Annotated in this window: 54 protein-coding genes (2 of these 54 cut by a window edge); 28 read left to right on the top strand and 26 right to left on the bottom strand. The window is 63.9% G+C overall.

Annotated elements, in window-relative coordinates:
* The 3 genes in view from EB231_RS13675 to EB231_RS13665 are tightly spaced (at most 30 nt apart) and all read right to left on the bottom strand, a layout consistent with a single transcriptional unit that may run on beyond the window.
* A protein-coding gene (locus tag EB231_RS13675; protein ID WP_246740937.1) for an intradiol ring-cleavage dioxygenase crosses the window boundary here: on the bottom strand, positions 1-406 show its 5' end (the start). It extends 512 nt beyond the left edge of the window; only the first 406 of its 918 coding nucleotides appear in the window; its start codon is at positions 404-406; the stop codon falls past the left edge of the window.
* A 30-nt stretch (positions 407-436) separates the two neighbouring features.
* A complete protein-coding gene (locus EB231_RS13670) occupies positions 437-1,498 on the bottom strand; it encodes a maleylacetate reductase (RefSeq protein WP_172349268.1) in 1,062 nt (353 codons plus the stop codon).
* A gap of 15 nt (positions 1,499-1,513) precedes the next feature.
* The gene (locus tag EB231_RS13665) at positions 1,514-1,804 is read right to left on the bottom strand and encodes a YciI family protein (protein WP_206681914.1); all 291 of its coding nucleotides are present in this window, start codon (positions 1,802-1,804) and stop codon (positions 1,514-1,516) included.
* Between the two features lie 331 nt (positions 1,805-2,135).
* On the opposite strand from EB231_RS13665, the gene EB231_RS13660 reads away from it, so the two are divergent.
* Both EB231_RS13660 and EB231_RS13655 read left to right on the top strand, forming a co-directional pair.
* Complete coding sequence (locus tag EB231_RS13660) at positions 2,136-4,238, top strand: oxidoreductase (protein ID WP_172349267.1); 2,103 nt, start codon at positions 2,136-2,138, stop codon at positions 4,236-4,238.
* 71 nt (positions 4,239-4,309) lie between these two features.
* On the top strand, positions 4,310-5,848 hold the full coding sequence (locus tag EB231_RS13655) for a trimethylamine methyltransferase family protein (protein WP_172349266.1): 1,539 nt from the start codon (positions 4,310-4,312) through the stop codon (positions 5,846-5,848).
* Here the strand turns inward: EB231_RS13655 and EB231_RS13650 are convergent.
* From EB231_RS13650 to EB231_RS13620, 7 genes are all read right to left on the bottom strand, one after another.
* Complete coding sequence (locus tag EB231_RS13650; protein WP_172349265.1) at positions 5,834-6,526, bottom strand: TetR/AcrR family transcriptional regulator; 693 nt, start codon at positions 6,524-6,526, stop codon at positions 5,834-5,836. The two genes, EB231_RS13655 and EB231_RS13650, sit on opposite strands and share 15 nt — an antisense overlap.
* 142 nt (positions 6,527-6,668) lie before the next feature.
* The gene (locus EB231_RS13645) at positions 6,669-8,216 is read right to left on the bottom strand and encodes an ABC transporter substrate-binding protein (protein ID WP_246740936.1); all 1,548 of its coding nucleotides are present in this window, start codon (positions 8,214-8,216) and stop codon (positions 6,669-6,671) included.
* 16 nt (positions 8,217-8,232) lie between these two features.
* The gene (locus EB231_RS13640; protein WP_172349263.1) at positions 8,233-9,261 is read right to left on the bottom strand and encodes an oligopeptide/dipeptide ABC transporter ATP-binding protein; all 1,029 of its coding nucleotides are present in this window, start codon (positions 9,259-9,261) and stop codon (positions 8,233-8,235) included.
* Positions 9,258-10,223 (bottom strand): ABC transporter ATP-binding protein, encoded by a 966-nt coding sequence (locus EB231_RS13635; RefSeq protein WP_172349262.1) that lies wholly within the window; start codon positions 10,221-10,223, stop codon positions 9,258-9,260. The genes EB231_RS13640 and EB231_RS13635 overlap by 4 nt, the downstream gene beginning before the upstream one ends.
* Positions 10,220-11,107, bottom strand: a complete 888-nt coding sequence (locus EB231_RS13630) for an ABC transporter permease (protein ID WP_172349261.1) — start codon at positions 11,105-11,107, stop codon at positions 10,220-10,222. The genes EB231_RS13635 and EB231_RS13630 overlap by 4 nt, the downstream gene beginning before the upstream one ends.
* Complete coding sequence (locus EB231_RS13625) at positions 11,091-12,041, bottom strand: ABC transporter permease (protein WP_172349260.1); 951 nt, start codon at positions 12,039-12,041, stop codon at positions 11,091-11,093. The genes EB231_RS13630 and EB231_RS13625 overlap by 17 nt, the downstream gene beginning before the upstream one ends.
* 16 nt (positions 12,042-12,057) lie before the next feature.
* Positions 12,058-14,067 (bottom strand): CocE/NonD family hydrolase, encoded by a 2,010-nt coding sequence (locus EB231_RS13620; protein ID WP_172349259.1) that lies wholly within the window; start codon positions 14,065-14,067, stop codon positions 12,058-12,060.
* Positions 14,068-14,385: 318 nt separating this feature from the next.
* Between EB231_RS13620 and EB231_RS13615 the strand changes: the two genes are divergently transcribed.
* Entirely contained in the window at positions 14,386-15,600 is a 1,215-nt protein-coding gene (locus EB231_RS13615; protein ID WP_172349258.1) for a pyridoxal phosphate-dependent aminotransferase, read from the top strand.
* Between the two features lie 96 nt (positions 15,601-15,696).
* On the opposite strand, the gene EB231_RS13610 is transcribed toward EB231_RS13615, so the two are convergent.
* The 4 genes from EB231_RS13610 to EB231_RS13595 are packed head-to-tail and all read right to left on the bottom strand — an operon-like array spanning position 15,697 to position 20,770.
* A complete protein-coding gene (locus EB231_RS13610; RefSeq protein WP_172349257.1) occupies positions 15,697-16,401 on the bottom strand; it encodes a hypothetical protein in 705 nt (234 codons plus the stop codon).
* Entirely contained in the window at positions 16,370-19,264 is a 2,895-nt protein-coding gene (locus EB231_RS13605) for an FAD-dependent oxidoreductase (protein WP_172349256.1), read from the bottom strand. The genes EB231_RS13610 and EB231_RS13605 overlap by 32 nt, the downstream gene beginning before the upstream one ends.
* 1 nt (position 19,265) lies before the next feature.
* A complete protein-coding gene (locus tag EB231_RS13600) occupies positions 19,266-19,517 on the bottom strand; it encodes a sarcosine oxidase subunit delta (protein ID WP_172349255.1) in 252 nt (83 codons plus the stop codon).
* 11 nt (positions 19,518-19,528) lie between these two features.
* A complete protein-coding gene (locus EB231_RS13595; RefSeq protein WP_172349254.1) occupies positions 19,529-20,770 on the bottom strand; it encodes an FAD-dependent oxidoreductase in 1,242 nt (413 codons plus the stop codon).
* Positions 20,771-20,796: 26 nt separating this feature from the next.
* On the opposite strand from EB231_RS13595, the gene EB231_RS13590 reads away from it, so the two are divergent.
* Positions 20,797-21,792 carry a LysR family transcriptional regulator gene (locus tag EB231_RS13590; protein WP_172349253.1) on the top strand — a complete coding sequence of 332 codons (996 nt, stop codon included), beginning with the start codon at positions 20,797-20,799 and terminating at the stop codon, positions 21,790-21,792.
* 323 nt (positions 21,793-22,115) lie between these two features.
* A complete protein-coding gene (locus EB231_RS13585; RefSeq protein WP_172349252.1) occupies positions 22,116-22,715 on the top strand; it encodes a hypothetical protein in 600 nt (199 codons plus the stop codon).
* Positions 22,716-22,886: 171 nt separating this feature from the next.
* Here EB231_RS13585 and EB231_RS13580 read toward each other — a convergent pair whose 3' ends face one another.
* Entirely contained in the window at positions 22,887-24,413 is a 1,527-nt protein-coding gene (locus tag EB231_RS13580; RefSeq protein ID WP_172349251.1) for an MDR family MFS transporter, read from the bottom strand.
* Between the two features lie 118 nt (positions 24,414-24,531).
* On the opposite strand from EB231_RS13580, the gene EB231_RS13575 reads away from it, so the two are divergent.
* Entirely contained in the window at positions 24,532-25,185 is a 654-nt protein-coding gene (locus EB231_RS13575) for a MarR family winged helix-turn-helix transcriptional regulator (RefSeq protein ID WP_172349250.1), read from the top strand.
* A gap of 40 nt (positions 25,186-25,225) precedes the next feature.
* Here EB231_RS13575 and EB231_RS13570 read toward each other — a convergent pair whose 3' ends face one another.
* The gene (locus EB231_RS13570) at positions 25,226-26,254 is read right to left on the bottom strand and encodes a TetR/AcrR family transcriptional regulator (RefSeq protein ID WP_172349249.1); all 1,029 of its coding nucleotides are present in this window, start codon (positions 26,252-26,254) and stop codon (positions 25,226-25,228) included.
* 154 nt (positions 26,255-26,408) lie between these two features.
* Here EB231_RS13570 and EB231_RS13565 point away from each other — a divergent pair, with 154 nt between their 5' ends.
* Genes EB231_RS13565 through EB231_RS13525 form a run of 9 tightly spaced genes read left to right on the top strand, consistent with a single transcriptional unit; the run spans position 26,409 to position 34,833 of the window.
* The gene (locus EB231_RS13565) at positions 26,409-27,650 is read left to right on the top strand and encodes an ABC transporter substrate-binding protein (protein ID WP_172349248.1); all 1,242 of its coding nucleotides are present in this window, start codon (positions 26,409-26,411) and stop codon (positions 27,648-27,650) included.
* Positions 27,651-27,655: 5 nt separating this feature from the next.
* Entirely contained in the window at positions 27,656-28,669 is a 1,014-nt protein-coding gene (locus tag EB231_RS13560) for a branched-chain amino acid ABC transporter permease (RefSeq protein ID WP_172349247.1), read from the top strand.
* Positions 28,666-29,592, top strand: a complete 927-nt coding sequence (locus tag EB231_RS13555) for a branched-chain amino acid ABC transporter permease (protein WP_172349246.1) — start codon at positions 28,666-28,668, stop codon at positions 29,590-29,592. The genes EB231_RS13560 and EB231_RS13555 overlap by 4 nt, the downstream gene beginning before the upstream one ends.
* Positions 29,589-30,377: an ABC transporter ATP-binding protein gene (locus EB231_RS13550; protein WP_172349245.1), complete on the top strand. Its 789-nt coding sequence runs from the start codon at positions 29,589-29,591 to the stop codon at positions 30,375-30,377. Before EB231_RS13555 ends, EB231_RS13550 begins: the two co-directional genes overlap by 4 nt.
* On the top strand, positions 30,374-31,099 hold the full coding sequence (locus EB231_RS13545; protein ID WP_172349244.1) for an ABC transporter ATP-binding protein: 726 nt from the start codon (positions 30,374-30,376) through the stop codon (positions 31,097-31,099). Before EB231_RS13550 ends, EB231_RS13545 begins: the two co-directional genes overlap by 4 nt.
* A complete protein-coding gene (locus tag EB231_RS13540) occupies positions 31,092-31,514 on the top strand; it encodes a PaaI family thioesterase (RefSeq protein ID WP_172349243.1) in 423 nt (140 codons plus the stop codon). Before EB231_RS13545 ends, EB231_RS13540 begins: the two co-directional genes overlap by 8 nt.
* A gap of 14 nt (positions 31,515-31,528) precedes the next feature.
* On the top strand, positions 31,529-32,155 hold the full coding sequence (locus tag EB231_RS13535; protein ID WP_172349242.1) for a VOC family protein: 627 nt from the start codon (positions 31,529-31,531) through the stop codon (positions 32,153-32,155).
* A gap of 39 nt (positions 32,156-32,194) precedes the next feature.
* Positions 32,195-33,763 carry a class I adenylate-forming enzyme family protein gene (locus EB231_RS13530; RefSeq protein ID WP_172349241.1) on the top strand — a complete coding sequence of 523 codons (1,569 nt, stop codon included), beginning with the start codon at positions 32,195-32,197 and terminating at the stop codon, positions 33,761-33,763.
* A 56-nt stretch (positions 33,764-33,819) separates the two neighbouring features.
* Positions 33,820-34,833 carry a zinc-binding dehydrogenase gene (locus EB231_RS13525; RefSeq protein ID WP_172349240.1) on the top strand — a complete coding sequence of 338 codons (1,014 nt, stop codon included), beginning with the start codon at positions 33,820-33,822 and terminating at the stop codon, positions 34,831-34,833.
* Positions 34,834-35,076: 243 nt separating this feature from the next.
* Here the strand turns inward: EB231_RS13525 and EB231_RS13520 are convergent, their stop codons facing one another.
* The 8 genes from EB231_RS13520 to EB231_RS13485 form a co-directional block, all read right to left on the bottom strand.
* Complete coding sequence (locus tag EB231_RS13520) at positions 35,077-35,907, bottom strand: HpcH/HpaI aldolase/citrate lyase family protein (protein WP_172349239.1); 831 nt, start codon at positions 35,905-35,907, stop codon at positions 35,077-35,079.
* Entirely contained in the window at positions 35,904-36,686 is a 783-nt protein-coding gene (locus EB231_RS13515) for an FAS1-like dehydratase domain-containing protein (RefSeq protein ID WP_445299318.1), read from the bottom strand. The genes EB231_RS13520 and EB231_RS13515 overlap by 4 nt, the downstream gene beginning before the upstream one ends.
* A gap of 92 nt (positions 36,687-36,778) precedes the next feature.
* Positions 36,779-37,936 carry an acyl-CoA dehydrogenase family protein gene (locus EB231_RS13510; protein WP_172349237.1) on the bottom strand — a complete coding sequence of 386 codons (1,158 nt, stop codon included), beginning with the start codon at positions 37,934-37,936 and terminating at the stop codon, positions 36,779-36,781.
* Positions 37,936-39,270 (bottom strand): MmgE/PrpD family protein, encoded by a 1,335-nt coding sequence (locus EB231_RS13505; protein WP_172349236.1) that lies wholly within the window; start codon positions 39,268-39,270, stop codon positions 37,936-37,938. The genes EB231_RS13510 and EB231_RS13505 overlap by 1 nt, the downstream gene beginning before the upstream one ends.
* The gene (locus tag EB231_RS13500) at positions 39,267-40,433 is read right to left on the bottom strand and encodes a CaiB/BaiF CoA transferase family protein (RefSeq protein WP_172349235.1); all 1,167 of its coding nucleotides are present in this window, start codon (positions 40,431-40,433) and stop codon (positions 39,267-39,269) included. Before EB231_RS13500 ends, EB231_RS13505 begins: the two co-directional genes overlap by 4 nt.
* Positions 40,434-40,553: 120 nt before the next feature.
* A complete protein-coding gene (locus EB231_RS13495; RefSeq protein WP_140774296.1) occupies positions 40,554-41,516 on the bottom strand; it encodes a LysR family transcriptional regulator in 963 nt (320 codons plus the stop codon).
* 113 nt (positions 41,517-41,629) lie between these two features.
* Positions 41,630-42,427 carry a class I fructose-bisphosphate aldolase gene (locus tag EB231_RS13490; RefSeq protein ID WP_172349234.1) on the bottom strand — a complete coding sequence of 266 codons (798 nt, stop codon included), beginning with the start codon at positions 42,425-42,427 and terminating at the stop codon, positions 41,630-41,632.
* Between the two features lie 32 nt (positions 42,428-42,459).
* Positions 42,460-43,221 (bottom strand): DeoR/GlpR family DNA-binding transcription regulator, encoded by a 762-nt coding sequence (locus EB231_RS13485; RefSeq protein WP_172349233.1) that lies wholly within the window; start codon positions 43,219-43,221, stop codon positions 42,460-42,462.
* 395 nt (positions 43,222-43,616) lie between these two features.
* Here EB231_RS13485 and EB231_RS13475 point away from each other — a divergent pair, with 395 nt between their 5' ends.
* The 11 genes from EB231_RS13475 (at position 43,617) to EB231_RS13425 (ending at position 53,364) form a co-directional block, all read left to right on the top strand.
* Positions 43,617-45,026: an ABC transporter substrate-binding protein gene (locus EB231_RS13475; RefSeq protein WP_172349231.1), complete on the top strand. Its 1,410-nt coding sequence runs from the start codon at positions 43,617-43,619 to the stop codon at positions 45,024-45,026.
* A gap of 103 nt (positions 45,027-45,129) precedes the next feature.
* On the top strand, positions 45,130-46,002 hold the full coding sequence (locus tag EB231_RS13470; RefSeq protein ID WP_172349230.1) for a carbohydrate ABC transporter permease: 873 nt from the start codon (positions 45,130-45,132) through the stop codon (positions 46,000-46,002).
* Positions 46,003-46,005: 3 nt separating this feature from the next.
* Positions 46,006-46,956: a carbohydrate ABC transporter permease gene (locus EB231_RS13465; protein WP_172349229.1), complete on the top strand. Its 951-nt coding sequence runs from the start codon at positions 46,006-46,008 to the stop codon at positions 46,954-46,956.
* Positions 46,956-48,044: an ABC transporter ATP-binding protein gene (locus EB231_RS13460; RefSeq protein WP_172349228.1), complete on the top strand. Its 1,089-nt coding sequence runs from the start codon at positions 46,956-46,958 to the stop codon at positions 48,042-48,044. The genes EB231_RS13465 and EB231_RS13460 overlap by 1 nt, the downstream gene beginning before the upstream one ends.
* Complete coding sequence (locus EB231_RS13455) at positions 48,041-49,147, top strand: ABC transporter ATP-binding protein (protein ID WP_172349227.1); 1,107 nt, start codon at positions 48,041-48,043, stop codon at positions 49,145-49,147. Before EB231_RS13460 ends, EB231_RS13455 begins: the two co-directional genes overlap by 4 nt.
* Positions 49,147-49,350 carry a hypothetical protein gene (locus EB231_RS13450; protein WP_172349226.1) on the top strand — a complete coding sequence of 68 codons (204 nt, stop codon included), beginning with the start codon at positions 49,147-49,149 and terminating at the stop codon, positions 49,348-49,350. Before EB231_RS13455 ends, EB231_RS13450 begins: the two co-directional genes overlap by 1 nt.
* Positions 49,351-49,393: 43 nt before the next feature.
* Positions 49,394-50,347 carry a dihydroxyacetone kinase subunit DhaK gene (locus EB231_RS13445; protein ID WP_056570756.1) on the top strand — a complete coding sequence of 318 codons (954 nt, stop codon included), beginning with the start codon at positions 49,394-49,396 and terminating at the stop codon, positions 50,345-50,347.
* A gap of 5 nt (positions 50,348-50,352) precedes the next feature.
* A complete protein-coding gene (dhaL, locus tag EB231_RS13440; protein WP_172349225.1) occupies positions 50,353-50,988 on the top strand; it encodes a dihydroxyacetone kinase subunit DhaL in 636 nt (211 codons plus the stop codon).
* Positions 50,989-51,018: 30 nt separating this feature from the next.
* Positions 51,019-51,906 (top strand): 3-hydroxy-5-phosphonooxypentane-2,4-dione thiolase, encoded by an 888-nt coding sequence (gene lsrF / locus EB231_RS13435; RefSeq protein ID WP_140774305.1) that lies wholly within the window; start codon positions 51,019-51,021, stop codon positions 51,904-51,906.
* 2 nt (positions 51,907-51,908) lie between these two features.
* Positions 51,909-52,703, top strand: a complete 795-nt coding sequence (locus EB231_RS13430; protein WP_172349224.1) for an SDR family oxidoreductase — start codon at positions 51,909-51,911, stop codon at positions 52,701-52,703.
* Between the two features lie 241 nt (positions 52,704-52,944).
* Positions 52,945-53,364 carry a hypothetical protein gene (locus EB231_RS13425; RefSeq protein ID WP_172349223.1) on the top strand — a complete coding sequence of 140 codons (420 nt, stop codon included), beginning with the start codon at positions 52,945-52,947 and terminating at the stop codon, positions 53,362-53,364.
* A gap of 37 nt (positions 53,365-53,401) precedes the next feature.
* Here EB231_RS13425 and EB231_RS13420 read toward each other — a convergent pair whose 3' ends face one another.
* Positions 53,402-54,400, bottom strand: a complete 999-nt coding sequence (locus EB231_RS13420; RefSeq protein ID WP_172349222.1) for a D-cysteine desulfhydrase — start codon at positions 54,398-54,400, stop codon at positions 53,402-53,404.
* Between the two features lie 18 nt (positions 54,401-54,418).
* Positions 54,419-55,555, bottom strand: coding sequence for an NAD(P)/FAD-dependent oxidoreductase (locus EB231_RS13415; RefSeq protein ID WP_172349221.1), 1,137 nt, complete (start codon positions 55,553-55,555; stop codon positions 54,419-54,421).
* Positions 55,556-55,699: 144 nt separating this feature from the next.
* Between EB231_RS13415 and EB231_RS13410 the strand changes: the two genes are divergently transcribed.
* Positions 55,700-56,368: a helix-turn-helix domain-containing protein gene (locus tag EB231_RS13410; RefSeq protein ID WP_172349220.1), complete on the top strand. Its 669-nt coding sequence runs from the start codon at positions 55,700-55,702 to the stop codon at positions 56,366-56,368.
* A 127-nt stretch (positions 56,369-56,495) separates the two neighbouring features.
* Positions 56,496-56,921: the 5' portion of an ABC transporter substrate-binding protein gene (locus EB231_RS13405; protein ID WP_172349219.1), read on the top strand. It continues 1,122 nt past the right edge of the window; only the first 426 of its 1,548 coding nucleotides appear in the window; it begins with the start codon at positions 56,496-56,498; its stop codon lies beyond the right edge, outside the window.

Raw genomic sequence — 56,921 nt, 5'->3', positions numbered from 1 at the left:
TGCCGTCCAGGCAGATGTTCGTGCCGTGCTCGTAGCGCGGTGCCTCGGGCACGTAGAACGGTCCGAGAATCGTGTTCTCTGTCGCGCCATTCGGACGCCGGTGATTGATGGCGTCGACCAGCATCGAGACGCCGAGCGTGTCGGACAGAAGGATGAATTCCTGCCGCCACTCCGAGCACATCTGGCCGACTTCGGTCAGGAAGGTGATGCCCTTGAGCCATTCCTCATGGGTCGGCTCGATCTCCTTGATGGCGGCGTGCAGGTGCTTGACCAGCACGCTCATCACCTCGCGCAGGCGCGGATCGACGTCCGGTCCCATGCGCGCGTTGACGACGTCGACCGAGGTCTCCTCCTCGAAATACGGATATTTCGGCGGCCGCGCATGGCTGGCCTCTGCTTTGCCCAAGATCGATCCTCCTCCAGATGTCGCCACGCCTCAGGAGCGCGGCCGTTCGCCTGCATAAGCCCGGGCGATCAACCCCTTCAGCGCCTCGCGCTCAAGGGGGCGCGGGTTCCAGTAGGGGTTGGACAGCGCCCTGTCCGTCGCAAGCTCGATGCCATTTTCAGGCATGCCGATATCCGCGAGCGCTCGCCGTGCGCCGACCCTGTCGGCAAGATCGTAGAGCGCCATGGCCGGGTCGTCCGTGCCGAGCACGTCGCGCAGCCTCTGCATCACGTCCGGCACCGCCGGAGCGTTGTAGGCAAGCGCGTGCGGAAGCACGATCGCATGCGTTTCGGCATGCGGCAGGTCGAAGCTGCCGCCGAGCGTATGGCAAAGCTTGTGGTGCAGCGCCATGCCCACCGAGCCCAGGCAGATGCCGCAAAGCCAGGCGCCGTAAAGCGCCTTTGAACGCGCTTCCCGGTTGTCGGGCTCGACGGCTATTGTCGGCAGGGCCGCGGCAAGCGCGCCGATCGCCTCTGTCGCCATCAGGCTGATGACCGGGTTGCGCTCGCGTGCATAAAGCGCTTCGACCGCATGCGCGATCGCGTTGAGCCCGCTGGTGCCGGACATGGCCGCGGGCAGCGACAGAGTGAGGTCGATGTCGTAGATCACGATTTCGGGCAGCACTTTGGGGCTCGACTGGGTGACCTTCACTCCGTCCCTGGTCTCACCAAGGATCGGCGTCATTTCCGAGCCGGCATAGGTGGTCGGCACCACGATCTGCGGCAGGTCGGTCCGCAGTGCGATGGCCTTGGCAAGGCCCGTGGTCGAGCCACCGCCCACGGCGACGAGCCCGTCGGCCTTGAGGTCCAGAATGACACGCAGCGCGTCCTCGGTGACCTCCACCGGCGTATGCATCGTCGCCCGCGCGTAGACGCCGGCGGCGCGGCCGCCGAGCTGTTCGACGAGCCGTCGCGCTTCCGGCTCCTGCGGCGGCGTTGCCAGCACCGCGACCCGCTTCAGGCCCAGCCGGTCCAGTTCCGCCGGCAGCTGCTGGATGGTGCCGGATCCGAAAATGACGCGGGCCGGCTGGCCGTTATAGACGAAGGGTTCCATGAATTCGCCTCGGACCTAGCTCCGGTTGTCGACGCGCATCAGGAACGGGTTGATGCTGACGGACCGCCAGACATTGGCCGCGTTGAAGGGGTCTGCGGCATTGAATGCCCTGACATCCTCGATCTTTTCGGCGGAAAACACAAAGAGCGAGCCGATCATCGTCTCCCCGTCCTCTGCCACCAGCGGACCGGAGATGACGGTCTTCACACGCCCCTGCGCAAGATGCGCCTTGTGCGCGTCATAATTGGCCAGGCGCCTCGGCAAGGCATCGGCGTGGTCCAGACAGTGGACGGCAAACAGTGTCACGACATTCCTCCCAAAAAGGCCCGGCAGGCCGTTGCCAGCGATCGGAACGAAACGACCCCAAAAAAGGAGTCGAGTACCTTCGAGGGCTGGCGACGAAAGACGGGCCGGAAGAAGGTTAGCCCGAAATAGGACTGACCGGTTTCAAGATCTGTCCAATTTGGACAAATGTGATGGTGTTGTGAACCCATGCTGTCGGCCCGTCCCAACACCGTCGCATTTGCCCTGCTTTCGAACCGATCCCCAGCGCCGTTGCTTTGGGCCATTGCGTTCTGCAATGCCGGCGAATATGCTTGTTGTACGATCGTTCAACAAGCATATTCGCCGAGTCCCGATGACCTGCAATCCCCGCTACGAAATCCTGTTCGAGCCGATGCGGATCGGGCCGGTCACCGCGCCGAACCGCTTCTACCAGGTGCCGCATGCCAGCGGCATGACCAACGCCCTTCCAAGGGTGCGTGCGGCCTTTCGCGAAGCCAAGGCCGAGGGCGGATGGGGCGTGATCTGCACCGGCGCCTGTTCGATCGATCCCAGTTCGGACGACGCCCCGCTGCCTTTCGCCACTTTGTGGGACGACAATGATATCCGTGCCCATGCGCTGATGACGGAGGCCGTCCACCGCCATGGCTCGCTTGCCGGCGTGGAACTCTGGCATGGCGGCGCGTCCGTCATGAACAGGACGAGCCGGCTGCCGCCGCTCTCGCCATCGGGAATTCCCTGGATGGCCACGCATGTCGGCTTCATGGGCAATCTGCGGCCGAAGACCATGGACAAGGCCGACATGAAGGAGGTGTTGCGATGCCAGGCCGAGGCGGCGCGCAAGGCGCGCACGGCCGGCTTCGACGTGGTCTACGTCTATGCCGGCATGGGCTATCTCGGCTACGAGTTCCTGCTGCCGGAGTACAACCATCGCACCGACGAGTACGGCGGACCGATCGAGAACCGCGTGCGCTTCGTGCGCGAGATGATCGAGGTCACCAAGGATGCCGTCGGCAAGGATTGCGGCGTCGCGCTGCGCGTCAGCCTAGAGGAACTGCGCGGCCGGCCCGGCCGCAACCAGCCTTCGGAAGCGCATGAGCTGATCGAACTTTTGGCCGACCTGCCCGACCTGTTCGACGTCAAGATGGATTCCAGCCCGACCGACTGTTCGGCGTCGCGCTTCACCGGTGAAGGCAGCCATGAGCCGGTGATCGATTTCGTCAAGTCGCTGACGAAAAAGCCGGTGGTCGGCGTCGGCCGCTTCACCTCTCCCGACACCATGGTCTCGCAGATCAGGCGCGGCGTGCTCGACTTCATCGGCGGCGCGCGGCCCTCGATCGCCGACCCCTTCCTGCCGGCCAAGATCCGCGAGGGCCGCGAGGCCGAAATCCGCGAATGCATCGGCTGCAACATCTGCATTTCGAGTTGGCATGACGGCGTGCCGGTGCGCTGCACGCAGAACCCGACCGCCGGCGAGGAATGGCGGCGCGGCTGGCACCCCGAGCGTGTCGAGCGTGCCGACAGAGCGGAGCGCATCCTGGTTGTCGGCGGCGGACCGGCCGGGCTCGAATGCGCGCTGACGCTTGGCCGGCGTGGCCATGAGGTGACACTCGCCGACAGCAGCCGTACGTTCGGCGGGCGGCTGACCTTCGAGAAGACACTGCCCGGCCTGTCGGCCTGGAACCGCGTCGTCGATTACCGGCTCGGACGGCTCGGCGAGATGAACAATGTCTCGCTCTATCCCGAGAGTGTCTTGGGCGCGGACGAAATCGTCGACCTGGCGCCGGACCGGGTCGTGCTTGCGACCGGCGCACGCTGGACCGACATGCTCTACTCCTCCCTGGAGATACCGGTCGGCCGGCTCGACCACGCGGAAGTGTTCACACCCGATGACATCGCCGCCGGCCGCCTTCCGCAAGGACCAACCTTGGTCTTCGATTTCGACAATTATTACATGGGCGGCGTGCTGACCGAGCATCTGGCGGCGCAGGGCGTTCCGGTCAGCTACGTCACCCCGGCCGGCCAGGCGTCCGCCTGGACGATCATGACCAACGAGCTGCCGCTGGTGCATCGTGCGCTGGCGCGCCGCAACGTGCCGGTGACGACCTTGCATCTGTTGAAATCCTTCGATGGCGAGACGGCGACGCTGGCGCATCTGTTCACCGGCGAGGAGAGCCGCATCGCCTGCCGCTCGGTGCTGATCGTCGGGCTGCGCTTGCCGCGCAACGAGCTGTTCGAGACGCTGACGGAACGGGCGGACGCGCTTACGGCCGTCGGCATCCGCAGCGTCGATCGTATCGGCGACACGCTCGCGCCGGGCGCCATCGCCCACGCCGTTCACAGCGGTCACAAGCTGGCTCGAGAGATCGGTACAAAGGTTCGCTGGCAGCCTTATAGACGCGACACGCCGATCGTCGACGCGGTGGCGGATTTCGATATGCGCACGGCAGCCGAATAGGAGCAATTCCAGGAAAAGTGTGAAGCGGTTTTCCCACAGGAATTGCGTCAAACAGGGAGGTCTAGAAGGCCATGGAACGCACCGCCGCACGTCGCAGACCCGGCCGCCCGCAGCGCGAGATCGGCGGCATCGAGCAGCGTCCGTGGAAGCAGCTGACGCGGCCCTATGCGCCGATCGAGATCCTGTCCGACGATCAGGTGCGGACGATCCATGAAATGGGCCTGACCATCCTGGAGGAGATCGGCATGCGCGTGCTGCAGCCGCGGGCGCGGCAGTTTTATCGCGCCGCCGGCTGCGATGTCGACGAAAGCGCCATGCGGGTGCGCTTCGACCGCGCCATGGTGATGGAGCGCGTCGCCATGGCGCCATCGTCCTTCGAGCTGCGCGCCCGCAATCCCGCGAAGAACGTCAAGGTCGGCGGAAAGCACTGCATCCTGTCGTCGGTCGGCGGCCCGGCCTATGTCATGGACAATGATCGCGGCCGCCGTCCCGGCACCTATGCCGAGATGTGCGACTATCTGAAACTCATCCAGTCGTTCAACGTGCTGCACCAGGAAGGCGGCGGCCCGTTCGAGCCGCTCGACCTGCACCAGAACACGCGTCATCTCGACCTCTACTATGCCGAGATCACCTTGCTCGACAAGAACTGGCAGCCGCAAACCCTTGGTCAGGGGCGCGCAATCGACGCGCTGGAGATGGTGGCGATTTCGCTCGGCACGACGCGCGAAAACCTTGCCCGGGAGATGCCGGTCTTCACCGGCATCATCAACACCAACTCGCCGCTGCAGCTCGACGAGCCTATGGCCGAAGGCCTGATCGCGCTGGCCGAGCATGGCCAGGTCAATGTCATCACGCCGTTCACGCTGGCCGGCGCGATGAGCCCGGTGACGCTTGCGGGCGCGCTGTCGCAGCAGCATGCCGAGGCGCTGGCCGGTATCGTGCTGACCCAGATCGTGCGTCCGGGCGTGCCTGTCATGTATGGCGGCTTCACCTCCAATGTCGACATGAAGACCGGCGCGCCGGCCTTCGGGACGCCCGAATACACACAGGCCGCGCAGATCACCGGGCAGCTCTGCCGGCTGATCGGCGTGCCGTTCCGCTCCAGCAATGTCACAGCCGCCAATTCGGTCGACGCGCAGGCCGCTTATGAAAGCGCCATGTCCCTGTGGGGCTGCCTGATGGGCGGCGCCAACCTGGTGCTGCATGCCGCCGGCTGGCTCGGCGGCGGGCTCACCGCATCGTTCGAGAAACTGGTCATCGATGCCGAGATGCTGCAGATGATGTCGGCCTATTTCGATCCGCCCGTGGTCGACATCGACACGCTGGCGCTGGAGGCGGTGCGCGAGGTCGGCCCGGCCGGACATTTCTTCGGCGCGGCGCACACCATGCAACGCTACGAGCGCGCCTTCTATTCACCGCTGGTGTCCAACTGGGACAATTACGATACTTGGGTCGAACGCGGCCAGGTCACGGCGCGCGAGCGGGCCAATGTCGTGTGGAAGCGCATGGTCGCCGAATACGAACAGCCGCCGATCGATCCCGGCATCGACGAGGCGCTGCGCGACTATATGGAGCGGCGGAAACGCGAAGGTGGTTCACCGCTGAACTAAAACGCCCCGCAAGGGCCCCACCTGCGCTTCGAGCATTTCGAACCCAGCCGCCTCCGCCGCCTGCGGCGTCACCACACTTTCATCGAGGCACCATTCGAGCCAGAGCCCATCGACCAGGGCGATGAAATTGCGCGCCAGCGCCGGCGCATCGACTTGCCTGCCGCGCGGTATGGCGACAGCGGCGATGTCCTCCGCGAGTTCCGCGCGATAGGCATCGTAGAGTTCGCGATGCGCCGCTTTGAGCCGCGGGTTGACGGCGATCTCGCCCCACAGCGACAGCCAGATCAGCAGGTTCTCGCGGCTGAAATATTCCGGCGAGAAGTTGGAGTGCACCAGGGCGGCAAGTGCGGCCTGCGGCGACCAATCGGAAGTCTCCGCACGACGGCGCTTGGCCTCGGCGATCTGGTTGTTGACGCTGGCGTAGAGCGAGGATTTGTAGACCTCGACCAGCAGCCCGTCGAGGCTTTCAAAATGATGGTTGATGAGGCCGCGCGAAACACCGGCCTCCTTGCAGATGCGGTCGATGGTGAAGGCGCCGATGCCGCCGACGGACAGGCAGCGCGTCGCCGCCTCGATCAGCATGGAGCGGCGCACGTCAGCCTGTTCGCGGCTGAAGCGCGGCGGAGCCTTTTTCGCGCCGCGCTTCCTTTTTGCATCTTCTGGTTGGGCTTCCGTCATGGACTCCAGCTAATCGATAATGCCTATCCTGTCCACATAGAGCCTGTTCCATCCCGATGACATCGGGATGGGGCTCTATCTCCTTGTTTGACCATGATCTTATCCGAAAACCGGTTCCCACTTTTCGGGATCATGGTTCGGTTCACGCCTTCTTCTTGAACAGCACCGGATTGGGGTGACCGTCGGGATAGATGACCGGGTCGAACGCCGTCTTGTGGATGGCGACCAGCGGCTGATGGCAGATGAAGACGAAGCCGCCGGACTGCTCCATCAAATCCTCCATCCGGTTCGACAAGGCGATGCGCTTGGCCTCGTCGCTTTCGGCCACCAATTGCTGGTAGCTGGTCTCGAATTCGGGACTGTCGAAGCCCGACCAGTTGTAGGCGCCGATCTGGTCGGGGCGGAACCAGACCAGGTTTTCCGACGGATCGATGCCGCCGGCGAAGTCCATCAGCGCCAGGTCGATGTTCTTGTAGCCGTCACCCTGCGTCTTGTCGCCGACGCCCCAGAAGGCGGCCTCGTCATAGGGCTGGATCTCGACCTTGATGCCGGCCTGTTCAAGGCTGGCCTGGATGATCTGCGCGGTCGCGGTGCGGATGGAATCGTTCATCACCGTCAGGGTCAGTGACAGGTCGCCGACGCCAGCCTCTTTGAGGAGTGCGGCCGACTTCTCATAGTCGGGCGCCGCGATCAGATTCGAGGCCCGCGCGAATTTGGTACCGGGCTGGACGACACCGGTGGAGCGCTTGGTCAGATCGTCATAGACACCGGTGAGGATCTGCCCGACATCGACGCCATATTGCACCGCCTGCCGCACCTTCGGATCCTTGAGCCGCGGGCTCAGCATGTTGATGGTCAGCCAGACATAACGGGTCGACTGCGCCTCGATCAGGTTTGTGTCCGCTGGCGGCTTCTCCTTGACAGCCTTGGTCGCCGAAATGGCGATCTTGGTGTAGTCGAAGGCATCGGCTTCATAGGCGAGTTGCGCTGCCTGATCGTCCGACACGACATAGATCTCGACCTTTGAGAAATCCGGCTTCGGGCCCGGCCAGTCCGGGTTGGCGGTCAGCGTCACCTTCTGCTTCTGCTGCCAGTCGGAGAAGAGATAGGGCCCGCATGTCGCCGGCGGCTGCGTGGTGAATTTGCCGCCAGCCTTCTCGGTGCCGGCGCGGCTGATGATGTGGCCGCCATAGTAAGGCAGGCTGGTGACGAAGATCGGCTGGTAAGGTTCCTTCAGATGGATGATGCCATTGCGGGCATCGACGACTTCGACGCGATCGAGCTTCTCGAATTGATAGGCCCAGGGCGATGCGAGCGCCTTGTCCGCGATGCGCTCGAACGAGAACTTCACGTCGTCGGCCGTCACCGCGCCGAAGCCACCAGACCATTTCAGCCCGTCGATCAGGGTGAAGGCGATGGTCTTGGGGTCTTTCTGCTCAAGCTTTTCCGCGCCCCACGGCGACCAGGGCGAGCCTTTCCTGATGTCGCCGAAATGGTTGAGCGAGACATAGATGCCGCGCATCATGACATCCTCGATGCCGCCATTCATGAAGGCGGGATCGAGGCACTGCAGATCGCCTTCCATGCGGATGCGCAGCTTGTCGCCCGCGGCCGACCAGGCGAAGCCCGGCTTCATCGCCACGCCGGCGCCCAGCACGCCGGCCGCCTTCAGGAATGCACGTCTGTCCATGGTCCATTCTGACATCTCAGTTTCCCCTTTGGTTGATGGAAGCGCGTGAGAAGGCTTCCCGTTCTTGCCCGCCTGTCTGCAGCGGGAAATGGCAGCGCACCATGCGATCTGCGCCCATCGGCCGGTAGACCGGCGCCTCGGTCCTGCAGCGCTCGCGTGCGATCGGGCAACGCGTGTGGAACTCGCAGCCCAAAGGCCGCCGGAACACGCTCGGGATCTCGCCGGTGACGGCAGGGTTATGGCTGCGCCGGCGTGGATCGGGTATCGGCTCGGACTGGATCAGCGTCGCGGTATAGGGATGCATCGGCGCGGAAAACACGGCCTGCGTCGGTCCGGTCTCGACCAGCCGGCCGAGATACATGATGGCCAATCGGTCGCTGACGTGGCGGATCATGGCCAGGTTGTGGGTGACGATCATGGCGGCGAAACCGAGCTCGCGCTTGAGTTCGCCGATCAGGTTCAGCACATCGCCTTGCACCGAGACATCGAGGCCGGCGGTCGGCTCGTCGGCGAGCAGCAGATGCGGCTTCATCGCCAGGGCGCGCGCAACGCCGACGCGGCGCGCCTGCCCGCCTGACAGCTCATGCGGAAAGCGGTCGACGAAGGAGGCGGGCAAACCGACAAGCGCCAGCAGCGCTTTTGCCGCGGCGCGGCGGTCCGGCATCGGCAACCCCTGGATGATCTGCGGTTCGGTGAGCAGCGTGCCGATGCGCAGGCGCGGGCTGAGCGAGGCGACAGGGTCCTGGAACATCATCGCCGAGCGCCGGCGCATGGCGCGGAAATCGGCCGGCGTCCGCACCTCCCTGCCCTCGAAGACGATGCGGCCGGCGGCTGCCCGGATGAGCCCCAGAATGGTGCGGGCCAGTGTCGTCTTGCCGGAGCCGGATTCGCCGACGAGCCCGAGCGTCTCGCCCGGCATCAGCGACAACGTCACGCCATCGATGACGTTGAAGCCCGGCAGCGGAAACGGATTGACCAGCCGGTTGAGCAAGCCGCCGCGCACAAAGCTCACGGAAAGGTCTTCGACGGCGAGCAGCGGGCTCATGGTGTCACCGCATGGCAGCGCGCGACATGGGAAGCGGCGAGTTTCACCAGCGGTGGCGCGACGGTGGTGCACGGTGCGAAGGCACGGTCGCAGCGCGGTGCGTAGACGCATCCGGACGGTGGCTGAGTGAGGTTCGGCAGCGAGCCCGGAATGGTCGGCAGCCTGTCCAGCCGCTCGTGAAAGCGGGCGGGATCGCAGGCGAGCAGCGCTTGCGTATAGGGATGCCTGGCATCGTGGAAGATCGCGTCGACCTCGCCGCCCTCGACCACCTCGCCGGCATACATGACATAGACGCGGTCGCAGAGCTCGGCGATGACGCCGAGATGATGCGAGACGACGATGATGATGCCGTTATAGTCGCGCCTCAGCTCGCGCAGCAGGTGGATGATCTGCGCTTCCATGGTGACGTCGAGCGCCGTCGTCGGCTCGTCGGCGATGAGCAGGCCGGGATCGGTCAGCAAGGCAGCGGCGATGGCGACGCGCTGGCGCATGCCGCCCGACAGTTCATGCGGATAGCTCTGCATGCGCCGCTCCGCATCGGCGATGCCGACGCGGCCAAGCATGGCGGCGATACGCGCCCGCTTCTGCGCCCTGCCAAGGTCCTTGCGGTGGTGCTGGAAGTCGACGAGCTGGTCGCCGATGGTCAGCACCGGGTTGAACGCCGACATCGGATCCTGGCTGACCAGCGCGATCTCGTCGCCGCGCAGCAGGCGCTGGTGGTACGCGTCGAGCTTGGCCAGGTCGACGCCGTTGTAGGAGATCGAGCCGTCGATGCGGGCATTGGCCGGCAGGAGATTGGCGAGCGCGGTGACCAGCGTTGACTTGCCGCAGCCGCTCTCGCCGACGATGCCGATCACTTCGCCCGGATGCGCCTCGATGTCGACATGGCGCAACGCGTGCACCGCGCCATGCGGCGTCTCGTAGCGGACGCTGAGATCGCTGGCGGCGAGCGAGCCGGTCATGCCGGTCTCCGCAACTGCAGGCGCGGATCGAGATAGTCGCGCAGGCCTTCGCCGAGGAAGGTGAAGCCAAGTGTGGCCAGCACCAGCGGCAGGCCACCGAAGATGACCATGAAGGGTGCCGAGCGAATGCTGGTGTAGCCATCGTAGAGGATCGAGCCCCAGGATGGTGTCGGCGGACGCACGCCAAGGCCGAGGAAACTCAAGCCGGCCTCGACCATGATGACGACCGGAATATCCATCGACAGAAGGATGATCAGCGGGCCGACGACATTGGGCAGCAGATGGATGAAGATGATGCGCGCGGCACCGGCATCGATCAGCCGTTCGGCGAGGATGTAGTCGCTGTTTTTCAGCGCCAGCGTCTGCGCCCGGATAAGCCTGGCATAGCTCGGAAACGACGTCGCGGCGATGACGATGATCAGCGTGCCGGTGCCGGCGCCGAGCACGGTGATGATGGCGAGCGCGAACATGATCATCGGCAGCGAGTTCAGGCTGTCGAAGCTCAGCACCAGGATGGCGTCGAGCCAACGCGGGCCGTAGCCGGCGATCAGGCCGAGCATCAGGCCAATGGCGCCGGCGATGGCCACCGACACCATGGCGATGGTGAGTGCGGTACGCGCGCCGTAGATGACCCGCGACAGGAGATCGCGGCCGAGATGATCGGTCCCGAACCAGTGTTCCGCCGATGGCGGCTGCAGCTTGTGCAGCACGTCGATCTTGACCGGCGAATAAGGCGCCAGCCACGGCGCGAAGATCGCGGTGACGAGGAAGCCGGTGACCAGGATCAGCGCCACGCAGGTGAACGGATCGGCGAGCAGCGTGCGCAGCATGACAAACACTTGTCGATCAGGCGTGGACAACGAGGCATCAGCCACGGAAGACATCGCGCACCCTCGGATCGAGCCGCGCGATCAAGAGATCGGCGGCGATGGTGATGGAGACATAGATGGCGGTCATGATCAGCACCGTGCCCATGACGACCGGATAATTGCGGGTGTTGACGGCGTCGGTGATGAGCTTGCCGATGCCTGGCCGGGCGAACACCGCCTCGACGAAGACCGCGCTGGACAGGATACTGCCGAGGCCGACTGCGACCAGCGAGATGGTCGGGATGATGGCGATGCGCAGCGCGTATTTGGAGACGATCTTCCATTCCGGCAAACCAAACGAGCGCGCGGTGCGGATGTGCGGCTCGCCCATCACCTCCATCATCGAGGCACGCACCATGCGGGCGATGTAGCCGATCCAGCCGAGCGCGATGGCGGCGGCCGGCATGACCAGCGCCTTGGCCTGGCTGATGAAGTCGCCGGTCTCGCCGGCGCCGATGGCCGGCAGCCAGCGCAGCGTGACGGCAAAGACCAGCAGCGAATAGATGGCGACGACGAAGGACGGCACCGCGATGACGCCGACCGAGAGCACGCCGATCACGGCATCGGCCGCCGTGCCGCGCCGCATCACCGACAGGCAGCCGAGCGGCACGCCGATCAGGAGCGCGACGGCCAGCGCTGTCAGGCCGAGGATCAGCGTGTTCGGCAGAGCCTCCAGCACCAGGGTGGAGACGGGCCGGTTCGACCAGACATCGTAGCCGAGATTGCCGGTCAGCGCGTTGCGGAAGAATTCGATGATCTGCCACCAGACCGGCTGGTCGAGTCCCATGCGCTCGATCAGCAGCCGCTTCAGTTCCGGCGTGGCGCGCGGACCGAGCGCCACGGTTGCCGGATCGCCCGGCACCAGGAAGACGGCCGCGTACATCGCGACCATGACGAGGACGAGGATCAGGAGGCCGAGACCGATGCGCTTCACTGCATATGCGAGCATGGCCTCCCTCTCTTTCTCAGGCGAAATCGCGCCTGATGCGCTGGGTTGCCGAGGCGCTGTGGACGAGCGTGCCCCGTTCTCGGGCCTCGAGCCGCCAACTCAGGTTGAAATGGGTTTCGTCCGATGTCAGCTCGGTCACCGCGATCGCCTCGGTGTCGGCATCGCCGCTGGCGATCGCCCAGCGATATTCGGTGACGAGTTTTGCCGACAGCGGATCGTCACTGCGGATGCTCATCGTGTCGCTGTTTGCGGAAGACACGGTGATGGCGCGGTCGTCATAGCGCCGGCGCCCGTGATCGGAGGTCAGCGCAATGGTCTGCACGCCCGAGCCGACATCGTCGGTGACGACGCGGCGGTCGAAGCCCTCGTCGAGCGTCGTGGTGGGCACCGGCGGCGCGGTTTCGGCAGGCTCGAAACGGACGTCGCGATCGCGCGGCGACGACGGGCGCACCGGAAGCATCATGGTGCTGTCGCCGCTCGATACCGACAGCGTCGACAATTTCGGCTGCGGCCACAGGATCGGCCAGTGCTGGTTGGCCAGCGCCAGCCGGATACGGTGGCCCTTGGGCACGGTACGGGCGAAATCATTGAGCTTCAGCTTGACGCGAAACGGCATTCCGACCGGACAGGGTGTCGGATGCTCATGGCTGTCGCGGTGGCTGAGATTGAGCACGCCATAGGTCATCAGCGCCGAGGTGCCGTCGGGATAGACGTCGCACAGCCGCGCGGCGAGATTGACATGCGGCTGGTCGACGCTGACGAGCAGGTCCAGTTCCGGCGCGCCAAGCAATGTCAGATCATCATCCAGCGGTCGCGTGTCGAAGCACAGCGCCATCCCATCCTCGCGGCGCTGGTCGATGGGCATGTCCGGGCAGGCGCCGCCATAGCCGCCCCAGCGGCCGCAGTCGCGGCCGGCGGTCGCCGGTGAGCGCACGGAAAGCGTCGCTCCCGGCGCGGGTTCGCTGCCCAGCCCGGCGGCGTTCAGATGCAGCGTGCGGCGCTCGATGCGCGGCGACGGCCAATGGTCCTCGGCGGCCCAGTTGCCGGCGTGATCGGGGAGATAGAATGGCCGCGGCCTCTCCTCGCCGGTGATCCAGACGCGGTAGAGCGGCTCATCCATGATGCCGGTGTCTTCGCCGCACAGCCAATGCCGCCACCAGCGCAGCGCCTCCTGCAGATAGCCGATCAGCGGTCCCGGCGCGCCACGGCAGGGATAGGCATGCGACCACGGCCCGACAATGCCGAGCTTCGGCCCCGGCAGATGCTCGAGCAGGCGCGGCACGAAGTTGGAATAGCTGTCCTCCCAGCCGCAGACAGCCATGACGGCGCATTCGATCGCGGAATGATCCTCGCAGACGGAACCTTGCCGCCAATAGTCATCGCGGCGCTGATGCGCGAGCCACACTTCCGAGAGCGAGCTTGTCTTTGCAAGGCGGCTCATCCACATGGCGTGCCAGACGTCGCCGACGATGTGCGGATCGGGCGCCATCGCCTTCTTCACCAGCATGAAGTTCGACCACATCTCCTGCTCGGTCAGCAGCGCGCCGCCCATATAGTGGATGTCGTCGGCGTAGCGATCGTCGGTGGCGCAGTTGGTTATGATCGCCTTCAGGGCCGGCGGCCGGCGCGCCGCGACCTGCAGCGCATTGAAGCCGCCCCAGGAAATGCCGGTCATGCCGACATTGCCGTTGCACCAGGCTTGCGCGGCCAGATGCGCGATGATCTCGCAGGCGTCTTCCTGTTCACGCGGCAGATATTCATCGGCCAGGTCGCCGTCGGAATCGCCGCTGCCGCGAATGTCTATCCGGGCACAGGCGATGCCGTGGCCGGCAAGCCAGGGGTGGATGTCGATGTCGCGCGCCACGGTGCCGTCACGGCGGCGATAAGGCACCATCTCGACGACGACAGGCACCTTGCCCTCGGTGCGCGGACGCCACAGCGTCGCGGCAATGCGGGTGCCGTCGGCCAGCGCGATCCACAGCGGATCGACGGTTTCGACGGCAAAGGGAAACTCGGTTCGTACCACGGCAGGTACCCGCAAATGCTCTTGTTGAACGTTCGTACAACAAGAGCATTTGCGGCGCAATCCCGCTTCGCTTTTTTGACGCCGAATGCGAACCGTTCTTCGGCGGCCGTGAGGCCGTTGGGCTTCCTGGTCAGGTGGAGGCCGGCGTCTGTCATCGCGATGTTGAAGTACAGCCGGTATGCCTTCGCGATCGAACCGCATCCGCGAGGGTCGGAAAGCGCGCCGGAAATCGGGGGGGTCCATCTTCTAAATTTCGTTGCTTGATATGTGCTGCTATGGCATCGCGGCAGCGGCAGTGCCTCCAATCAGGAATTTCCGATGACGATCCAGAGCAAATTCAGCGGCCTCGGCACCGACGCGGCGCCCGGACAGGAGGGCCGCCAGTTGTCCGGCGGGATCGACGCCGTATTGCTGGGCGACGTGATCACCGGCCGGCCGGTGGATTTTTCGCATGGTGACGTGGACGCGTTCACCCCGACACCGGGCTCGTTCGAGGTCTTCTCGGCCGGCGTCGAAGCCGGCGGCAGGCAGGCCTACACAGAATATCGCGGCGATCTTGGCATCCGCGAAGAACTCGCCACGCGGCTGGCAGGCTTTACCGGAGCCCCTGTCGATGCGCGCGACGGCCTGATCATCACCCCCGGCACCCAGGGCGCGCTGTTCCTGGCCGTCGCCTCCACCGTGTCGCGGGGCGACAAGGTGGCGATCGTCCAGCCCGATTATTTTGCCAACCGCAAACTGGTGGAATTCTGCGAAGGCGAAATGATGCCCGTCCGGATGGACTACGCAACGACCGAAGGCCGTTCGGGCCTCGATCTTGGCCAGTTGGAAGACGCATTCAGGTCGGGCGCAAGAATCTTCCTGTTCTCGAACCCAAACAATCCGGCCGGCGTGGTCTACTCCCGAGCGGAGATCGAAGCGATTGCCGCGCTGGCAAGCCAGTACGGCGCGACCGTCATCGTCGACCAGCTTTACTCGCGCCTGCTGTACTCCGGCATGGACTACACCCACTTGCGCGCGCAGAAGCTGGACGCGGAAAACGTCGTGACCATCATGGGGCCATCGAAGACGGAATCGCTCAGCGGTTATCGGCTGGGGGTGGCCTTCGGATCGAAAGAAATCATTGCCCGCATGGAGAAGCTGCAGGCCATCGTCTCCTTGCGCGCCGGTGGCTATAGCCAGGCCGTTTTGCGCAGCTGGTTCGACGAACCGGCCGGCTGGATGGACCAGCGCATCCGCGAGCACCAGGCGATCCGCGACGATTTGTTGAAGGTTTTCCGCGCGACTTCCGGAATCCAGGTCCGCACGACCGAGGCCGGCAGCTACATCTTTCCGGCTCTGCCCCGCCTGGCCGTGGCAGGTGGTGATTTTGTCCGCATCCTGCGCCTGCAGGCGGGCGTCATCGTGACACCCGGAACGGAATTCAGTCCGTTTTCCGAAAACAGCGTCCGCCTGAACTTTTCGCAGGATCACGCCGCCGCTGTTGCGGCCTGCGAGCGTCTGGTGACCCTCGTCGACCGATATCGCGCGTGAGCGGCAACAGTTAGGATCAACAACGGGCCTCCCCGCGACGCGGCATGGCGGCGTGATGTTCACCGCGACCCGAGCAGGAAACAGGCGAGGACCGAACTATTCCGCGGGGTGGAGAGCCGCCAGTTGAAAGCCGGCATTCGTTCCGGCAGCCGTCTCGGTCAGGACATCCAATGCAAACGCCGCCGAGGCGATGTCGAAGAAAATATCATAGGATATCGCGCCGAAACGGTCGAAGCGGGCCACGACCGCGTCCAGATGCAAGGCGCGGGTCTGGGAGAGATCACCGGCCTTAAGGCTTTCCGGCCTCAGATCGGCCATCGAGATCCGCCGCATCAGCGCGGGCGCCGCCGGACCCGATATCACGAACCACGCCCAGCCTTCGTCGCGATAGGCGTCATATCCCTTGGAGGGAAGCTCACTGTCGTGCCAGGCCTTGCGCAGGTCGCGCAACCGCGCACCGCCGCCGCCGGGAGGTGCCGCCAGCAGCACCTCCTGCTGGCCAAGTCGCAGCACCGACGTGCCGCAAGGCAAGACAATGGCGGTATTCACCGTTTCCGGTGTCGCAAGACCTGCTTTACCGAGCCAGTCCATTGTGCCGGGACCACGCAGCCCGAACCGCTCGGTCGGCGTGCAATCGAGCACGACGTTCTCCTGCGCTCCGGGCGGCCCATCCCTGCGCGCGAGGCGCCGCGCCAGGGCGTGGTGGCGCAGACCGGGATCAATACCCTCGGGATGACCGACCGACGCGGAATGGCTGCTCGGGGGCATCCTACATCTCCTGCCGCTGGTTTTCGGGGTCATGGAACGGTGTCGGCACCACCCTGGCCTGCAGTTCCTTGCCGCACAGGCCGCGTATGCGCAGGCTGGATCCCGGCGCCGCGTCACGCGGGTCGGCGTAGGCCAGGCCGATCCATTTGCCCAGCGTTGGCGAGAAGCAGGTCGAGGTGACGAAGCCCACCGGGCGTCCGTCGCGCAGCACGAGGCAGGATTCCGCCAGCCGGATGCCGTGTCCCTCGGGCAGTTCGAAGCCGCAAAGCTTGCGCTTGAGGCCCAGCCCGCCCCGCGCCTCGATGGCAGTCTTGCCGACATAGCGCGTCTTGGCCTTCGACAGCGCCCAACCCATGCCCAGTTCGTCGGGGGTCGAGAGCGCGTCGGTATCCTGGCCAATGATGATGTGCCCCTTTTCCAGACGCAGGATGCGCGAGGCTTCCAGCCCATAGGGTTGCAGCCCGTGGGGCGCCCCCACCTCCAGCAGCTTTCGCCAGAGTGCCGCGCCGAAGGATTGCGGCACGTGAAGTTCGTAGCTCAGTTCGCCGGTGAAGCCGATGCGCATGACCCGGACCGGGCATCCGCCGATCACGCCGCTGCGGCCATTGAGATAGGGGAAGCCCACCGGGGAGAGATCGATGTCCCCGCCGAGTGCCTCAAGAACCTTCCGTGCCGAAGGGCCGGTGACATTGATCGCCGCGAAGGCGGCGGTGACGTTCTGGATATCGACCCGCATGCCCCATTGCGTGTTCGCGAACAGCATGTCGGTGAAGACGCGGGCAACGGCGCCGGTGGTGGCGGTCACGTAGAATTCGGTCTCGGACAGCCTATAAGCCACCCCGTCGTCGATGACCGATCCCATGTCGTTCAGCATCAGGCAGTAGCGCACGCGCCCCACCGGCTGCCTGGCATGCGCCATCGTATAGATGCGGTCGAGGAAAGCGCCGGCATCCGGCCCTCGTATCGCCAGCTTGCCCAGGGTCGAAACGTCAAGCATGCCGACCTTGTCACGCACCAGCCTGACCTCGTCGGAGATCGTCCCGCCGGCATCGCCATCTCCACCGTAGTGCAGCGGTCGCCACCACGCACCGACAGGTGTCAGCTTCGCGCCGCTTGCGACATGTTCGGCGTGGATCGCCGTATGCCGGTAGGGCACATGGTTCGGGCCGGCCAGCAGTCCCAGTTTTTCCGGGCCGAATGGCGGCCGCGACGTGGTGATACCCACCTCGCCCACTGAGCGGCCCGTCTCCGCCGCCACGATCCTGGCCGTTGCCAGCGCGGAATGCCGTCCCTGCGACGGCCCCATGCCGACGGTGGAATAGCGCTTCACCAGCTCGAGCTCGCTATAGCCGTCGCTGACGGCGTTCTTGATATCCTTGACCTGCAGATCCTCGTCGAAATCCACGAAGTCCCGCCCCTTCGCGTGCGCGGACAACGGTTGAAAATGGTTCATCGCCGCCGCGCCGGCATCCGGGATGATCGCCGGCAGTTCGGCATCATGCCCCGCCCCCCGCGCCGCCGCCGCGCCCGCGACCTCGCCGCTGCGCAGCACCGAGTTCAGCTCGAAACAGCCTGCCGCCGAACCGGCGACATGAAACGCCTCCGGCAGATTGCTCAGCACGAATTGCCGACTGGTCTCGTCAAATCCCAGCTTCGCGCCGGCATGCAGCGGTAGCTGGTAAGACGGCGTGTAGCCCGCCGCCACCACCAGGTGATCGCACTCCAGCAGCTCCGCGCCATGTTCGGGCGTGCTGAAGCGGACGGCTCTTATATGGCGATTGCCCCCGGTCCCCAGCGCTTCCGTGACGGTGACATTCGGGATGATCCGGACGCCGCGCTCGACGAGGTGTTGCGCGAGGGTGTTGTCGGACGCATCGGCTGCCGGGTCGAGAACGGCGGCCAAGGACACGCCTGCGTCGAGAAGGTCGTGAGCGGCGAGATATCCATCCCGGTTGCCGGCAAAGACCACGGCGCGCCGGCCAGGGCGAACCGCATAGTGGCGCATCAGCCGCTGTGCCGCGGACGACAGGAGGATGCCGGGCAGGTCGTTGTTGCGAAACACCAGGGGCTGTTCATGCGATCCCGCGGCCACCACGACCTGCTTGGCACGAACGCGATAGAGCGTCTCGCCCTGCAGCACCGGAAGCCAGTTGTCGGCGAACCACCCATTGCAGGTAGCGCCGGTCAGCACCCGTAGATTGCCGATTTTCTCGGCCGCGACGCGCAACGCCTGCAAGGTCGCCTCGGCCTCCGCCGTCTCGAGGCCGAAGCGCGCATAGGTCAAGGCGCCGCCGATTTCCGGGTTCAAGTCGACCAGCAGCACCTCGGCGCCCGCCTCGGCTGCCTTGATGGCCGCCGAAAGCCCCGCCGGGCCAGCGCCGACGACCAGCACGTCGGTGTGCAGGTTTTCCCTGATATAATGGCCATGACCGGCAGTGAGATCGACCTTGCCGAGACCGGCCGACCTGCGGATCAACGGCTCCCAGAATTTGAGCCAGCTTTTCGCGCCGGGGCCAAAGAAGCTGCGGTAGTAGAACCCGACGGGCATGAAGCGGCCCAACCTGTCGAGCACCGCGCCCCGGTCGCGTTCGGCGGTGCCGTTGACGTTCTGGGCAGTGACCCTCAGCCCTTCGGCGATCGGGCGCAGATCAGCCCGCACATTCGGTTCGTCAGGCAGTTGCACCAGCGTGTTGGCGTCCTGCCCGGCCATGGTGAGGATGCCGCGCGCACGGTGGTACTTGAAGGAGCGCGACAGGATCCAGCGATCGCTGCCGGCCATGGCCGAGGCAATGCAGTCGCCGGCGAAACCTTCGAGCGGCCGGCCATCGAAGGCGAAACGGATTTTCTGGGTGCGGTCGAGGCGCGATCCCCAGGGAAGCGGCAGCCGTTCGGTCATGTCAGGCAGGCTTTCGAGTGGGGAGATAGGTGGCGACGATCTGGTCGCTGACGGTGTGGCGTTCGGCGATCAGCACGGTGTTGGACGGTGTGTGCCGCCACCACTCCCGCATCACGCCGAGCGGGTTCTCGGCGTAGAACAGGGCTTCGATCAGTTGCTCGGGCTGGTCGGCGCTGGCCGCGCGGACCGGTCCGAGATACTGAAATTCGGTGATGTTGCGCGGGCCGTTCACCGGGCAGGTCAAGAGCTTCATCGGAGTACTCGTCAGTGGCTGGCGGCCGTGGCGCCCATTTCGTTCAGCAGCGCGAAGCTGTCGAACCGGCGCAGGTCGAACGGTTTCAGGACATCGGGCACGCGCCCGGTGGCGATGGTCTCGGCCATGCGCTTGCCGGCCACCGGCGTCGCCTTGAAGCCCCAGGTGCCCCAGCCGCAGTCAAGCCAATAGTTCCGCAACGGCGAGGCGCCCATGATCGGGCTGTAATCCGGCGTCATGTCGGTAATCCCGGCCCATTGCCGCAACAGCTTGACCTTGTGCAGGAAGGGGAAGAGGTGCAGCGCGCCTTCGGCGAGGTGTTCCTTCTGGTCGAGCGTCGACCGCGTCGAAGCCAGTTGGTAGGGATCGGAGCCGCCGCCGATGACGACCTCGCCACGCGAGGACTGCACCAGATAGGTGTGCAGATTGGCCGAGGAGACGAGTATGTCCAGGAATGGCTTCAGCGGCTGCGTCACCATCGCCTGCAGCGGGAAGCAGCGTATCGGCAGCCGGATGCCCGCCATGGCGGCGACCTGGCCGTTGAGCCCGCCGACTGCCTGCAGCACTTGGCCCACGGCGATCGTTCCACGGTTCGTCCTGATGTGGGTGACCCGGTCGCCGGCGTGTTCGAAGCCGGTCACCTCGGTGCGCTGGTGGATCTCCACGCCGCGCGCGCCGGCATGCCTGGCATAGCCCCAAGCCACGGCGTCATGGCGGGCGGTGCCGCCGTCGGCATGCCAGAGCCCGCCCATCACCTCGTGCTGACCGCCGAGATCTAGGTTGAGATGCGGGCAAAGCTCCTTCACCGTCCGGACATCGACCACTTCGATCCTTGTGCCCATATGCTTGCCCATCTCGGCACGCAGGTGGAAGCTGCGCAGCGTCGCCTCGGAATGCGCGAGCGTCAGTTGCCCGCGCTGCGAAAACATGACGTTGAAGCCAAGATCCCGCGACATGGTTTCGAACAGTTCGACACCTTCCTTGTAGAAGCGGACCGATTCCTCGGTCATGTAGTTCGAGCGGATCGTGGTGGTGTTGCGGGCCGTATTGCCGCCGGCGAGATAGCCCTTTTCCAGCACGGCGACATTGCGGATGCCATGCACGTTGGACAGGTAGTAAGCCGCCGCGAGGCCGTGACCGCCCCCGCCGATGATCACCACATCGTAGGATCGTTTCAGGTCGGGCGTTGGAGGGATGTCGCGAAAGGACACGTGCCTGGCGCGCAGGCCGTATTTCAGCAGAGAGAAAGGCATGACGTCCTGCGGCTCGGCGGCTGGGATTGGCCTTAGAGAACCCGCCAGGCCGGCCTGGCGCAAGAAATCGTTCTTTACCCAGTGACCCCGTTTTCGTAATGGGTAAAGAACCGAAAAGAGGTCTTGGCGTGCGCAATCTCCCGCATCTCATTTATCTGGAGGCCTTCGAAGCGGCGGCCCGGCATCTAAGCTTCACCAAAGCCGCCGAGGAATTGAATTGCACCCAGGGCGCAATCAGCCAACGGGTCCGGGCGCTGGAGCAGTTCTTCGCCAGGCCGCTCTTCCATCGGCGCAGCAACGGCTTGGAACTGACCGAGGTCGGCACCGCCTATCTGCCGGGAATAGCCGAGGCGCTGGATCGGGCCGAAGCGGCGACCGAGGGGCTGCTGGGCGCGCAGGCGCAGACCAGCGTGACGGTTTCAGCCCCGCTTAGCTTCGTCACGCTGTGGCTCGCACGGCATCTGGTTGGTTTTTCCGCCGCCCATCCGAAGATCGAAGTCCGGCTGAACAGCACGATCTGGACCGACCCCAATGTGGAACTGGCGGATCTGAGCATTCTGGCGCTCGATCCGCTGCAGCCGGCACCGGGCGCCGTGCGACTGGGGCGAGAGCGGCTGATGCTTCTCTGCGACCCCGAGACCGGCCGCCAGGCTGGAGCGAAACCCGGTGCCGATTGGTTCAACGCCGCCCGGCTCATCCACGTGCAAGGCAGGATGCAGTTGCTGGATCTCTGGGCGAAGAAGGAGAACATCGTCATTGCGCCGCACAAGGCGCCGATCAAGGCCGACAATGCAGCGGCGGCATTGGAGGTTGCGGCATGCGCGGGCGGCATCACCGCGGTCATGTCGACTTATGCGGCGGCCTATCTGGCCTCGGGGCGGCTGGTGGCGCCATTCGGCGCGGGGGAAATCCTGCCGGTTGCCTTGCACGTGGTTCCCAATCAGCACCGGCGCCTCTCGCGGTCGGCGACGCTGTTCGTGCAATGGCTGTCAGGGGAGATCCCGCTTCACGGCGAGATCTAGCTCACCGATCCTTGCTCGGCTCAAAAGAGATCGGTTTTCCGTCCTAGTGTAGCGCGACATGCCATGGAAGCCCATCGGCAAGATAGGATGCAAATCTCGTTAGAAGTATGGCTCAGAAAATAGCCCTTTGTTTCCATCGTTCGATAAGGAGCGCACCGAATGGCTCGGTCCGACGAAATATCATTTATATCAAGGAAATCATTCTTGCAGAACAAGTTGATCTGAGTTATAGATCCTGTTATCATATAGAAGTGTAAGCAATAGAATATTAACTGTTTCGAAACAATACTGTTGGCGTCAGCAACCATAAGCGGTGGGGTTCTATGCGCGGCCGATATTTCGCCGGGGGCAGTTCGTCAAATGACGCGGCGATTCTGCACAACAGCCCGAAGCGATCTTTAGCGTTGGCGTTGGCGTTCGGTGCGGCGTTGGCTGCTCTGTTTGCTACACGCCTGGCTGACGCCAAACAATCGCAAGTGGACCGTAGCTCGCGCAGCGCGTGGTTCATTACGAAAACCAAGGACGCGATGGGGGCGCCTGAAGTTTCCGCGTTTCTCGTTCCTTGGCTTGATGAGCCGGAGAAAGCTACTTCGCCAACTTCTTCTCTGATTTCAGTGGGCTGCAAGGCGGGTAACCTGACAGTCGCACTGGTGTCGGACGTTGGTGTCAGCGGCGAGTTCCACGATATTTTTGTCCGTCGGGATGAAGGTTCGGAGCGCAAGGAGATCTGGGCCGTAGAGCGGATGCTGCCTGGCATTTGGAAGACCGCGGAAGCTGGGCGGTTTCTAGACTCTCTAGCAAGTCTGCACTCTCTCTCAATACGGTATGAAGCCAACGATGGAAGCTGGTCTCGCAAGTCAAAATATAGAATGAATAACTACGACGAGGCGATGCGAGAACTTAAGGTCGCTTGCCCTTGGTGAATGTTTGACACTTTGTGCAATCGAAAACAGACGCGCGCAACTCTGATCGAACCGATCGATAGCCACGGCGCGCCGAGAACGTCGGGCAGCAAAGTGGTCCGCCAGCCATAGCCAACCACCTGCTGCCAGGTTCACCTCGGCAGGTTCAAGCCGACTTGCCGATACTCGGGCTCAGCCCCGCTTCGGGATCTGGACATCCTCGAGCAGGAGCGTCAGGGCCATGGCGACGAAGTAGAGCGCCGCCACCCAGAGGAACATCACGTTGAAGCCACTCGAGTAGTGGCCGAGCACCACATCGCGGATCGCGGCCGGCAGGCTCGAGGCCAGATGCGGGTTCAGCCCGGTCAGGCCGTCCGGCAGCAGCGCGGCGGCATCGGCCGGAAGCTCCGAAGTCTGTCGGTTGAGGGCCCATGTCATCACCGCGCCGTTCAGCGCCAGTCCCAATGATGCCCCGATCGTTCGCGCCTGGGTGATCAGCGACGTCACCGCGCCGATATCCTGCAGCGGCGCCGCGGCCTGGATCGCCACGATCAGCACCTGGAACTGCAGGCCCATGCTGATGCCGAACAGACCCATCATCACCGCCAGCACCCAGATGGGCGTATGCGACGTGATGAAGACAAAACCTATCATCAGCAGCCCGCCAATACCCATCGCCACCACCGGCATCCATTTGTAGCGGCCGGTCGCGGCAATCACCCGCCCGGCCACGATCGAGATGACCATCGAGGTCAGGGAAGCCGGCAGGAACAGGAAGCCGACTTCGGCCGGGCTCAGTCCGGTCAGCGTCTGCATGTAGAGCGCGAAATAGAAGAACATGCCGAGCGTCACCGATCCGGCGACCACCGACACGCCCGAGACGATACGCACCGTCGAGATGCCGAACAGCCGCAAGGGCACGATCGGCTCCTCGGCCCGCCGCTCGACCATGATGAACGAGGCGATTGCCGCCAAGGCGAGGGCCGGCAGCACGAAGGTAAGCAGATCCGGCCCGGCCGGGTCCAAGACATGGTAGCCCCAGTAGACGATTGCCGTGGTGCCGACGGCCAGCAGCAAGCCGCCCAGATAGTCGATGCGGTGCCTCTTCTCGTTGAACCGGCTGCGCATGGCGAATGCCAGCACCGCCAGCACGACGATGCCGATCGGCAGATTGACCAGGAACACCCAGCGCCAGCCGAACAGGCTGGTGATATAGCCGCCGGCCAACGGACCAAGGACCGAGGACAGGGCGAACACCGCCGAACTGTAGCCTTGATACTTGGCGCGGTCGCGCGGCCCGAACAATTCGCCGATCATGGCGAAGGCCGAGACCATCAGGCCGCCGCCGCCGAGACCCTGCAGGACGCGCGCGGCGATCAGGCTCTCCATCGACCATGCCGTGCCGCAGACCAGCGAGCCCAGCAGGAACAAGGTGATCGCCGTCAACACGACGTTCTTGCGGCCATACATATCGCCGAGCTTGCCGTAGAAGGGCGCGACCGCGGCCGTCGACAGCAGGTAGGCGGCGCCGACCCAGCCGAACAGATGCAAATTGCCCAGTTCTCCGGCGATGGTGGGCAAGGCGGTGACCACGATCTGCATGTCGATGGTGGCCATGAACATGGCGACCAACGCACCGAAATAGACGATCAGCGTCGCAATGTCGGGCCTGGCGTCCTCTACGGGCGCCGCATCCGGAAGGGTCGAGTCGAGAGTCATCGGTATCTCCGCAGGCTGGGCGCGGTTTATGTGCTAACGGCATATATATGTCAATATCAGATATGTGCTAACAGCATATAATTGACACCGACATGTATTTTTGTTAGCGCGCTGTGATATGAGCAGCAACGATACCGGGCCGGGCGAGCCCGACCGATTTTCCACACCGTGCCAGACGCATGGCGATCAGGATCTGGCGGATCTGGCGCGCGGCAGTGGCCTGTCGGAAGCGGCGGCCGAGGCTGTCGCCGCCATCGATGCGGTGATGAACAAGGTGCGCCGCTCGGTGCAGCGCCGGGAATTCGGTCGCTTGATCCTGGAGCGCATCGATCCCTCGCTGGAAGTGAGCCATCTCGATGCGATCATAGCGCTCAGCGCGATCGTCGGCGACACGCCGCAGGACGAGGTGACGGTCGGCATCATCGCCGAACGCATGGGGATCGATCCCTCCCGCGCCAGCCGCATCTCGGCCGATCTCGTCGAACGCGGTTACGCCTTCCGCGTCGCATCGCAACTCGATGCCCGGCGCATTTGCCTGAAACTCACCGCCAAGAGCGAGCGCCTGGTGACGGCGGTGCGCCAGACCAAATTGCGGATCTTCGCCGGAGCACTCGCGCAATGGGACGAGCAGGAACTGGTGACGTTCGCCACCCTGCTGGAACGCTTCGCCGGTTGGGCCATCGACGAAGCGGGGATGCGCAGGTCGGCGGATGCCGTCAAGCAGATGATGGACGAGACCGAACCGGTGCTGGAACCGCCCGAGGCGAAATAGCGCCGGGCCCAGGATCATCGAGACGAGATCCCCCGAAAAATCAGTTCCTCAACCCACGCAAAATGAGTTCGGCGACCTCGTCGTGAAATGCGGCCTGGCCGAACTGTCTGACCGCGAAGGGTCGCAATGCCCAGATATCGCAAACCGCATCGACAAAATTGGCGGCGATCTCGGGCTCGACAGCACGGAACTCTCCCGCCGCTATTCCTTCGCTGACGAGTTGCGCGATCTGCAGCAGCAGCTTGCGATATTCTGCCAGAACGCGAATCCTGGCGGCCGGCGACAGGGATTTGAGTTCGCGGTTGAGCACGCCGACATCCCTGCCGAAGCGATCGCCCTTGTCTATGATCGCCGTGATGGTGGCGCGAAGCTTTTCGGTGGCCGTGCTGCAATTGACGGTGGCCAGGTCTACGTCGGTGCGCACCCGCGCCATGGTCCAGATATAGACCAGCTCGAGCATTTCATCCTTGCTGGCGACATATTGGTACATCGTCGGCACATGCATGCCAGCCGTGTCCGCGATTTCGCGCATGGTGGCATTGCCAAAGCCCTTGCGGGCAATGACGGCGGCGGCGGCAGCGGCAATCTGGGCGCGTCTTTTGTCGGCCGGGCTCATCGTTTCGTCCGACGAAGCGTCATCGGACACCGGCGCGCCTGAATTCGACAGGGGTTCGGCCGGCTCGCCGATGGCCTTCGGCTCGGCCTGCACGACCAGATGGGTCATGCTGACGGCGCAAACCGCCTTGCCTTCCTCGTCATGGACCAGGATCTGCCAGTTCATTGTCGAGCCATCGCTGAAGAGCAAGGTCGCCTCGCCTTTCAACCGGCCTTCGACATGGCGGGAAAACAAACTTGTCCGGCATTCGATCTCTTGCGCCTTGCGCGTCGGGCCAAGTGCCGAGGCGGCACCGGCGGACGCGAGCTGGCCCGCGAAATCCGTCAGCAGACCCAGCGGCGAGCCTGCCGAACGCCCGCCTGGGACCGTCAGGCGCCCGACCACACTGTCCGGCGCGGCGGAGGTGATCGTCACCGCTGACGACCATGCCGAAGACGTTTCGAGCTTTCCCATGTTCCTCCCTCGCCGCCGCCGCGCAACAAACGTCCTTCATATTGCAAAAAAAGGGAATTCCAATCGCTTGACTCAAAAGCCTCCGATACGCTTCATTACTGAACGATCAGTAGTGCCTGTCAATCGCTTGTTTTCAAACGTCATGGAGATGGAAATGTCGTGCAAAATCGGACGGCTCGCGGCTTGGGCGGCAGTTTCAGCGCTCGCGATCCTGGCTTCGGCACCGGGGGCCTATGCAGAACCGCTTGATCTGAAGATCGGAGCGTTGCTCGAATCGACGGGTCCCCTTTCGGAACTCGGGCCGCCGGCCGAGAAGGCGATCAACCTGTCGGCCAAGGTCGCCAACCAGGCGGCCAAGGACGCCGGCGCGGCGATCACCGTCAGCATCGTCTCCGCGGATTCGCAGGGCGATCCTCAGGCCGCGCTGTCGGCGACGCGTACGCTGGTCGACAAGGGCGCTTCTTGCATCATGGGCCCATCGACAACACCGGAATCCATCTCCGTGCTCAACGGCATCACCATGCAGCGCAAGATCACGCTATGGCCGCTTGCGTCGAGCACGCGGTTGCGCACGGTCAAGGACGACGGCACGATCTACCGCCCCGTTCCGGCCGATGATCTGCAGTCGAAGGCGCTGGTCAAGGCGATCGAAAATCATGTCGGCAAGGGCAAGGCCGTCGCGATCATCTTCCGCAACGAACCCTATGGCGATGCGCTGTCAAAGAGCTTCACGCAGGATTGGCAGGCTGAGGGCGGCACCATATCGACCACGATTTCCTTCGACCCGCAGCAGGAAAGCTTCGATTCCGAGGCCGGTCAGGCCGTGGCTGGCAATCCGGACGCCTATGTCGTGATCGACTATCCGGAAACCTATGCGAAGCTCGGCGCCGCGCTGGTGCGAACCGGGAAGTTCGACGCGAAGAAGGTCTTCGTTGCCGACGCGCTGTCCTTTGCCAAGGTTCCCGACAATATCCCGCCTGAAGCGCTGGAAGGCGCCTATGGCGTGGCCGGCGGATCACCAACCGGAACCGACGCGTTCAAGGCATTCAACAAACTTTGGGACGAAGCCGGCGGCGTCGCCAATGCGTCCTATACCGCCAACAGCTTCGACGCTGCCATCCTTTGCTTCCTGTCAGCGGTTGAGGCCGGCTCGACCGAGCCCGGCGCCATTCGCGACAAGATTCGCTCGGTGACCAAGGACGGTGCGCCGCAGTTCACCATCGAAACCCTGGCCGATGCGGTGAAGACCGCCGCCGCCGGCAAGCCGATCGACTATGTCGGCGTTTCCGGCGCTTTCCGCTTCAAGGACAATGGTGATCCATCGTCCAGCCTGTACGACGTCTTCCAGTATCAGGGCGGCAAGCAGGTCAAGATCGAACAGGTGGATGTGAAGTAGCGTTCGTGATTACCACTGCCCAAACCGAAAGGGCGCAAGCCAAGGCTTCCGCCCTTTCATCCCCTCTTTCGGCTCTGCCACGGCCAGCCCTGCTGCTGGCCGTGCTGGTCGTTTTGTTGTGCGCGCTGGCTGTCGCCTTCGGGCCGGTGCCGGCATTGCAGGCCACGATCAACGGTTTCGTCGCAGGGAGCTACACCGGCCTTGGGGCGATCGGCCTGACGCTCGTGCTCGGCGTGCTCAAGCTGGTCAACTTCGCACATGGCGACCTGCTGGTCACCGGCGCCTATTTCACGATCCTGTTCGCCTGGCTCGGTCTGCCTTTGCCGCTGGCCATGCTGGCGGCGATGATAGCGACGGCGGCGCTGGCGCTCCTCACCGAGAAGATCATCTGGCAACCGCTGCGCCAGGCGAAAGCCGGCAGCCTGCAGCTTTTCCTGTCGGCCATCGGGCTTGGCCTGGTGCTGCGCTTTTCCGTGCAATTTTTCGCCGGCAGCCAGGTCAGGACACTTGGCGCCAATGTCGTCTCCTCGATCGCCATCGGGCCGCTTCGGCTCGGCACGTTGCAGGCTCTGGCCTTGGTCGTCGGCCTCACGGCGATGATAATCGTCGGACTGGCGCTGCGCTTCACCAGTATCGGCAAGGAGATGCGGGCCTTCGCCGACAATCGCGCCCTGGCGGAGGTGTCCGGCATCGACACGCAGCACATCATCAACGTCACCTGGATCGCCGCCGGCTTCCTCGCGGCGCTGTCGGGCATTCTTTATGCGACCGCCATCGGCAGTTTCAATCCGAACTTCGGCATAACGCTGCTGCTCAGCCTGTTCGCCGCCACCGTCCTGGGCGGCGTCGGCAACCCTTACGGCGCCCTTGTCGGCGGGCTGGTGATCGGTCTCTCGCAGGAATGGTCGACCCTGCTGTTCAACGCGCGATGGAAACCCGCGGTGGGCTTCGCACTGCTCATCCTGATGTTGATGTTCATGCCGCAAGGCATATTCGGTCGGGCAAAGCGCCGCTCATGAGCATCGATTTCTGGATCAATGTCGGCGTCCTTGCAGGCATATACGGCATATTCACGCTCGGCCTGCAGCTCAATGCGGGCTTCACCGGCCTGTTGAACTTCGGCCAGGCCGGCTTCATGGCGATTGGCGCCTATACGGTTGGCATCCTGGTCGTCGACCGCGGCTGGTCGCTTTGGCTGGCGCTGCCGGCGGGCATTGTGCTGGCCGTTCTGGCAGGCCTGTTCGTCGGTATCGCGTCGCTGCGCCTGCGTTCGGACCACTTCGCCATTGCCACCATCGCCTTCGCCGAGATCGTCAGATACACCTTGCAGAACGCGGCCTTCTCAGGCGGCAACCAGGGTGTTCTCGGCTTCGACGCCGAATGGCGCGCCGTGTCGGACTGGATGCTCCCATGGCTCGCCGTGATCGGGCTCGGCAGCTACACGCAACTGCCGCTGTTCATCGTGGTGTGGCTGGTCTTCATCGCGCTTCTTCTGATGCTCAGGGCCTTGCAGGCAACCCCGTGGGGCCGTGTGCTGCGCGGCATTCGCGAGGACGAGGATGCCACCGCCGCGCTTGGCAAGGACGTGTTCGCCTACAAGCTCCAATCGCTCGCCCTGGCGGCGGCGCTGGCGGCGGTCGCCGGCTTCTTCGTCGCGCTCAACGTCACCTATCTCTACCCGACCGTCTTCGATCCGACATTCACCTTCTTCGGTTATGCGCTGCTGGTGCTGGGCGGCTTCGCCAGCTATGGCGGCGTGGCGCTCGGCAGCGTGCTGTTCTGGATACTCCTGGAAGGCACCAGGCTGATCGAGACATCGCTGTCGGCCGGCCAGCAGGCCTCGTTGCGCTTCGTCATCGTGGGCCTGTTTCTGCTCCTGATCAGCCGGCTGCGGCCGCAGGGCCTGCTCGGCAATGTCAACGAGATGAAGGTGCGGCCATGAGCACCGAAACCATCCTGGAGGTGGCCGACGCGGTCAAGGATTTCGACGGCCTTCGCGCCGTCGATGGCGCGAGTTTCAGTGTCGAGCGCGGCTCGATCACGGCGCTGATCGGCCCCAATGGCGCCGGCAAGACGACGATGTTCGATCTGCTGAGCGGCTTTGCCAAGCTGGACTCCGGCGCCATCCGCTTCGCCGGACGATCGATCGGCGGCATGGCGCCCCACAGGATCGCGCAACTCGGCATGGTGCGTACCTTCCAGTTGACGCGGGTCCTCGCCGGCATGTCGGTCATCGACAACATGCTGCTCGCCGCGCCGCGCCAGCCCGGCGAACACCTCATCTCGCTGCTTGTCGGGCCAGGACGCGCCAGGGCCGCCGAGGCCGCCGCGCACGCACGGGCCGCGGGCTTGCTCGAGACATTTGGTCTGCGCGACAAGGCACAGGACTATGCCGGCGCGCTCTCGGGAGGCCAGCGCAAGCTTCTGGAAATCGCACGGGCGCTCATGACCGAGCCCTCCATGGTGCTGCTCGACGAGCCCATGGCTGGAGTCAATCCGACGCTTGGCCGCGCCATTCTCGACCACATCGCCGCGCTGCGGGAACAACGCGGCACCACTTTCCTGTTCGTCGAACACGACATGGACATTGTGATGAGCCGCGCCGACCGCGTCGTCGTGATGGCTCAGGGCCGTGTCATCTCGGCCGGCACGCCGGCGCAGGTGCGCGCCGATCCCGGTGTCGTCGAAGCCTATCTCGGCAGTCCGTCCCCGGAGGCGGCGGCATGAAGCCCAATGTGCTCACCATCGCCTCTCTCATTGCCGGCTACGTGCCTCAGCTTGATATTCTGAACGGCGTCAGCATCACGGTGCGGCAGCACGAGATCGTCACCGTCGTCGGCCCCAACGGCGCCGGCAAATCGACGCTGCTCAAGGCGCTTGTCGGCCTGGTGGCGCCAAAGAGCGGAACGATTGCGCTCGATGACAAGGATATAGCCGGCCTGCCGCCGAGCACGATCGTCCGCCAGGGTTTGGGGTATGTCCCGCAGCGCGAGAACGTGTTCGAGACGATGCCTGTCGAGGAGAACCTCGAGATCGGCCTGAAGCCACGTCGCGACCTCCAGCTGAAACAGCGGCTGGAACTCATGTACGAGCTTTTTCCGAGGCTGCGCGAGCGGCGGCGGCAGATGGCCGGAAGCCTTTCGGGCGGCGAGCGGCAGATGCTGGCCATGGCGCGGGCGCTGATGCCGGAGCCGAAGGTGCTGCTGCTCGATGAGCCGACAGCCGGTCTTGCGCCGCGGTTCGTCGACGTGATGTTCCAACAGGTGTCTGCGATCAACAAGTCCGGCGTCACGATCCTGATGGTCGAGCAGAACGCCACCCGGGCGCTGGCCATGTCGCATCGCGGATATGTGCTGGACCTCGGCCGCAATGCCTATGAGGGCGAAGGGCCGGCCCTGGCCCGCGATCCGAAGGTCGCCGATCTTTATCTGGGAGGATTTCATGGCTGACGCCGCAGTGGATTTCGAGGCGTTGGATGGCATGGTTCGCGACGCCCCGTTTCATCGATGGCTCGGGGTGACCCTCAAGTCGATGTCCGCGGACGGCGTGGAAATCCTGCTGCCGTGGCGCGAGGAGTTCGTGTCGGATCCGGTGGTGCGCTACACACATGGCGGCATCCTGGCGGCGCTGATCGATCTTGCCGGCGACTATGCGGTCGCCGCGAAGATCGGCCGAGGCGTGCCGACCGTCGATATGCGGGTGGACTATCATCGCGCCGCATTGCCCGGCGCCCTCGTGGCCCGTGCGACCATCATCAAATTGGGCGGGACGCTGGCGACCGCCGAAGCCAAGGTGTTCGATGAACAGGACAGGCTCGTTGCCAGCGGGCGCGGCGTCTACCTGACGCTGTTGCGCAAGGACTGACAGGAAGGACCGACATGAGCGTCGAACTCGATCATATTCTGTGGGCGGCGCCCGATCTCGATGCCGGGTCGGCACTTATCGGCAAGCTCACCGGCGTCGATCCGGCCCGGGGCGGCTCGCATCCCGGCTTCGGCACGCGCAACAGCCTGCTTTCGCTTGGCGCCACCTATCTGGAAATCATTTCGCCCGATCCGGCGCAATCGCTCGAAGGCAATCGCGGCGGCAGCATCGCCGCCCTCGCCCACCCCGGGCTTGCCACCTTTGCCGTGCGCACCAGGAACCTCGACGCCTATGCGGCGGCGGCAAGCCGAGCGGGCATCCGCACCAGGGGCCCGATCGAAATGGGCAGGACGCGGCCGGACGGGGTGCGGCTCGACTGGGCCTGTCTCTACATCGAGGATACCACGTTCGGCGAGATGATCCCCTTTGCCATCGACTGGAAGGCATCGCCGCATCCCGCCGCGAGCACGCCCGTCGGCTGTACACTGCGCGAGTTCACCGTGCTGCATCCGCAAGCCGAAGCGCTGTCGCGGGTCTATCGCGAAATGGGCATCGACGTGCCTGTACGGCTCGCTGCCCAACCGGGGTTCCTCGCCGTCCTGCAATCACCCCGGGGTGAGGTCGTTCTCACGGCCTCCTGACCGCGCCAGACCATACGATTTTTCGAAAGCGAGCCTGCCATGCCGATCACGCCAGACAATCCGCGCTGGAACAATCTTGGCTACTGGAACCACGATGCCGCCGGCCTTTACCCCGACAACGTCGCCATCATCGACCTGTCGCGCGACCAGCCACGCGAGGTGCTTTATCGCGAACTTGAGAACCGGCTCGACAGGGCGGCCCGTCTTCTGGTCGACAGCGGCCTGAAGCCCGGCGACCGGCTGGCTTTGTCGGTCAGCAATCGCTTCGAGTTTGTCGAAACCTTCTTCGGCGCGATGCGCGCCGGCATCGTTCCGGTTCCTCTCAACACCAAGCTCGGCGCCGACACGCTGGAGTACATAATGCGGGATGCCGAATGCGTCGGCGCCCTCGTCGAGGAAGCGGCGAATCCGCACGTCGCCCCGCTTGCGGAGCTGATCGGATGCGAGGTGAAAATCGCCTTCGAGACGTCGCGACCCGGCTGGCTGGACTACGAGGCGGCGCTGTCGGCAACCGAGCCGCGGTTCGATCCAGCCCGGCTGTCGGATGACCATCCCTCCTTCCAGCCCTACACGTCGGGTTCGACCGGCCGGCCCAAGGGCGTCGTGCTCACCCATGCCGGACAAGTGTGGTGGCTTCGCTGCCTGCAGAAATACTGGCCGGGTCTGCCCGAGCACCGGGCGCTGGCGGCGGTTCCGCTCTACCACAAGAACGCCATGGCCGGCGCCATCAAGCCGATGTTGAGCTGGGGCGCCTCGGTGGTGCTGTTGCCGAATTTCGAGCCGCGCCGCTTCCTCCAGACCCTGGCGGATTACCGCTGCACCCATGCCGGCGCGGTTCCGGCGGTGTTCACGCTGCTCCTCCAGGAGCGCGACCTGATCGAGACGCTCGATTTCTCGGCGCTGAAGGGCCTGAAGATCGGCTCGGCGCCCACGCCCAAGGAGCTGCTCGACGCCGTCGAAGCGGCCTTCGGTGTCGCTGCCTCGGAGAGCTACGGCTTGACCGAAGGCGGACCGGTGATGATCGGCACGCCGACGGATGGACGCGCCGTCCCACATGGCAGCTGCGGCGTGATCTGGCCCGAGGGCGAAGTGAAGCTCGTTGACGCGGCCGGCAATGAAGACCCGTCCTACGGTGAATTGCTGGTACGCAATCCGGGCGTGACGCCTGGCTACTGGAAGCTGCCGGAGGTCAACAGGCAAAGGCTGAAGGACGGTTGGCTCAGCACCGGCGATGTCTTTTCCAAGGACGACGACGGCTTCTTCTATTTCCGCGGCCGCACCGACGACATGTTCAATTCAGGCGGCGAGAATGTCTATCCGCTCGAGATCGAGAACATGCTGCTGCGCAATCCCGCCGTCGCCGAAGCCTCGGTGGTGCCGGTCCCGCACCGCATCAAGGGCGAAGTGCCCGTGGCGATGGTGGTCAAGGCCAAGGGCCGCGATATCACCGAGGAGGAACTCAAGCAGTTCTGCCTATCGGTCGGCCCTGCCTATGCCCATCCGCGCAAGATCGTCTTCACCGAAGAGCTGCCGCTCAATGGGCCGGGCAAGATCGACCGCAAGGTCGTGCAGCGGATGATGATCGAGCGCTTTGGAACACTGGGCTAGTCAGCTGGCTCGTCGCCACTCGAGACAAGACAAGAAGCGATACAAGGGAGATCAGCATGCGTGCCGTCGTAACCTATGAACATGGTGGTCTCGACCGGATGGTCCATGAGCCGTCCTACAGCGATCCGATACCCGGCACGGACGACGTGGTGGTCAGGGTGCGCGCCTGCACGCTCAACTATCATGACGTCTTCACCCGCAAGGGCATGCCGGGCATCAAGATAAACATGCCGCTCATCCTCGGCATCGATGTCGCGGGCGAGATCGCGGCCGTGGGCGAGAATGTCCAGGGCCTGAGCGCGGGGCAGCGCGTGCTTGTCGACCCGATCGACCGCGTCAAGGGCGGATTGCTCGGCGAGACCTTCGACGGCGGGCTCGCCGAACTGGTCCGGGTTCCCGCCCACATGATCATTCCGCTGGCCGACGACGTGAGCTTCGCGGACGCCGCCGCACTGCCCGTGGCCTATGGCACCGCCTATCGCATGATGATGACGCGGGGCAAGATCAAGCCGGGCGAGAAGGTGCTGATCCTCGGTGCGTCCGGCGGCGTCGGCACGTGTTGCGTGCAGCTTGCCAAACAGGCCGGCGCGACGGTGATCGCTTGCGCGTCGAGTGACGAAAAGCTCGATCGCCTGAAGGCGTTGGGTGCCGATGTCGGCATCAATTACGCGCAGGGAGACTGGGTGGCGGAATGCCGGCGACAGTTCGGCCGGGCGCGGGTCTTCGGACGCGACGAAGGCGGCATCGATGTCGTCGTCAACTTCACCGGCGGCGACACCTGGGTGCCGTCGCTTCGCGTCATGCGCCGGGATGGCCGGCTGCTGACATGCGGTGCCACGGCCGGCTACGATCCACACGAGGATCTGCGCCTGATCTGGACCTTCGAACTGAACATTGTCGGCTCGAACGGCTGGTCGCGCGACGACGTGCTGGCGCTGCTCGACCTCGTCAAAGGCGGCAAGCTGAAGCCGGCGCTCCACCCACGGCGGTTTTCCCTCGAGGAGGCCGGCGAGGCCATGCGACTGCTGGACGACCGGCAGGTCTACGGCAAGGTGGTCATAGAACCCTGACAGCAACACCTGGCCGGAAAACCGATCCTTTGCGATCCCAACGGTGATCGGATCGATGTTGGGCGGGCGACCGCGCCCAACATTTCCTTGAAGGCCGCATCGCAACGTCGTGCGATTATGGCGAAATCGCCGGGCCGGCGGTCTCACTCGATGTCGAATGAGACGCCTGGGCCAGCGGCAGCGCATCGGGCCGTGGATCCTTGTCTTTGATCTTGCCGGGAAGTGTCGCGAATACGGCCGTGTTCAGACACCTTTGCCGGATTGCGAACGGCCCCGCAGGAGAATCGCCCGGGCCTGGGCGATAATGGGAGCGTCGATCATTTTGCCGTCGATAAGGCGCGCCGCGCCATCCTGGGCCGCGTCGACGACACGCTGCGCCCAGCCCAGTTGCTCGGCGCTTGGCCGAAAGGCCGCGATGACATCCGACGTTTGGGCGGGGTGTATGCAAAGCTTCCCGCCGGCCCCATGATTCAAGGCTTGCCGGCATTCGGAGGCCAGTTTGGTGGTATCCGCGACTTCGAAGGACGGGCCGTCCAACGGCAGGGCCTTCCCGGCGGCCCTGCTTGCGACAGCCAGCCGCATCAAGGCATGCGCTTTGATCGCATCGGAAGCTGCCGCACCCAGGTCCAGGGCGAAGTCCGCGGGGCCAAACGCCAATCTTGCGACATGCGGGTGGGCGGCCAGGGCGGCCGCCGCCTCCAGGCCCCTGGCGGTCTCGATCAACGCCATGATCTCGACGTCCTCACCGAGGGTCTCGATGATCGCGTCGAGCGTTGCCACGGACTCCGCCTTTGGCAGGCAGATGCGTCGAAGCCCGAATGCCCTGACGGCGGCAAGGTCGGCATCGTACCAGCCGCTGTCTTCGCTGTTCACCCGGACGAAGGTGGGGTTCTGCAATCTCAGGGCATGGTAAAGGTTCGAGCGGGCACCATCCTTGGCGGCGGGTGCAACAGCGTCCTCGAGATCGACAATGACCGCGTCGGCTCCAGACCGGTCTGCCTTTTCAAAACGCTCGGGGCGGTCGGCCGGCACAAACAAGGGCGCGACAGGCGTACTTGATATGGGCGCGATCATCGGGCCGGTCCCTGGTCGATATCAGCTTCCATGTGCACGGCGCCATTCCCGCCTTGCGCCCAGAACCGCTGCCCATCCATGCCGGCCCTGAAGGTCAGTTCACGGTCCGCGATTGCAGGGGCAAGGCCACGGTAGCGAAACGTCAAGGGTAAATCCGCGCGTCGGGACGCCGCGAGATTCAGGAGCAGCGTCGCCTGGAGGGGGCCGTGGACCACCAGCCCTTCATATCCCTCCGCCTTGGTCGCGTAAGGCAGGTCATAGTGGATGCGGTGGCCATTGAAAGTGATGGCCGAGTAGCGAAAGAGCAGCGTGGGCGACGGAACGACCGACCATACCTTTCCAGCGGGCTGGAGTATCGCCGGCGCCGCGGGTGTATTGTTGGGACGAGCACCGTCCCCCGGCGTGGCCGCTTCCCGGTAAACGATATCCTGCCGTTCGCTCAGCACCAGGCCACGATCTGAGTGATAGTCATGGCCGACAGCGACAAACCACAGCTCACCAGACCGGCCTTGCTTGCGGACAATGTCGCGGATGGTGGAGACTCGGCGAACTTCATCGCCGACTCGGAAAGCATCGAGCACCCGGAGCTCACCTCCCGCCCACATGCGGCGCGGCAGCGGGACAGGCGGCAGCGACAGGTTCTTGGCCGGATGGCCATCGGCACCCAGCTGGTCCATGCCGGCTATCGCCGGCGACAGGCACCAGTGGATGCCAAGCGGCGCCTGGCGTGCCGCCGAAGGTGCGAGATTGGGTTCAAAAATTGCCCTGAAACTCCGCACGAGACGTTCCGAAACGACATCGAAGCTCTCGCTCTGACGGCCAATCCATTCCGCGAATGGTTTCTGTTCGGTCGCGTCCACCTGACCGCCCGTCAATAGGAACGTGGCATTCCGAGCACATGCTCGGAAAGGTAGGACAGGATAAGGTTCGTCGAGATCGGCGCGACCTGGTAAAGCCGGGTTTCGCGGAACTTGCGCTCGACATCGTACTCTTCGGCGAAACCGAAACCGCCATGGGTCTGGACACATGCGTTGGCGGCTTCATTCGAAGCATCCGCGGCGAGCATCTTGGCCATGTTGGCCTCGGCACCACAGTCGAGGCCCGCTTCATAGAGCCGCGTCGCCTCGCGGACCATGAGTTCGGCCGCGCGCATGTTGGCATAGGCCTTGGCGATGGGAAACTGGATGCCCTGGTTGGCACCGATGGCCCGGCCAAAGACGTTGCGGTCACTGGCGTAAGTGGAAGCCTTGTTGATCAGCCACTTGGCGTCGCCAACGCACTCGGCGGCGATCAGGATCCGCTCGGCATTCATCCCGGACAGGATGTAGCGGAAGCCCTTGCCCTCTTCTCCGACCAGGTTCTCGGCGGGGACTTTGACATTGTCGAAAAAGACCTCGGTCGTGGAGTGGTTCATCATCGTCCGGATCGGCCGGATCGACAGCCCCTCTTGAAGCGCCGCCCGCATGTCCAGGATGAACACTGACAGGCCGTCGGTCCGTTTGGCCACCTGGTCCTTTGGAGTGGTCCGCGCGAGCAGGAGCATGAGGTCGGAATATTCCGCTCGGCTTGTCCAGATCTTCTGGCCGTTGACGACGTAATGATCGCCCTCCTTGCGGGCGAAGGTCCGGATCGAAGTCGTGTCCGTGCCGCTGGTCGGCTCGGTGACGCCGAACGCCTGCAGTCTCAATTCGCCGGAGGCGATCTTCGGAAGATACCGCTCCTTTTGAGACGCATTGCCATGCCGCAGGACTGTCCCCATGACGTACATCTGCGCATGGCATGCGGCACCGTTGCACCCGGCTCGCTGGATCTCCTCGAGCACGGCGGCCGCGGCCGACAGCGTCAAGCCGGACCCGCCATATTCCTCGGGGATCAAGGTCGCGAGATAACCAGCCTCCGTCAGCGCGTTGACGAAATCCACCGGGTAGGCGCGGTCCGCGTCGAGCTTGCGCCAGTATTCGCCCGGAAATTGCTCGCAGAGCCGACGCACGGCGTCGCGGATGTCTTCATTGTCAAAGTCCTTGAACATCAAGCACTCCGTGCGGCACGGACCGCGGCACGCGCATCGCCAGCTATTTCAAACAATCCCAGCGAGCGCACGGGACGGTTATCGGGCAGGCCAAGGATCGCCCTGATCAGGTCGTCGGCACGGCCTTCCGAACAGCCGCCTTCGACAAGTTGCGCGCGGGCTTTCCGAGACAGTTCGGCGGTCGTCACCGGATTGTCGGGATCGCCCTTGGCATCGTGGCGCGTGGCCGAAAGGCGCCTCCCGGAAGCGGTCTCCACCACGATCTCGGCTCCCCATGACCTGGGATAGGCCGCTTCAATCCCGGGCGCGAGTTCGACCTTGACCTTGCTGCGTTCGCCGACCATCCGTTGCCGTGCATCGACATCGAAGCTGGCCTGGTCGACGCGGCCGTCCGCCAAGGCTATCGCGACCGTATGCTGCAGCGAGAATTTGGCGCTGTATGGATCTTCCGGGGTCGGGCGGTCGCACACGTCGAGGGCGGCACGATACGTTCCGACGTGAACCTGTGCGATGGCCTCGCCGGCGATCTCGTGATGCAAGGCGATTGCGCCGTCGATCGCGGGATGGGTATGCCGGCAGCAAGGCCAGGGCTTGATCGAGGTGTTGATCAGCTGCCACGGGCGCTCGGGTCCGCTTGTCACGGCCTCCGGGATCGGGTCCGGACAGAGGCCGGCGTAAAACCCCTTTTCACCTTCGAGAATATTCTCCGCGCCGGTGAATCCCTCCTTGGCCAGGAATGCCGCGAGAAGGCCTGATTCCGCGGCTCTGGCGGTATGGAGATGCTTGCTCATGGCCCCTTCGGCGAGGAATTCCCAGAGCCCTGACGACTGCGTGCCCGCATTGCCAAGCGCCCACACGGTCTTGGTGTCGTCGAGGCCAATGAGTTCAGCCGCGGCAAAAGCGGCGCCGAACGGACCGCAGGTCGAGGTATTGTGCCAGACCCGGTAATGCTTCTTGCCGACGGACATGCCTATTCGGCAACAGGCTTCATACCCCGCGAGAACTGCCCTGAGAAAAGCTTCGCCACCAAGATCGAGGTCATGAGCCACCGCCCAGGCCGCGGGAATGACGACACTGCCCGGATGGGTCACCGAATCCCGGTGCAGATCGTCCATCTCCAGGATATGGGACAGACCGCCCAGATAAAACGCCTTGCGGGCGGTGTCCGCTTGCGTCGGCGGCGCGACCGTCCTGAGCATGCGGGCCGGCTCGGTCGGCAGCGCGCCAAGGGCGCAGGCAAGCGTATCAAGGACGAACAGCGACGCCCATTCGAGGTCGCGTGCGGTTACCGGCTTTTCGCGGATCAGGCGGGTCAGGTTACGGGTCAAGCTCATGGCGCTGTATTTCCTATCCGTTTGGCATCCACCCTGCCGGCAGTGCCGAACTCCTGCCGCAAGGCCAGGTCGTGCTCGCCAAGCGTCGGCACCCTGCCAAGCACCGGCCGCCTGCCGTTGACCGTGACAGGCGGGGCAAAAAGCTCGACCGGCCCCACCGATGTCTCGACCGGGACTTTGGTCGCGCTGCGGTGCACCGCCAGATCCGCCATGGTTGAGACACGCCCATATGCGATGCGCACCTGGTCCAGCAGTTCGCATAACGTAGCCATGGTATAGGTCGCCAGAAGCGCCTGTACGCATGCGTCCAGCGTCTCGCGGTTCTTGATGCGCAGGACGTTGCGTTCGAACCTTGGGTCCGTTGCGATCGATGGCTGGCGCAGGACACTGTCACAGAACACGGCCCATTCGCGCTCATTCTGGACGGCGATCAGGATTTCGCCATCGCTCACCCTGAACAGCCCATAGGGCGCGATCGAGGGGTGGGCGAGGCCGAGCCGTCGCGGCTCCTTGCCGCCGTAGCGCCGCGCCAGATAGGGCACGTTCATGTATTCGGCGAGCGTGTCGAATAGCGAAACCTGCAGGTGAGCCCCTTCCCCCGTTCGAGCGCGCACGATCAGCGCTTCGAGGATAGCGGCGTAGGCCCCCTGCCCGGTGGCGATGTCGGATATCGATATGCCGACGCGGGTCGGGCCCGACGAAGCGGATCCCGTCACTCCTGCCAAGCCCGCTTCAGCCTGGATCAGCAGATCGTAGGCTTTGCGATCATGGTCGGGTGTTCCCGGCGCATAGCCGCCAATGTCACACACGATCAACCTGGGAAACCGCTTCCTGAGATCGGCGCTGCCGATGCCCAGCCTGTCGGTCGCGGCAGGCGCAAGGTTCTGCACGAACACATCGGCTGAGGCAAGCATGGACTCGACCAGTGCGAGATCATCAGGCCGCTTCAGATCGACGGTGCAGGATTGCTTGCCGCGGTTGTTCCAGATGAAATAGCTGGAGAGGCCGTCAACGTAGTCGTCATACCCTCGCGCGAAGTCACCCTCGGGACGTTCGAGCTTGATGACACGTGCGCCCGCGTCGGCCAACCGCGACGTCGCCAGGGGCGCGGCCACGGCTTGCTCCAGCGAAATGACGGTCGTTCCCTCCAGCGCGCCGGGCATGGCATGCTCCCTGTCCTGCTTTTCCGACACCATCGCACCGGAAGGGGCCACTGCGTCAAATAGCGTTTTGTAATGGGAGGTATAGCGAAACGGTACAGTCGTCCGCCCGCCCGCAACACGCTAGCCAAAGAGGTCGGGGCGCTGATTTTCGTCCGACAGCTCGGCGCTCCAGATCTGGTCCTTGACCAGTTGGCGAAGGATTTCCCACGATAACTGCCCGACGGCACGGGGAGCGGTTTGCAAGGGGCGTTCCGTCGAGTAAGCCAGATACACTTTCCGGGTAATCGGAGGGTTCTTGAAACTCCACGCCCGGCACAGTCCGGCCTGGGCCTCCGCGTTGATCGCCATCCTCGGCAAGATCCCGTAACCGATTCCGCGCGTCACCAATCTCTTGATCTGGGTGTAGGAGTCGATTTCGATCGCCGGGTTGATGACAGCCTTGACCGATGTCGCCACGGCATCGATCAGTTCCCGCAGGCCGTGCCCGGGGCCCGGTACGACAAGCGGCAATCCGGCGACGTCGCGAAGCTCCACGGAGGAGCCCCGAAAGGCGTCCGACCCGGGCATCGACGGGCTGGCAAAGAGACAGATCTCCTCGGACAGCCCATGATGTACCGCGAGTCCCCGGGGATCCGACGTCGCATAGATCATCGCAAGGTCGACTTCCCCACGTTTCAGCCATTCCAGGATGTAGCCGCTCATCGCCTCCACGACGCGGATGCGAACCTCGGGGAAGCGCTCGCGGGCGGCCTCGATCAGCGGCGCCGCGAGCAGCTCGCTGACTGTACCCGGCAATCCGAAGCGCACCTCGCCACGGGGGGCGATGGCGGCGCCCCTGACGCTGTCGGTGATTTCGGCGAATTCGGCAAGAATGCGCTTGGCGTGCACCATGAGCCGCGCGCCGGCTTCCGTCGCGCTGACCCCATGCGGCCCGCGATGCAGAAGAGAGAGGCCAAGCTCCTCCTCCATGTGCCGGACATGCTGACTCAACGCCGGCTGCGCCACGTGCAGCTGCGTCGCGGCCTTGGAGAACGAGCCGCTCTCCACGACCTGGGAAAAATATCTAAGCTGACGAAGGTCCAAACCAGCTCCCTACGCTTGATGCAGGGCCACCGTATAACATTTTGTTATTGAGGCAACGGCGAAAACCGGCCCTCCGTCTACCCCGGCCCCGACGGCATCGCGCAAGGATCGCCCTAGAATTCCGAGCGATCATGAACCACGTCCGCCAATCTCGCCAGAGTTGCCGCGACATCCGCCTGCTGGAACACGTTGCGTCCGAACATCAGGCCGGTCGCGCCGGCGCTGATCGTGTCCTTTGCGAACTGCAGCGTACCCGCCAGGGTGGCCAAGGCCGGACCGCCCGCGACGGCGATGGGCGCCAGCGATTGCCTGGCAATGTCGGCGAAGCGCTCTGGTTCGCACCAGTCGGTCTTGATCATGTCGGCGCCGAGTTCGCCTGCCATGCGGCAGTTCATCGCCACCACGGCCGGGTCGTCAGCGCGCGCGAAGCCGCCCTTTGCCGCCATCGCCTCGATAACGTGCACGACACCCCATTTCCGGCATTCGGAAGCGACGATGCCGGCGGTTTCGAACGATTTCGTTTCCTCTTCCGGGCGGTTGTTGCAGGTGAACAGGTAGGTGATCACCGCTTCGGCGCCCATTTGCACGGCTTCCTCCACCGTCGCGACGAGACGACTGTGCGTGTCCGGATACCCTGTCGGCGTCCCGTGGCGCCACATGGTCGTCTGGTCGAGGCGCAGGATCACGGCGGGCCCGCCTGCCAGGCGGCGGCCATGGCGCAAGAGCATGCCGGGATTGACGATGACCGCGTCGACCCCTGCCTCCGCCACCATGTCGATCAAAGGCGCGGGATCCGCGATACCGGCGATCGGTCCGACCTGCATGCCGTGGTCGAGCGGAACACAGAGCATTCGTCCCGAATTCTTGTTGAGCAACCGGGCAAGCCGGCGTGCCTTACCGATTTCGGACATTTCTTTCGTTCCTTTGGGTGGGATGCGGCCGGTCAGACAAGTTCCAGCCTGACGCCCGCTTCCTTCATGTTCTGCACGATGTCGCGGTCCACCGATTGCGAAACCAGGACCACGTCGAATGCCGTGAGTTCGGCCACGTAATTGAGGGCCGAGAAGTGGAATTTGCTCTCGTCGACAAGAAGAATTTTCTTGCGCGCGATCTCCATCATGGCCTGCTTGGAGCGCACGACCTGTTCGTCCTGGGTATAGAGGGACATGCCCTGGATGGTGGTCGTCGACATCAACGCCACATCGACGTGGTAGGAGCGGATCGCCCTTTCGCAGGCTATGCCGAAAAAGCCGTTGTAGACCCGGTGGTATTTGCCGCCCAGTCCGATCAGTTCGACGTCCTGTTTGTCGCGTAGCCGCTCCATCACGGGTAGTGCATTGGTGATGACGGTTATCGGCGTCACCTGCTCGATGAAATCGCAGACATGGAAGGTGGTCGAACTGTCGTCCCAGACGATGGCGTTGCCGGGTTCGATATGGGCGGCCGCGGCACGCGCCAGCCGGCGCTTCTCCTCCACGTGCTGGCGCGCCCGGTAGAGGTAGCTGCTCTCGAACAGCATCGACTTCTCCACCGAGACGGCGCCACGAATACGCCGCACCAGCCCCTGGTCATGCAGATCGTTGAGATCGCGGTGGATGGTCATCAGCGATACGTCGAGCAGGACGGCCAGGTCCTTGATCTGCGCCGTTCCGCTTTCCATCAGAATGCGGATGATTTCCGAACGGCGATGGTCCGCCTTCGACAAATGTTGCGCCTCTTCGGATTCCAAGCTGCTTGTCCCTCCGGCGATTTGCCCCTTGCCTGTTTTAACATCATTGGCAAACCGCGCCAGAGAAAAATGTTAAGATATCAAAATTTCGATGCTGCACTGCGCCGCGAGAAAACATCCGGATTCCATGGTCTCGGCACGAAGCATCTCAAAATCATGGATTTAAGTGGCTCTTTTGCAGTGCAACACGACCCCGGAATGGGCGTGTTAGCAAATGTTTCGTGCAAACCGCGCAACCATATTTAACATCAAAAAACACTGTTTGTAACTTTTCTATTGATATTTATAACGCCCGTGCATAGGCTTCGGATAGGGGTAGGAGAGGGTCGGGTCCGACCATTGCCCCCTTGAACTGACAAGTGGAGGAGAACATGAACATGGCCATGCGCACGCGTCTGTTGACGTCAGCCGCAGCGCTTGCAGCCGCGCTCGCTGCAACCGCGGGTTCTGCCCGCGCCACCGATCTGACTTTCGTCTGGCACGCAGGCACTTGCGCCGACGCGCTGACGACCATCGCCAAGGATTATCCGGACAAATCGGTAAGGATCGTGCCCGCGCTTGTCCCCTATGGCCCGCAGTGGCACGACAAGATCGCGTCCGAATTCGCCATCCAGGGCGACGCTTTCGACTTCGCAATGTGGGACAGCCAGTCCACCGCCGAGTTCGCCCAGCATGCCGTCAAGCTCAACGACATCTTCGAAAAGTCGACCTACCTGAAGGCCGACATCTTCCCGGCGGCTTCGCTCTCGCGTTATGGCGAGTATCCGGATGGCTCCGGGCAGTTCTTCGGGCTGCCGGCCAACCAGGATGCCTATGGCCTGACCTACCGCAAGGACCTGTTCGAGGATCCCAAGGAGAAGGAAGCCTTCAAGGCCAAGTACGGCAGGGACCTGGTGGTGCCGCAGACCTATCAGGACGCCAAGCAGGTGGCCGAGTTCTTCACGCGTCCCGACCAGGGGCTCTATGGCTGGGGCCAGATGGGCGGCCGCGACTACGACTTCGCGACCACGGCTTCCAACTCCTTCCTCTGGTCGTTCGGCGGCGAGCTCTACAATCCGGAAACGATGGAAGTGAAGGGCTATCTCGACTCGCCGGCTTCGGTGGATGGGGTGCAGGCCTATGTCGATATGTTCAAGTATGGTCCGCCCGGATCGACCAACTGGGGCTTCGACGAGGTCAACACCGCGATCCAGCAAGGCCAGGTCGCCATGGCGATGCAGTGGTTCTATTTCAACGGGTCCAATGTCGATCCCAAGGTCAGCAAATTCGCCGACAAGATCGCATTTGGGGTTCTGCCGGGCGCCATCGGCCGCGACAAGAAGTTCCGTCGCCAGTTCTCGGTCGGCGGCCAGGGCATGGGCATCAACAAATACTCCAAGAAACTGCCCGAGCTGACCAAGTTCATGGAATGGTATTTTCAGCCCGAGCAGCAGAAGCGCTATGCCGCCGTCTGCCAGACCGGCCTGAAGCAGGTGCTGGAAAGCCCGGATTGGCAGGGGTTGAATTCCTACAACCGGCAGTTCTCCACCGCGTTGCAATATCTGAACGACTATTGGCACCTGCCTGAATATCCGGTGCTGCTCGACGAGTTGCAGCAGGAGATCTCAAACGCCGCCACCGGCGCCAAGACGGTGCAGCAGGCCCTTTCGGACGCCGCGGAAAAGAACGAGCGCACGCTCCAACGCGCCGGATACGAAATCAAGCGTGGCGACAAGACCCCGGAAGTGCCGGACGAGGTCATATCGCCGGTAGGCGTCGACGCGGTCGTTCCCGTCGAATAACCGCCTTGACCCGAAGGGCACGCGGAGCGTCTTCCGCGTGCCCTTTCTCATCCCCGTCCCAGGCAGCAGAGCCCGCACCGCGCCGGCTCAAAGACAGGTCGTCATGACGCATTCCAAGACATCGACGATGGACCTCGCCGGCAGATGGCTGGTGCTGGGATTGCTCGCCATCTACACGGTCTACAATGTCGGCCCGATCTTCTGGCTGCTTTTGTCTTCGTTCAAGAGCCGCATGGATTTCTTCACCATGCCGCCGAAACTCTTCTTCACGCCGGACTTCAGCGGCTACCAGGCAGTCTTCGGCATCGGTGCGGCCAAGGACAGCGCTTCGGCGGTCGGGGTCCTCGACTCGTTGATCAACAGCATCATCGTCTCTGTCGCCGGCACGTCCCTCGCCGTCTTCTTCGGGACGCTGGCCGGCTATGTCTGCTCGCGCTTCAATTTCGTCGGCAAGGGCGACTTCATGTTCTTCGTCCTGTCGACCCGCATGCTGCCGCCGGTCGCCGTTCTCGTCTTCTATCATCTGATGTTCGCGCGGCTCGGGCTCGCCGACACGCGTATCGGTCTGGTCCTCGTCTCGATCTTCGCCAATGTCGGTCTGGCCACCTGGATCATGAAGGGTTTCTTCGACGGCGTGCCGAAGGAGGTCGAGCAGATCGCCATCGTCAACGGTTACACACGCATGTACGCATTCCTCAAACTGGTGCTGCCAATGGTGAAGGGCGGCATCGCCGCCACCGCCGGCTTCTGCTTCATCTTCGCCTGGAACGAGTTCGCCTTCGCATCCATTCTGACGACCACCCAGGCCAAGACCCTGCCCGTCAAGATTTCGGCCGCTTCCGGCGCAACCGGCATCGAGTGGACGCAGATATGCGCGGCCGGCGTCGTCCTCATCATTCCCGTGCTGATCTTCTTTTATCTCATCCGCAAACATCTGCTGATGGGGATGACCTTCGGCGTGCTGGGAAGGAGGTAGACCATGACTGCCACCAACCCGCCTCTTGCACCCGAAACGCAGGCCGCCGCCCACGCGGCGCGGCAGACCCAACTGCGCAAGCGCTCCTCTGGCCGCATGATGATCTTCGGCTTCCTGTCGCCGACGCTGGCGATCCTGATATTCATGGTCGCCTATCCGATCTTCTCGCTGATCTATTATTCCTTCTTCAATTTCTCGGCCTTGCGCCAAGGCACGATGAAGCCGGTCGGCTTCAACAACTACAAGTTCCTGCTTTCGGATCCCGATCTCTGGGACCGCTTCATATTCACCGGCAAGTTCGTGTTCATCTGCGTCACGCTGCAGATGCTGATCGGCATTTTCGTCGGCTACCAGATGCAGAAGAATTTCCGCGGCCGCGACGTCATCTTCACCATGCTGATGATGCCGATGATGCTGTCCCCGGTCGTGGTGGGCTTCCTGTGGCGCTACATGCTGAATTCGGAGTGGGGCGTCATCAATTTCCTGGTGTCGTCGGTCGGCTTCAGCAAGGTCGACTGGCTCGGCCAGACCAGCCCGGCGCTCTGGGCGGCGGCAGCCGCCGACACCTGGATGTGGACGCCCTTCATCGTGCTTCTGGCGACCGCTGCCTTCCGCGGTATCCCCGAGACCATCTACGAGGCGGCCGAGGTGGATGGCGCCAGCCCCGCCTATCGCTTCTTCCGCATCACGCTGCCGATGTCGGCGCCTGTGCTGTTCATCGCGCTGATCCTGCGCCTGATCGACAGCTTCAAGCAGTACGACCTTTTCGTCGCGCTGACGGGCGGCGGTCCCGGATCGAGCACGGAGACTGTATCCTTCTCGGTGGCCAAGACGGCATTCAGCTATTTCTACACCGGGGAAGCGTCGGCGCTCGCGGTCATTCTTCTGGTCATCATTATCGGACTGTCGATGATCCTTGTCCGGCACCTGACCAAGATGGGCGAGAAGTACTGATGGCCGAGATCACTCTCAGGAACCTGAGCATCCAGTTCGGCGCCTTCAAGGCGGTGGACGACGTCAGCCTGACCGTGAAGAACGGCGAGTTCGTCGTCTATCTCGGGCCTTCAGGCTGCGGCAAGACGACGACCCTGCGCTGCATTGCGGGCCTGGTGAAGGCGACCAGCGGCGACGTCCTGTTCGACGGTACGGCCGTCAACGATCTGAGCGCCAGCGAGCGCAACATCCCCATGGTGTTCCAGTTCGTATCGCTCTACCCGCATCTCAGCATCAAGGAAAACATCGTCTTTCCGCTGAAGGCGCGTGGCGTCGCGAGGGCCGAGATCGCGCGCAAGCTCGACTGGGTCACCGACATCTTCAAGCTCGGCGACGAGCTTGCCCGCTATCCCGGCGCGCTGCCGCCCGGCGCAAGGCAGAAAGTGGCGCTTGCGCGTGCCGTCATCCGCGATCCGGCCGTCCTGCTGCTCGACGAGCCGCTGTCGGCGATCGACGAGCAGTTTCGTGAGGAAATGCGCTGGGAGCTCGGGCATCTGCAGCGCCAGCTCGGCGTCACCACGATCTATGTCACGCACGACCAGCGCGAGGCCATGTCGCTCGCCGACCGCATCGTGCTCATGAACAACAGCCGCATCGTCCAGGTCTCGAACCCTGACCGCATGTTCTTCGAACCGGTCGACATCTTCGCCGGCCAGTTCATCGGCTCGCCATCGATGAACCTCATCGACCTCGCGCCTGTCGAGGGCGGCCTGCGGCTGGGCGACAGCGACGTCACGCTGACCGCGGCGCGCGACCGGCTTCCCGACTGGGCGCTGTCGTCGAAGCGGCCGTTGAAGCTCGGCGTGCGCCCGCTAAACGTGCACCTGACCGACGATCCGGCCTCCGGCGTCGCGATCGCGGTGGACGATGTCTTTTCCATCGGCCGCGAACGCTTCTTCTCGTTCCGCATCGGCGACACGATCCACCAGGGTGTCGACAAGCGCCGGTCGCCATCGGGCTCCGTGATGCGCGTGCATTTCGATCCCGATGGCCTGCTGTTTTTCGATGCCGCCACCGGCCGGCGTGTCGACGCGGAGGTCGCGGCATGACCCCCAGGCCAATGCTCCAACTGAAGGGACTGAAGAAGTCCTATCGCGGAAAGACGGCTCTTCGCAACCTTGACCTCACCGTCAACGACAACGAGATATTCGCGCTCCTCGGACCGACCGGAGCCGGCAAGAGCTCGACGCTGCTCGCCTCCGCCGGCCTGATCGATCTCGATGCCGGGCGCGTCGACCTTGCCGGGCGCGATGTGACCGACTCCGACCCGGGCAGCCGCGACATCGCCATCGTGTTCGAGGGCTTCAACCTTCTGCCGGTGCTCGACGTAAAGGACAACATTGCCTTTGCGTTGCGCTCGCCGGCGTTCCGCGAATCCGAAGGCGAAATCAGCCTTCGCGTCGGCCGCACCGCGGAACTGCTGCGCATTTCTCATCTGCTCGATCGCGACGTGGACACGCTGTCGGGCGGCGAACGTCAACGTGTCGCCATCGCCCGCGCGCTTGTACGCCGCCCGGTGATGTTCCTGCTCGATGAGCCGCTGTCGGCGCTCGATCTCAAATTGCGCGAGGGCCTGCGCGCGGAACTGCGCCAGATCCACCGCCAGCATCGCTCGACGATGCTCTACGCCACGCACGACTATCATGGCGCCATCGCCATCGCCGACCGGATCGGCATCATCGACGGCGGCGTCATCCAGCAGGCGGGCACGATAGAGGACATATACCGGCTCCCGGCCAACGTCGTCGTCGGCCGATTGGTCGGCAGCCCTTCGATGGCCTTCTTCGAGGCCGGCATCGAGGACGGCCATGTCATCGTCAAGGGTGCACGGCAGCGCATCCCGATCGGCGAGTTCGGCACGGTCGCCAGCGGGAGCGGCAAGGTGCTGCTGGGTGTCTGGCCTGAGGACATCGAGGTCGGCTCCGCCGATGCCGCCGGCGCCAGCACGGGCACGATCTATGCCGTGGACAATCGCGGCTTCGAGCGCGCCATCCAGGTCGACACATCAGGTGGCTCATTCCGCAAGGTCGTTCCGCTCTCGATGCGCTTCACGCAGGGCGATGCCTGTTCATTCCGCATTCCGGAAGGCCGCGGCTTCCTGTTCGACGCAGCCGGCGGACGCCGCATCTCGCAGGCGGAGGGTTCCCGCTGATGGGTCCGTTGCTTAGCAAGAAATGGTTTTATCGCCTGGCGAGCGTGCTGATCCTTGGCGGCTTCGCCATGCTCTGCCAGCCCTTCACGCACAGGCTTTTCGTCATCGGTTTCCCGGTGCTGCTTGCCGGGGTTGTGCTTTTCATGATCCTGGATCACGTGCCCGACGGGCGGCCGGAAACCGAGGAGGAAGACCGTGGCTAATCCGAAGAAAATCCTTAACGACGTCAAGCGCGTCGTACCAGAAATGATCGAGGGGCTGGCGCTTGCCAATGACGGCCGTGTCTACAAGCTCGACGGCAAGCCGGCGCTGATCCGCAAGGACATCCCGGACGGCAAGGTGGCGCTGCTCATCGGCGGAGGCTCCGGCCATGAGCCGCTTTTCCATGGCTTCGTCGGCAAGAACATGGGTGACGGCGCCGCCTGCGGCAACGTCTTTGCCGCGCCCTCGCCCGATGTGATCGCGGCCGCGGCCAAGGCGGTGCATCGCGGCAAGGGCGTACTGTTTCTCTACGGCAACTATGCCGGCGACAACATGAACTTCGACATGGCCGTGGAACTGCTCGAGGACGACGGCATCGAGGTCCGCACCGTGCGCGTCTGCGACGATGTCGCGGCCGCGCCGCCGGAACGGATGCACGACCGCCGCGGCATCGCGGGCGACATCTACATGATCAAGGTGGCGGGCGGCGCGGCCAGCGAGCTTGACACGCTGGACGAAGTCGAACGCGTCGCGCGCAAGGCACAGGGTTGGGTGCGCAGCATGGGCGTGGCGGTCTCAGCGGGATCGATCCCGGAGACCGGCAAGCTGACCTTCGAACTCGGGGACGACGAGATCGAGGTCGGCATGGGAGCCCATGGCGAAGCCGGCATCGCGCGCCAGAAGCTGAAATCGGCCGATGCGATCGCCGACGAGCTCATGGACAAGATCCTCGCCGATCTGCCGTTCGCCAGGGGCGACGAGGTTGCCTTGATGATCAACAATCTCGGCGCCACCACTATGATGGAGATGCTGATCGTCAACCGCCGCATTCGTGCGATCCTGGAGCGCGAAGGCATCTCGGTCCACCGCACCGATGTCGGCACATGGCTGACCGTGCAGGAAATGGCCGGTTTCTCGGTGACGCTGATGAAGCTCGACGACGAGTTGAAACACTATCTCGACATGCCGGCGGAATCGCTCGGCTATTCAAGGATGTAACGGCGATGATCGAAACGCTCGATGCCAACGCTGCGCGCGAGATGATGCGCTCCGTCGCGCAATCCCTGATCGACCAGACCGACGTGCTGACCGAGGCCGATCTGACCATCGGCGATGGCGACCATGGCGTCGGCATGCGCCGCGGCTTCGAGGCCGCGCTCGAGGCGCTCGACGCCGGCGCCGCCGAGAGCGCCGAAGCCGCTTATAAGGCGGTCGGCACCGCCATCCTGTCCAATACCGGCGGTGCGGCGGGTGCTGTGTTCGGCACGCTGTTTCGCGCCGGCTCCAAGGCCTTCGCGGCATCCGATGTCATCGATGACGCCTCGTTCGCGACAGCGTTGGAAGAGGGCCTTGCGGCGGTGCTGAAGCGCGGCGGCGTGACCGAGGGCCAGAAGACCATGGTCGACGCGCTTGCCCCGGCCGCGCGCGCCGCGCGCGCCGCCGTTGGCAAGGGCCTCGCCGCCGCGACGGCGGCCGCCACCCAGGGCGCGCTGGATGGGGTCGAGGCCAGCAAGGCAATGATAGCGACGACGGGAAAGGCGCGCTCGGTTGGCGAGCGCAGCATTGGCTACCCGGATCCAGGCGCGATCTCGGTTTCGCTCATTCTAAAGGCAATGCAGGACTTCACGGCCAGGGCTTGACCCTGCCGGTTACGGGAAAAGGACTTCGACATGGCTGATCTCGACGACATCAAGGACGGCAAGGACTGGGGCCGGGACCGTCCCGCCGACACCAGCCGCTTCTACCTCAAGGGAGCGGCGCATCACGACTGGGGCATGAAGGCGAGGCTGTCGCGCATTTTCAATCCCGACAGTGGCAGGACAGTCATGCTCGCCTTCGACCATGGCTATTTCCAGGGTCCGACGACTGGCCTTGAGCGGATGGACCTGACGATCGCGCCGCTTGCCCAGCACGCCGATGTGCTGATGTGCACGCGCGGCGGCTTGCGCGCCACGATACAGCCGGAAGTCAACAAGCCCGTGGTGCTGCGTTGCTCGGGCGGCAATTCGATTCTGACGGAACTGTCCAACGAACTGGTGGCGGTCGACATCGACGATGCGATCCGCCTCGGCGCGGTGGCCATGGCCGCCCAGGTCTATGTTGGTGCCGAATACGAGCACAAATCCATTTCCAACGTCGTCAAACTCATCGACACCGGCACACGCTATGGCATTCCCACGATGGCGGTTACCGGCGTCGGCAAGGACATGGTGCGCGATGCCCGCTATTTCGGCCTGGCGACGCGCATCGCGGCTGAGCTCGGAGCTCAGTTCGTGAAATCCTACTATGTCGACGAGGGCTTCGAGCGCATCGTGCTTGGCTGTCCGGTGCCGATTGTGATTGCCGGCGGCAAGAAGCTGCCGGAGCGCGAGGCGCTTCAGATGGCGTGGCTGGCGATCGACCAGGGCGCGGCCGGCGTGGACATGGGCCGCAACGTCTTCCAGTCATCGAACCCCGTCGCCATGCTCAAGGCGCTCGCCGCCATCGTTCATCGCGGTGAGAAGGCGGACAAGGCCTATGCCATGTTCCGCGACCTGGAAACGGCAGAGGCAGCTTGACGATGACCCTCGACGAGGTATCACGCGACGTGGCCCTCAAGCCGATGCAGGGCAAGGTCGTGGCTGTAACCGGCGCGGCGAGCGGAATAGGCCGCGAGATTGCGCGCGTCTTTGCCCAGGCGGGTGCCGCTGTCGCGACGCTGGACATCAACGACGCCGCACTCGGGTCGCTCGCCGCCGAATATGGCTGCCGGCCATACCGGTGCGACGTGACGGATGCGGCGTCGGTGAAGCGCGTGCTCGAACTGGCGGCGGATGAGCTGGGTGGCCTTGATATCCTCGTCTCCAACGCCGGCTCCGCCCAGCAAGGCGCGATCGGCGACCTGCCGATGGAGGAGTTGCGGCGAAGCTTCGAATTGAACTTCTTCGGCCACCAGAACGCCTGCCAGGCGGCGATACAGATCTTTCGACGCCAAGGCAGGGGCGGCGCGATCCTGTTCAACATCTCCAACCAGTCCGTCAATCCGGGAAAGGATTTCGGTCCGTACGGCATACCCAAGGCCGCGACGCTGGCCTTGATGAAGCAATATGCGGTCGACCATGGCCGCGAGGGGATCCGCGCCAATGGCATCAATGCGGGGCGCATCCGCTCCGGCCTGATGACCGAACAGATGATCGTTGAGCGTGCCAGCGCGCGCGGGATGACCCCGCACGAATACATGGCCGGCAACCTGCTCGGAGTGGAGGTAACGGCAAGCGATATTGCCAACGCATTCCTGCATCTGGCTCAGATGGACAAGGTCAACGCGGCCGTCCTCACTGTCGACGGCGGCGTCATGGCGACATCACTGCGATAGCTTGCAGCTTCGAACAGCCAGGCGCATTGCCAGGGTCGGAGGCTCTGAGCGACGATAGGGGATTGGCACGACAAGGCCGTGGAGGCGACACTGCTTTCCAACGGAGCGATAGTCGTGGAGTACTGGCAGTTGCAGCGGTGTTGACAAGCTTGCTGGCGCGGCCGGGTCCCATGATGTTTTCTTGTGTGAAAGGCTGAAGGGAGGGATTGCCGATTGCACGAACGCGTCCATAGTCACGCGGATGGGGGCGCAGTACGTTGATCTCGTTTTACTTGAGCAGTCGCTGGCCGATACTGGGGGTTTGAATCGCCCGTTCTCCGATCGTGTGGGCGACATTGCGCAGAAGACGGCCGGCTGCGTGTTGTTCGACGTTCGCGTCGACGGCGATCCCAGCATTCAACGGATCGCGGCAATCGGCTACGGGGCGGACGGCGTCGTCGCGGTCGTCATGGACAGGGACGGAGGACTTGCTTCAGCGCCAGTCGACGGAGGCAGCTACGCTCTGATCGCCGAACTCAGCGCCTGGTGCGCGCTGCCGATGGCCGAGCAGATAAGCGCCAGCTACCTCGAGGCGGCGACCAAGCTGCTTGCCGAGCTTGCCAAGGCTGGCCGCATCGACCGCGACGGTGCGGCCTCTTTCGGCGGCAACGAGACATCTTAACGTCGCAGCCCAGGCGAGGCAACGAACTCCCGGCCGGTCACGGGCTCAGCACATCTTCGTAGGCAAACAGGCCGGGCACGCCACCCGTATGAACGAAGACCACGTTCTGATCCGCACAGAAGCGTCCCGTTCTCACGAGATCGATCAGGCCGGCCATGGCCTTGCCGGTGTAGACCGGATCGAGGAGCAGCGCCTCAAGCCTTGCGCACAGGTCCATGGCTTCGCGCATGGCTTCGGTCGGCAGCCCATAGCCTGGTCCCACATACCCGTCGAGAACTTCCACCTGCTCTCGCTTTATCGCGGCGGAAGCTCCGAGCTTGGTGGCCGTCTCGCCGCACAATTCGTGCACGCGCGCCTCGATCACATCGCTCGGTTCCGCAGAGCTGATGCCGACCACGGGCGTCTGATGCCCCAGGACGGCGAGGCCAACGAGAAGGCCGGCTTGCGTGGCACCGCTGCCGGTACAGTGGACGATCGCGTCGACCGTCAAGCTGCTGTCGCTGCTTTGTCGAACAAGCTCCTCGGCGCAGCCGACATAGCCAAGCGCTCCGGTCGCGGTCGAGCCGCCGATTGGCATGACAAAAGGCCTTCCGCCGCGCTCACGGATGTCCTCGGCAACACGTTCAAGTTCGATCGCGGGGATTGAATCGCCGGAGACGAAATGCAGTTCAGCCCCGAACATCCGGTCGAGCAGAACATTTCCGGTGCGGTCGTAGCCCGGCGTGTTGCGCGCGACGTTGCGCGACAGAACCAGTTCGCAGCGCAATCCATGTCGCGCCGCGACCGCCGCGGTCTGACGGCAATGGTTTGACTGTACGCCGCCAGCCGTCACCAATGTGTCGGCACCAGAAGCCATGGCCTCGGCAACGAGAAATTCGAGCTTGCGCGTTTTGTTGCCGCCGAGCGCCATACCCGTGCAGTCGTCGCGCTTGACGAAGAGGTTGGGTCCGCCAAGGTGGCGCGACAGCGCAGTCATCGGCTCAAGCGGCGTGGGCGTGTGACAGAAGCGTGATCGAGGGATCGTATCCGGCAACATGGGCGCCTCAACAGTCATTCAGTGCGGTCGTGGTGCATGAAAGCGGGCCGGCGACAATAGGCTGGGATCAGCGCCTTCGCCAGGAAATGGCATTGGCAGGTCGCTACCGGTCACGAGCGCCGCGGTCAGTTGGCCGAGCGCGGGTCCGGTCTGGATGCCGTAGCCGCCTTGCCCGGCCAGCCAGAAGAAGCCCTCGACACGGGTGTCCCAACCAACCGCCGGCGTCTTGTCCGCAAAGAACGACCGCAGCCCCGCCCAACTGCGTGAAACATGCGTTACCGGCAGCGCGGCGGCCTGTTGAACGCGATCGACCGCGATGGCGATATCGATCTCTTCGGCCTGTGCATCGCACGGTTCGCTCGGCGTCTCGTCGGCAGGTGAAAGCAACAGCATTCCCGAGGATGGCTTGAAATAGAACATCTCGTCGACATCGATCACGCCCGGCCAGTCCCTGGCGTTGATGCCGGGTGGCGTTTCGACCAGCATTGCCGTTCGTCGCTTCGGGACCAGGCCAAGCGGCGTGGCTCCTGCCATCGCGGCCACCTGGTCCGCCCATGCACCCGCCGCGTCGACAAGGGTGGGCGCCTCGAAGACACCGGCCGTGGTCGTTACAATCCATTTGCCACCGACCCGCTCGATCGCCTCGACCCGAGCATTGGTTGCGACCCGCGCGCCCTGACGGCGTGCGCCCCGCAGGAAGCCCTGGTGAAGAGCGTCGACATCAATGTCCATCGCCGAACGGTCCAGGAACGCACTCGCCTCGTAGTCAGGTCGCAGGATTGGAATGACCGATCGGCACGCGTCGTGGTCGAGCCATTCCATGGCTGTTGCCGATTCCGCGACCCTCTCGGCAAACAGCGCCTCCAGCCTGGGCCTCTGCGCGGTCGTGCCGATCAACATGGTGCCGCGAGGTGTCAGCAAGGGGACGTCGCAGAAGCCGGACGGCGGCTCAAGGAAGAACTGCCGGCTGGCGCGCGTAAACGCGCGGATAGCGGCATTTCCGTAACCCTCGATGAAGAGAGCGGCGGACCGTCCCGTTGTGTGCATGCCGCAATGGGCTTCGGCTTCAAGCACGGTCACCTGTCGACCGGGCGCAAGAAAGAACGCCGCCGAAGCGCCAGCCATGCCGCCGCCGATGATAAGAACGTCCTGCATAGCCTCCCTCGCGCAAGCGCCGGCAGCCAAGCAGAATATTTCCGATCGGTCAAACATCTTTCCTATGATAAAGGCGGCGTCGCTTGCGAGTCGACTTTGTTCGGTCTCAACCCTAGACTGCGGCCAATGTAAGAAGGGTCCGCCATGAGCGATTCGAAGCCAAGTCTGGGAGAATGCCTCAAACTGCTGCGCCGGGAGCGGGGCTGGACACTGACGCAGGTCGCCCAGATGTCGGGGCTCGCCATCTCCACCCTGTCGAAGGTCGAGAACAACCAGATGTCGCTGACCTATGACAAGCTGCTGCAGCTTGCCCAAGGGCTCAAGGTCGACATAACCGAGCTCTTCGGCGTGAGAAAGGCCAGCGTCTCTCCCATTGCGCACGGCGCGCGTGCCGTCAGCCGGCTTGAGGACGGGCGGATCGTCGAGACCCCCAACTACGTCTATCGCTTTCTATGCACCGAGCTGTCGCGCAAGGAAATGATTCCCATGCTGGGGGCAATCACCCAGCAAAGCATCGAAACGTTCGGCGAGCTCATCCGTCATCCCGGCCAGGAGTTCACCTATGTTCTCGAAGGCGAAGTCGAGCTGCACACCGACGTGTACGAAACGCTGAGGCTGAAAACGGGAGAGTCGGTCTACTTCGAAAGCACAATGGGGCACGCCTATGTCAGCGTCGGCGACACGCCGGCCCGGATCCTGTGCGTGTGCACGTCGGCATCCGGCCAGTCGGAGCAGACCCTCATCAGCGGCGCCAAGAGCGTGCGCCCTCATGACGAGCGCGAGACTGTCGAAGCTGAAATGACACTTGGCTAATTAGAAAAATCGCTTTCCTATCAGAAAAATCGGCTTGCCATCCGAAATGCGGGTGTTAGCGTGTGCGAAAGGCATCCCTCGGTGATCCCGTGAGAGATGCAAAACACAAGCTCGAGGGGAGCGCATCATGTTGTTACGTCGCCTGCCGACTTTTGCGGCATTTGCCGCTTTGACAGCCTTGACCTTTGCGGGACCGAGCTGGGCCACCGACAAGGATGTCCTGGTTATCGACAAGGCCGAGGATCCGCCCACGGCCGACCCCGGCGTCGAGGTTTCCAACAACGGCTATACGCTGATCTTTCCGGCCTACGAGCGTCTGGTGAAATACGACGGCGCCAAGACCGAGGTCATTCCCGAGCTTGCCGAGAGCTGGACCACGGCCCCCGACAACCTCAGCTGGACATTCAAGCTGGCGTCGGGACACATGTTCGACGATGGTTCGCCGGTCGATGCCGCCGCGGTCAAATATTCATTCGACCGCGTAAAAAAGCTGGCGGCTGGCCCGGGCGACATGTTCCCGACCGTCAAGGACGTCGTCATTGTCGACCCGCAG

The sequence above is a fragment of the Mesorhizobium sp. NZP2298 genome (genome assembly GCF_013170825.1).
GTDB lineage: Bacteria > Pseudomonadota > Alphaproteobacteria > Rhizobiales > Rhizobiaceae > Mesorhizobium.
The sequence above is the reverse complement of the archived record's forward strand: the minus strand, read 5'-3'. Positions and strand labels throughout refer to the sequence as shown.

Excerpts from the sequence above, each read along its gene's own strand:
- EB231_RS13595 (WP_172349254.1), bottom strand. The coding sequence starts at position 20,770 with ATGCCTTTCTCTCTGCTGAAATACGGCCTGCGCGCCAGGCACGTGTCC.
- EB231_RS13635 (WP_172349262.1), bottom strand. The coding sequence starts at position 10,223 with ATGACCGGCTCGCTCGCCGCCAGCGATCTCAGCGTCCGCTACGAGACG.
- EB231_RS13585 (WP_172349252.1), top strand. The coding sequence starts at position 22,116 with ATGCGCGGCCGATATTTCGCCGGGGGCAGTTCGTCAAATGACGCGGCG.
- EB231_RS13540 (WP_172349243.1), top strand. The coding sequence starts at position 31,092 with ATGGCTGACGCCGCAGTGGATTTCGAGGCGTTGGATGGCATGGTTCGC.
- EB231_RS13555 (WP_172349246.1), top strand. The coding sequence starts at position 28,666 with ATGAGCATCGATTTCTGGATCAATGTCGGCGTCCTTGCAGGCATATAC.
- EB231_RS13415 (WP_172349221.1), bottom strand. The coding sequence starts at position 55,555 with ATGCAGGACGTTCTTATCATCGGCGGCGGCATGGCTGGCGCTTCGGCG.
- EB231_RS13475 (WP_172349231.1), top strand. The coding sequence starts at position 43,617 with ATGAACATGGCCATGCGCACGCGTCTGTTGACGTCAGCCGCAGCGCTT.
- EB231_RS13530 (WP_172349241.1), top strand. The coding sequence starts at position 32,195 with ATGCCGATCACGCCAGACAATCCGCGCTGGAACAATCTTGGCTACTGG.
- EB231_RS13655 (WP_172349266.1), top strand. The coding sequence starts at position 4,310 with ATGGAACGCACCGCCGCACGTCGCAGACCCGGCCGCCCGCAGCGCGAG.
- EB231_RS13505 (WP_172349236.1), bottom strand. The coding sequence starts at position 39,270 with ATGAGCTTGACCCGTAACCTGACCCGCCTGATCCGCGAAAAGCCGGTA.
- EB231_RS13525 (WP_172349240.1), top strand. The coding sequence starts at position 33,820 with ATGCGTGCCGTCGTAACCTATGAACATGGTGGTCTCGACCGGATGGTC.
- EB231_RS13450 (WP_172349226.1), top strand. The coding sequence starts at position 49,147 with ATGGGTCCGTTGCTTAGCAAGAAATGGTTTTATCGCCTGGCGAGCGTG.
- EB231_RS13600 (WP_172349255.1), bottom strand. The coding sequence starts at position 19,517 with ATGAAGCTCTTGACCTGCCCGGTGAACGGCCCGCGCAACATCACCGAA.
- EB231_RS13625 (WP_172349260.1), bottom strand. The coding sequence starts at position 12,041 with ATGCTCGCATATGCAGTGAAGCGCATCGGTCTCGGCCTCCTGATCCTC.
- EB231_RS13645 (WP_246740936.1), bottom strand. The coding sequence starts at position 8,216 with ATGGACAGACGTGCATTCCTGAAGGCGGCCGGCGTGCTGGGCGCCGGC.
- EB231_RS13460 (WP_172349228.1), top strand. The coding sequence starts at position 46,956 with ATGGCCGAGATCACTCTCAGGAACCTGAGCATCCAGTTCGGCGCCTTC.
- dhaL (WP_172349225.1), top strand. The coding sequence starts at position 50,353 with ATGATCGAAACGCTCGATGCCAACGCTGCGCGCGAGATGATGCGCTCC.
- EB231_RS13470 (WP_172349230.1), top strand. The coding sequence starts at position 45,130 with ATGACGCATTCCAAGACATCGACGATGGACCTCGCCGGCAGATGGCTG.
- EB231_RS13455 (WP_172349227.1), top strand. The coding sequence starts at position 48,041 with ATGACCCCCAGGCCAATGCTCCAACTGAAGGGACTGAAGAAGTCCTAT.
- EB231_RS13640 (WP_172349263.1), bottom strand. The coding sequence starts at position 9,261 with ATGAGCCCGCTGCTCGCCGTCGAAGACCTTTCCGTGAGCTTTGTGCGC.
- EB231_RS13425 (WP_172349223.1), top strand. The coding sequence starts at position 52,945 with ATGGGGGCGCAGTACGTTGATCTCGTTTTACTTGAGCAGTCGCTGGCC.
- EB231_RS13420 (WP_172349222.1), bottom strand. The coding sequence starts at position 54,400 with ATGTTGCCGGATACGATCCCTCGATCACGCTTCTGTCACACGCCCACG.
- EB231_RS13520 (WP_172349239.1), bottom strand. The coding sequence starts at position 35,907 with ATGATCGCGCCCATATCAAGTACGCCTGTCGCGCCCTTGTTTGTGCCG.
- EB231_RS13445 (WP_056570756.1), top strand. The coding sequence starts at position 49,394 with ATGATCGAGGGGCTGGCGCTTGCCAATGACGGCCGTGTCTACAAGCTC.
- EB231_RS13410 (WP_172349220.1), top strand. The coding sequence starts at position 55,700 with ATGAGCGATTCGAAGCCAAGTCTGGGAGAATGCCTCAAACTGCTGCGC.
- EB231_RS13465 (WP_172349229.1), top strand. The coding sequence starts at position 46,006 with ATGACTGCCACCAACCCGCCTCTTGCACCCGAAACGCAGGCCGCCGCC.
- lsrF (WP_140774305.1), top strand. The coding sequence starts at position 51,019 with ATGGCTGATCTCGACGACATCAAGGACGGCAAGGACTGGGGCCGGGAC.
- EB231_RS13650 (WP_172349265.1), bottom strand. The coding sequence starts at position 6,526 with ATGACGGAAGCCCAACCAGAAGATGCAAAAAGGAAGCGCGGCGCGAAA.
- EB231_RS13605 (WP_172349256.1), bottom strand. The coding sequence starts at position 19,264 with ATGACCGAACGGCTGCCGCTTCCCTGGGGATCGCGCCTCGACCGCACC.
- EB231_RS13670 (WP_172349268.1), bottom strand. The coding sequence starts at position 1,498 with ATGGAACCCTTCGTCTATAACGGCCAGCCGGCCCGCGTCATTTTCGGA.
- EB231_RS13660 (WP_172349267.1), top strand. The coding sequence starts at position 2,136 with ATGACCTGCAATCCCCGCTACGAAATCCTGTTCGAGCCGATGCGGATC.
- EB231_RS13580 (WP_172349251.1), bottom strand. The coding sequence starts at position 24,413 with ATGACTCTCGACTCGACCCTTCCGGATGCGGCGCCCGTAGAGGACGCC.
- EB231_RS13565 (WP_172349248.1), top strand. The coding sequence starts at position 26,409 with ATGTCGTGCAAAATCGGACGGCTCGCGGCTTGGGCGGCAGTTTCAGCG.
- EB231_RS13535 (WP_172349242.1), top strand. The coding sequence starts at position 31,529 with ATGAGCGTCGAACTCGATCATATTCTGTGGGCGGCGCCCGATCTCGAT.
- EB231_RS13510 (WP_172349237.1), bottom strand. The coding sequence starts at position 37,936 with ATGTTCAAGGACTTTGACAATGAAGACATCCGCGACGCCGTGCGTCGG.
- EB231_RS13545 (WP_172349244.1), top strand. The coding sequence starts at position 30,374 with ATGAAGCCCAATGTGCTCACCATCGCCTCTCTCATTGCCGGCTACGTG.
- EB231_RS13570 (WP_172349249.1), bottom strand. The coding sequence starts at position 26,254 with ATGGGAAAGCTCGAAACGTCTTCGGCATGGTCGTCAGCGGTGACGATC.
- EB231_RS13550 (WP_172349245.1), top strand. The coding sequence starts at position 29,589 with ATGAGCACCGAAACCATCCTGGAGGTGGCCGACGCGGTCAAGGATTTC.
- EB231_RS13630 (WP_172349261.1), bottom strand. The coding sequence starts at position 11,107 with ATGTCTTCCGTGGCTGATGCCTCGTTGTCCACGCCTGATCGACAAGTG.
- EB231_RS13500 (WP_172349235.1), bottom strand. The coding sequence starts at position 40,433 with ATGCCCGGCGCGCTGGAGGGAACGACCGTCATTTCGCTGGAGCAAGCC.
- EB231_RS13430 (WP_172349224.1), top strand. The coding sequence starts at position 51,909 with ATGACCCTCGACGAGGTATCACGCGACGTGGCCCTCAAGCCGATGCAG.
- EB231_RS13610 (WP_172349257.1), bottom strand. The coding sequence starts at position 16,401 with ATGACCCCGAAAACCAGCGGCAGGAGATGTAGGATGCCCCCGAGCAGC.
- EB231_RS13615 (WP_172349258.1), top strand. The coding sequence starts at position 14,386 with ATGACGATCCAGAGCAAATTCAGCGGCCTCGGCACCGACGCGGCGCCC.
- EB231_RS13575 (WP_172349250.1), top strand. The coding sequence starts at position 24,532 with ATGAGCAGCAACGATACCGGGCCGGGCGAGCCCGACCGATTTTCCACA.
- EB231_RS13490 (WP_172349234.1), bottom strand. The coding sequence starts at position 42,427 with ATGTCCGAAATCGGTAAGGCACGCCGGCTTGCCCGGTTGCTCAACAAG.